The organism is Nitrosomonas sp. Nm84, from assembly GCF_003201565.1.
Taxonomy (GTDB): domain Bacteria; phylum Pseudomonadota; class Gammaproteobacteria; order Burkholderiales; family Nitrosomonadaceae; genus Nitrosomonas.
In genome coordinates, this window is record NZ_QJJP01000023.1 from 1 (window position 1) to 57,671 (window position 57,671).

The 57,671-nt window shown below is 45.2% G+C and carries 54 protein-coding genes and 1 riboswitch (1 of these 55 running past the window's edge); of the genes, 16 read left to right on the top strand and 38 right to left on the bottom strand.

The genetic code is table 11. The features are described 5' to 3' along the window. Positions 1-56 precede the first annotated feature (56 nt). Both C8R34_RS11525 and C8R34_RS11530 read right to left on the bottom strand, forming a co-directional pair. Positions 57-1,283: a hypothetical protein gene (locus C8R34_RS11525; protein ID WP_110340829.1), complete on the bottom strand. Its 1,227-nt coding sequence runs from the start codon at positions 1,281-1,283 to the stop codon at positions 57-59. Then, positions 1,280-2,275, bottom strand: a complete 996-nt coding sequence (locus C8R34_RS11530) for a tyrosine-type recombinase/integrase (protein WP_110340925.1) — start codon at positions 2,273-2,275, stop codon at positions 1,280-1,282. The genes C8R34_RS11525 and C8R34_RS11530 overlap by 4 nt, the downstream gene beginning before the upstream one ends. On the opposite strand from C8R34_RS11530, the gene C8R34_RS11535 reads away from it, so the two are divergent. The 3 genes from C8R34_RS11535 (at position 2,255) to C8R34_RS16505 (ending at position 4,139) form a co-directional block, all read left to right on the top strand. Continuing rightward, positions 2,255-3,469: a DUF4113 domain-containing protein gene (locus tag C8R34_RS11535; RefSeq protein WP_110340831.1), complete on the top strand. Its 1,215-nt coding sequence runs from the start codon at positions 2,255-2,257 to the stop codon at positions 3,467-3,469. The two genes, C8R34_RS11530 and C8R34_RS11535, sit on opposite strands and share 21 nt — an antisense overlap. Then, the gene (locus C8R34_RS11540) at positions 3,447-3,815 is read left to right on the top strand and encodes a hypothetical protein (RefSeq protein ID WP_110340833.1); all 369 of its coding nucleotides are present in this window, start codon (positions 3,447-3,449) and stop codon (positions 3,813-3,815) included. The genes C8R34_RS11535 and C8R34_RS11540 overlap by 23 nt, the downstream gene beginning before the upstream one ends. Positions 3,816-3,983: 168 nt before the next feature. Next, a complete protein-coding gene (locus C8R34_RS16505) occupies positions 3,984-4,139 on the top strand; it encodes a hypothetical protein (RefSeq protein ID WP_165872561.1) in 156 nt (51 codons plus the stop codon). A gap of 160 nt (positions 4,140-4,299) precedes the next feature. On the opposite strand, the gene C8R34_RS11545 is transcribed toward C8R34_RS16505, so the two are convergent. From C8R34_RS11545 to C8R34_RS11575, 7 genes are all read right to left on the bottom strand, one after another. Further along, positions 4,300-5,601, bottom strand: coding sequence for an MFS transporter (locus C8R34_RS11545; protein WP_110340835.1), 1,302 nt, complete (start codon positions 5,599-5,601; stop codon positions 4,300-4,302). A gap of 33 nt (positions 5,602-5,634) precedes the next feature. Further along, positions 5,635-7,020, bottom strand: a complete 1,386-nt coding sequence (gene fumC / locus C8R34_RS11550) for a class II fumarate hydratase (protein ID WP_110340837.1) — start codon at positions 7,018-7,020, stop codon at positions 5,635-5,637. Between the two features lie 152 nt (positions 7,021-7,172). Then, positions 7,173-7,649: a hypothetical protein gene (locus tag C8R34_RS11555; protein WP_132467096.1), complete on the bottom strand. Its 477-nt coding sequence runs from the start codon at positions 7,647-7,649 to the stop codon at positions 7,173-7,175. A 182-nt stretch (positions 7,650-7,831) separates the two neighbouring features. Beyond that, entirely contained in the window at positions 7,832-8,182 is a 351-nt protein-coding gene (locus tag C8R34_RS11560; protein WP_110340841.1) for a hypothetical protein, read from the bottom strand. Positions 8,183-8,420: 238 nt separating this feature from the next. Continuing rightward, positions 8,421-8,654, bottom strand: a complete 234-nt coding sequence (locus C8R34_RS11565) for a hypothetical protein (protein ID WP_110340843.1) — start codon at positions 8,652-8,654, stop codon at positions 8,421-8,423. Positions 8,655-8,750: 96 nt separating this feature from the next. Beyond that, entirely contained in the window at positions 8,751-9,941 is a 1,191-nt protein-coding gene (locus C8R34_RS11570) for a ribonucleotide-diphosphate reductase subunit beta (RefSeq protein ID WP_110340845.1), read from the bottom strand. A gap of 31 nt (positions 9,942-9,972) precedes the next feature. Next, on the bottom strand, positions 9,973-12,837 hold the full coding sequence (locus tag C8R34_RS11575; RefSeq protein WP_110340847.1) for a ribonucleoside-diphosphate reductase subunit alpha: 2,865 nt from the start codon (positions 12,835-12,837) through the stop codon (positions 9,973-9,975). A 556-nt stretch (positions 12,838-13,393) separates the two neighbouring features. Between C8R34_RS11575 and C8R34_RS11580 the strand changes: the two genes are divergently transcribed. The 4 genes from C8R34_RS11580 (at position 13,394) to C8R34_RS11595 (ending at position 16,591) form a co-directional block, all read left to right on the top strand. Beyond that, positions 13,394-14,446 carry an acyltransferase gene (locus C8R34_RS11580; RefSeq protein WP_110340850.1) on the top strand — a complete coding sequence of 351 codons (1,053 nt, stop codon included), beginning with the start codon at positions 13,394-13,396 and terminating at the stop codon, positions 14,444-14,446. 118 nt (positions 14,447-14,564) lie between these two features. Beyond that, complete coding sequence (locus C8R34_RS11585) at positions 14,565-15,170, top strand: LemA family protein (RefSeq protein ID WP_110340852.1); 606 nt, start codon at positions 14,565-14,567, stop codon at positions 15,168-15,170. A 5-nt stretch (positions 15,171-15,175) separates the two neighbouring features. Further along, a complete protein-coding gene (locus C8R34_RS11590; protein WP_309146189.1) occupies positions 15,176-16,087 on the top strand; it encodes a YgcG family protein in 912 nt (303 codons plus the stop codon). Then, entirely contained in the window at positions 16,088-16,591 is a 504-nt protein-coding gene (locus C8R34_RS11595; RefSeq protein ID WP_110340854.1) for a TPM domain-containing protein, read from the top strand. Positions 16,592-16,598: 7 nt separating this feature from the next. On the opposite strand, the gene C8R34_RS11600 is transcribed toward C8R34_RS11595, so the two are convergent. Both C8R34_RS11600 and dinB read right to left on the bottom strand, forming a co-directional pair. Next, positions 16,599-17,042, bottom strand: a complete 444-nt coding sequence (locus C8R34_RS11600) for a pyrimidine dimer DNA glycosylase/endonuclease V (RefSeq protein ID WP_110340856.1) — start codon at positions 17,040-17,042, stop codon at positions 16,599-16,601. A 30-nt stretch (positions 17,043-17,072) separates the two neighbouring features. After that, positions 17,073-18,230 (bottom strand): DNA polymerase IV, encoded by a 1,158-nt coding sequence (dinB, locus tag C8R34_RS11605; RefSeq protein WP_110340929.1) that lies wholly within the window; start codon positions 18,228-18,230, stop codon positions 17,073-17,075. Positions 18,231-18,480: 250 nt separating this feature from the next. Here dinB and C8R34_RS11610 point away from each other — a divergent pair, with 250 nt between their 5' ends. Further along, positions 18,481-19,713, top strand: coding sequence for a lipase (locus tag C8R34_RS11610; RefSeq protein ID WP_258364476.1), 1,233 nt, complete (start codon positions 18,481-18,483; stop codon positions 19,711-19,713). Positions 19,714-19,716: 3 nt separating this feature from the next. On the opposite strand, the gene C8R34_RS11615 is transcribed toward C8R34_RS11610, so the two are convergent. From C8R34_RS11615 to C8R34_RS11655, 9 genes are all read right to left on the bottom strand, one after another. Next, positions 19,717-20,652, bottom strand: coding sequence for an FAD:protein FMN transferase (locus C8R34_RS11615; RefSeq protein ID WP_207896470.1), 936 nt, complete (start codon positions 20,650-20,652; stop codon positions 19,717-19,719). 23 nt (positions 20,653-20,675) lie between these two features. Continuing rightward, positions 20,676-23,378 carry a DUF3570 domain-containing protein gene (locus C8R34_RS11620; RefSeq protein WP_110340860.1) on the bottom strand — a complete coding sequence of 901 codons (2,703 nt, stop codon included), beginning with the start codon at positions 23,376-23,378 and terminating at the stop codon, positions 20,676-20,678. A gap of 55 nt (positions 23,379-23,433) precedes the next feature. Further along, positions 23,434-23,667, bottom strand: a complete 234-nt coding sequence (locus tag C8R34_RS11625) for a DUF4266 domain-containing protein (RefSeq protein WP_110340862.1) — start codon at positions 23,665-23,667, stop codon at positions 23,434-23,436. A 29-nt stretch (positions 23,668-23,696) separates the two neighbouring features. Then, entirely contained in the window at positions 23,697-24,194 is a 498-nt protein-coding gene (locus C8R34_RS11630) for a TlpA disulfide reductase family protein (RefSeq protein WP_110340864.1), read from the bottom strand. 55 nt (positions 24,195-24,249) lie between these two features. Continuing rightward, complete coding sequence (locus C8R34_RS11635) at positions 24,250-24,732, bottom strand: hypothetical protein (protein WP_110340866.1); 483 nt, start codon at positions 24,730-24,732, stop codon at positions 24,250-24,252. A 138-nt stretch (positions 24,733-24,870) separates the two neighbouring features. Beyond that, positions 24,871-25,605, bottom strand: coding sequence for a hypothetical protein (locus tag C8R34_RS11640; protein WP_110340868.1), 735 nt, complete (start codon positions 25,603-25,605; stop codon positions 24,871-24,873). A 368-nt stretch (positions 25,606-25,973) separates the two neighbouring features. Then, complete coding sequence (locus C8R34_RS11645) at positions 25,974-26,438, bottom strand: hypothetical protein (protein ID WP_110340870.1); 465 nt, start codon at positions 26,436-26,438, stop codon at positions 25,974-25,976. A gap of 81 nt (positions 26,439-26,519) precedes the next feature. Further along, complete coding sequence (locus tag C8R34_RS11650) at positions 26,520-27,092, bottom strand: HEAT repeat domain-containing protein (protein WP_110340872.1); 573 nt, start codon at positions 27,090-27,092, stop codon at positions 26,520-26,522. A gap of 96 nt (positions 27,093-27,188) precedes the next feature. After that, complete coding sequence (locus C8R34_RS11655) at positions 27,189-27,947, bottom strand: hypothetical protein (protein WP_110340874.1); 759 nt, start codon at positions 27,945-27,947, stop codon at positions 27,189-27,191. A 394-nt stretch (positions 27,948-28,341) separates the two neighbouring features. Between C8R34_RS11655 and C8R34_RS11660 the strand changes: the two genes are divergently transcribed. Further along, the gene (locus C8R34_RS11660) at positions 28,342-29,886 is read left to right on the top strand and encodes a fused MFS/spermidine synthase (RefSeq protein WP_110340876.1); all 1,545 of its coding nucleotides are present in this window, start codon (positions 28,342-28,344) and stop codon (positions 29,884-29,886) included. Between the two features lie 44 nt (positions 29,887-29,930). On the opposite strand, the gene C8R34_RS11665 is transcribed toward C8R34_RS11660, so the two are convergent. The 6 genes from C8R34_RS11665 to C8R34_RS11690 all read right to left on the bottom strand — a co-directional run bounded on the left by C8R34_RS11665 (position 29,931) and on the right by C8R34_RS11690 (position 36,099). Beyond that, a complete protein-coding gene (locus C8R34_RS11665) occupies positions 29,931-30,542 on the bottom strand; it encodes a membrane integrity-associated transporter subunit PqiC (RefSeq protein WP_110340878.1) in 612 nt (203 codons plus the stop codon). After that, a complete protein-coding gene (locus C8R34_RS11670) occupies positions 30,539-32,173 on the bottom strand; it encodes an intermembrane transport protein PqiB (protein ID WP_110340880.1) in 1,635 nt (544 codons plus the stop codon). Before C8R34_RS11670 ends, C8R34_RS11665 begins: the two co-directional genes overlap by 4 nt. Further along, entirely contained in the window at positions 32,166-32,777 is a 612-nt protein-coding gene (locus C8R34_RS11675; RefSeq protein ID WP_375342127.1) for a paraquat-inducible protein A, read from the bottom strand. Before C8R34_RS11675 ends, C8R34_RS11670 begins: the two co-directional genes overlap by 8 nt. Before the next feature lie 7 nt (positions 32,778-32,784). Next, complete coding sequence (locus C8R34_RS11680) at positions 32,785-33,408, bottom strand: paraquat-inducible protein A (RefSeq protein WP_165872562.1); 624 nt, start codon at positions 33,406-33,408, stop codon at positions 32,785-32,787. A gap of 119 nt (positions 33,409-33,527) precedes the next feature. After that, positions 33,528-35,204: a DNA repair protein RecN gene (recN, locus tag C8R34_RS11685; RefSeq protein ID WP_110340933.1), complete on the bottom strand. Its 1,677-nt coding sequence runs from the start codon at positions 35,202-35,204 to the stop codon at positions 33,528-33,530. 22 nt (positions 35,205-35,226) lie between these two features. Then, entirely contained in the window at positions 35,227-36,099 is an 873-nt protein-coding gene (locus tag C8R34_RS11690; protein ID WP_110340886.1) for an NAD kinase, read from the bottom strand. 299 nt (positions 36,100-36,398) lie between these two features. Between C8R34_RS11690 and hrcA the strand changes: the two genes are divergently transcribed. After that, positions 36,399-37,418 (top strand): heat-inducible transcriptional repressor HrcA, encoded by a 1,020-nt coding sequence (gene hrcA / locus C8R34_RS11695; protein ID WP_110340888.1) that lies wholly within the window; start codon positions 36,399-36,401, stop codon positions 37,416-37,418. A 15-nt stretch (positions 37,419-37,433) separates the two neighbouring features. Further along, positions 37,434-38,519 carry a ferrochelatase gene (gene hemH, locus C8R34_RS11700; protein WP_110340890.1) on the top strand — a complete coding sequence of 362 codons (1,086 nt, stop codon included), beginning with the start codon at positions 37,434-37,436 and terminating at the stop codon, positions 38,517-38,519. Positions 38,520-38,661: 142 nt separating this feature from the next. Next, positions 38,662-38,747, bottom strand: a riboswitch (cyclic di-GMP riboswitch). 143 nt (positions 38,748-38,890) lie between these two features. Here the strand turns inward: hemH and C8R34_RS11705 are convergent. Further along, positions 38,891-39,469: a DUF2780 domain-containing protein gene (locus tag C8R34_RS11705; RefSeq protein WP_110340892.1), complete on the bottom strand. Its 579-nt coding sequence runs from the start codon at positions 39,467-39,469 to the stop codon at positions 38,891-38,893. Positions 39,470-39,669: 200 nt separating this feature from the next. Here C8R34_RS11705 and C8R34_RS16510 point away from each other — a divergent pair, with 200 nt between their 5' ends. From C8R34_RS16510 to C8R34_RS11730, 5 genes are all read left to right on the top strand, one after another. Further along, on the top strand, positions 39,670-39,846 hold the full coding sequence (locus C8R34_RS16510) for a hypothetical protein (RefSeq protein ID WP_165872563.1): 177 nt from the start codon (positions 39,670-39,672) through the stop codon (positions 39,844-39,846). Positions 39,847-39,996: 150 nt separating this feature from the next. Beyond that, positions 39,997-41,109: a magnesium/cobalt transporter CorA gene (gene corA, locus C8R34_RS11710; RefSeq protein WP_110340894.1), complete on the top strand. Its 1,113-nt coding sequence runs from the start codon at positions 39,997-39,999 to the stop codon at positions 41,107-41,109. A 268-nt stretch (positions 41,110-41,377) separates the two neighbouring features. Further along, positions 41,378-44,257, top strand: a complete 2,880-nt coding sequence (locus C8R34_RS11720) for an ATP-binding protein (protein WP_258364477.1) — start codon at positions 41,378-41,380, stop codon at positions 44,255-44,257. Position 44,258: 1 nt separating this feature from the next. After that, positions 44,259-44,918, top strand: coding sequence for a response regulator transcription factor (locus C8R34_RS11725; RefSeq protein ID WP_110340898.1), 660 nt, complete (start codon positions 44,259-44,261; stop codon positions 44,916-44,918). 134 nt (positions 44,919-45,052) lie between these two features. Further along, positions 45,053-45,517 (top strand): hypothetical protein, encoded by a 465-nt coding sequence (locus C8R34_RS11730; RefSeq protein ID WP_110340900.1) that lies wholly within the window; start codon positions 45,053-45,055, stop codon positions 45,515-45,517. A 165-nt stretch (positions 45,518-45,682) separates the two neighbouring features. On the opposite strand, the gene rng is transcribed toward C8R34_RS11730, so the two are convergent. From rng to ahcY, 11 genes are all read right to left on the bottom strand, one after another. After that, positions 45,683-47,137 carry a ribonuclease G gene (gene rng, locus C8R34_RS11735; protein ID WP_110340902.1) on the bottom strand — a complete coding sequence of 485 codons (1,455 nt, stop codon included), beginning with the start codon at positions 47,135-47,137 and terminating at the stop codon, positions 45,683-45,685. Between the two features lie 158 nt (positions 47,138-47,295). Beyond that, positions 47,296-47,919 carry a nucleoside triphosphate pyrophosphatase gene (locus C8R34_RS11740; protein ID WP_110340937.1) on the bottom strand — a complete coding sequence of 208 codons (624 nt, stop codon included), beginning with the start codon at positions 47,917-47,919 and terminating at the stop codon, positions 47,296-47,298. Positions 47,920-48,003: 84 nt separating this feature from the next. After that, positions 48,004-48,474: a 23S rRNA (pseudouridine(1915)-N(3))-methyltransferase RlmH gene (gene rlmH / locus C8R34_RS11745; RefSeq protein ID WP_110340905.1), complete on the bottom strand. Its 471-nt coding sequence runs from the start codon at positions 48,472-48,474 to the stop codon at positions 48,004-48,006. Positions 48,475-48,537: 63 nt separating this feature from the next. Then, the gene (gene rsfS / locus C8R34_RS11750) at positions 48,538-48,858 is read right to left on the bottom strand and encodes a ribosome silencing factor (RefSeq protein WP_110340907.1); all 321 of its coding nucleotides are present in this window, start codon (positions 48,856-48,858) and stop codon (positions 48,538-48,540) included. Beyond that, positions 48,855-49,532 (bottom strand): nicotinate-nucleotide adenylyltransferase, encoded by a 678-nt coding sequence (gene nadD, locus C8R34_RS11755; protein ID WP_110340909.1) that lies wholly within the window; start codon positions 49,530-49,532, stop codon positions 48,855-48,857. Before nadD ends, rsfS begins: the two co-directional genes overlap by 4 nt. A 30-nt stretch (positions 49,533-49,562) precedes the next feature. Continuing rightward, positions 49,563-50,870: a dihydrolipoyllysine-residue acetyltransferase gene (aceF, locus tag C8R34_RS11760; protein WP_110340911.1), complete on the bottom strand. Its 1,308-nt coding sequence runs from the start codon at positions 50,868-50,870 to the stop codon at positions 49,563-49,565. A gap of 25 nt (positions 50,871-50,895) precedes the next feature. Then, the gene (gene aceE / locus C8R34_RS11765; protein ID WP_110340913.1) at positions 50,896-53,556 is read right to left on the bottom strand and encodes a pyruvate dehydrogenase (acetyl-transferring), homodimeric type; all 2,661 of its coding nucleotides are present in this window, start codon (positions 53,554-53,556) and stop codon (positions 50,896-50,898) included. A gap of 40 nt (positions 53,557-53,596) precedes the next feature. Beyond that, positions 53,597-54,454: a bifunctional methylenetetrahydrofolate dehydrogenase/methenyltetrahydrofolate cyclohydrolase FolD gene (folD, locus tag C8R34_RS11770; protein WP_110340915.1), complete on the bottom strand. Its 858-nt coding sequence runs from the start codon at positions 54,452-54,454 to the stop codon at positions 53,597-53,599. An 84-nt stretch (positions 54,455-54,538) separates the two neighbouring features. Beyond that, positions 54,539-55,228, bottom strand: coding sequence for a hypothetical protein (locus C8R34_RS11775; protein ID WP_110340917.1), 690 nt, complete (start codon positions 55,226-55,228; stop codon positions 54,539-54,541). A 178-nt stretch (positions 55,229-55,406) separates the two neighbouring features. Next, entirely contained in the window at positions 55,407-56,267 is an 861-nt protein-coding gene (gene metF, locus C8R34_RS11780; RefSeq protein ID WP_110340919.1) for a methylenetetrahydrofolate reductase [NAD(P)H], read from the bottom strand. A 127-nt stretch (positions 56,268-56,394) separates the two neighbouring features. Next, a protein-coding gene (gene ahcY, locus C8R34_RS11785) for an adenosylhomocysteinase (protein WP_110340921.1) crosses the window boundary here: on the bottom strand, positions 56,395-57,671 show its 3' portion. Its footprint extends 157 nt past the window's final position; only the last 1,277 of its 1,434 coding nucleotides appear in the window; its start codon lies off the right edge, out of view — the gene reads right to left on this strand; it ends in the stop codon at positions 56,395-56,397.

Below are 57,671 nucleotides of genomic sequence, written 5' to 3' on the forward strand. Positions count from 1 at the left end.
CTCCGACTAAATGTCGGATATTTAACAATCCTGGGTGGAAACTTTTCAACGCCGATTTACCCAAAATCCCGGTAAGTTTTGCACGCCGATTGACAGGCCGGAGTGGCCAAAGCCCGCGACGCGTCAAATCGATGTGGTAGCCATTCCCATTCGTATAAGTCGTTGAAAAATGCCCTTAGGTTTTTGAGCAAGCATTCACGCGTTTTGGCACTCAGAGGTTTTCCAATGAGCGGCATCACTGAAGCGCGTGGTGTCGAATAATCTCCGACTGACCATCGAAGGACATGGCTTATGTAGTCAATACAGGTTTGTCGATTCCAATTTTCTGGAGCTGCAGCTTCTGGATTTATGCTGGCAAACCATCTTCCTGCGCGCAAGACAGCATATAAGATGCTCACTCTACTTGTACGCTGAAGCGGTGAAGTATTGAACCAACGCTTCGCCATGTCCGCCCAGGCAGGTGATACATCGGCAATTACTGTCTTATGTTTGATTTCCTGACAGATCGCTTTATCAACTCGACTAATCGACCACGAGATAATGCCAGCTCGACAAAGAACCTCGGACAGTAGAACCAGACCTCTTCGCGTAATTTTTGCTTTTGCATTTTGATGCAATTCTAACAATATCTCCCGCCGAACCTTATGAAGATTGCAGGTACGTGCCTTCAAAAACACACCCGCAACCGCACACTTTATGGCGACAGCATTTCCGGTTTCCGTATACCCGCAGCCGAGTAATTCTGCTACGACCGACCGATGATTGTCTCTTAATGCAATTGCTCCGAAAATTTTTGCAGCGAGACTATGCCATGAAAGGCGGCCAATCGACCAAAGATCATCAAAATCACAAAGCAAATAAGCCAATGCGATGATTTGGTGACGAGCGTTTGCCGTGCATCCATGCAAAGCGATATATGCGTAGTAATCGTTACCAATCAGCTCGTGCCACTGTTGTGAAGTGAAGCCCCAATAGGTAATTTGCCACCGATCCATAGCACGAATAAGTAAGCATACAGCCGTGTTTCGTATGGTCTGATTTCGCTTTTCGGTAGTGGTTGCTCCAAGATAATCTAGTGTTTCATAAAGAGGGTGCGTTAGACGTGAGAGTGTAGTCGCAGCTCCTCTATGCCATCCCTTTTGGCCTGTTTGAAAACGGTTCACCAATGTTGCCAGATGGTAGCGCTCAGCGGTGCTCAGCAATACGGTGCGATCATAAGACGATCTACTGTCTTTCCAAGGCCAATTTACGCTAACAAGGAAGGAGTTGGTTTTAGCCTTCATTGGAGTGATTCGCTGATATCCTCCAGCCTTAAACCATGAACTGACGAAGCAACTGCTAGTTTTGTTGCCAATTCTCGTCCTGACAGATGAATGTAGATAAGAGTAGTCGATGTATTACGGTGCCCGGCGAAAGTAGCTATTTCATGCAAGTCCCAGCCTGATCGAGCCAGATCAGTAAGGCATAAATGGCGTAGCGTGTGCGTCGAAAATCGAGGAAGTCCCGCCGCATTACCAAGCGATCTAATCACTTTCGACCACGCCCAGAAGGTAATAGGCATACCGATATTGCGTGATGATTCGGAAATGAATATGGCTCCACGCGCACTGGTTAACCGCCGCCTATATCTCAGATAATCAAGAAGCAACTGGCCAGTACTTGCCGAATAAGGAACAATGCGATCACGCTTCGCTTTTGTGGTTTCTGCGCGGATATGTAAAAGACGATGTGACGGATCAATGTCTTTTGTGTTTAACAGGCATAGCTCCTCACGCCTGAGTCCGCCATCGTAAGCGAGCGTGAGCATCAACCGATTACGCAGCGACATCCCTTGTGCTTCAGCAAGCAACCTCTGCCATTCTTCTTCATTGGGAATCCAAGGCATTTTATGTTGGATGGGGACAATCGCTCTGATATCACGGCGATTGCGGTTATTAAATTGATTGCCACGTCTTACAGGATTTGTCGTGCGCAGACCTTCCTCAATCAGATAGTCATAAAAAAGACGAACGACCGTGATACGTTGTCGGATCGTGGCATTGGCAAATAGACTGCTACTTATACCTTTGCTTTTTGAAACACGGCGATTTAGTAAGTTGCGAACGTATTGGGAAACTTGCTCTCGCGAAGCAATGTCAACGCAAGTGTTTTGATCCGAGCAAAACTGCTGATAGTCGCGAAGAGCGAAAGAATAAGCTGCAATCGTATTGGGAGCTCGACCTAAATTGGATTGTAGTGTGAGCCATGTATCTATATGCCTAGAAGAAACCTGCATTTTTCCGCTCCACTGATATGTCGAAAGCTCAATATAACTAAATCAATTCCACATAACAATGAGGCCAAAGCATTAGGGGTAAAGATGGGGCAGCCATGGTTCCAATTTAAAGACTTAGCACAAAAACATGGAATCATCGCTTATTCCTCAAATTACACCCTTTATGATGACATGAGTAAGCGAGTCATGAATGTACTCTCTACTTTCAGCCCTAATCAAAAAGTGTATTCCATTGATGAGTGTTTTCTTGATTTAACCGGATTTAGAAATCTTTTAGATTATGGACAGAATATCCGCCAAACGATCAAAAAATTTCTAGGATTACCCGTTTCTGTGGGCATTGGCTCCACTAAGACACTCTCAAAACTTGCAAACCATATTGCAAAAAAATATCCTCAACTGGATGGAGTATGTAATTTGAGCGACATGACACCATTCCAACAAGATATTTGGTTTAAAAGGATCGAAGTAGGCGAAATATGGGGAGTAGGTAGACGTCTTGCACCTAAACTAAATCAACTTGGAATCGAGACAGTTTATGATTTAAAACATGCTTCTCCAACAAGTATGCGAAGTAAATTCTCAGTAGTCATGGAGAAAATGATCAGAGAATTAAACGGTACTTCCTGCATTGAGCTGGAAGAAGTCACGCCACCTAAAAAAGAAATTGTTTGTTCGCGTTCCTTTGGTATTAAAGTTACTTCATTAACTGACCTTGAAGAAGCCGTTTCTTTATACGTGAGCCGAGCCTCAGAAAAATTAAGACGGCAACATTCATATGCTGGAGCTGTAAGTGTTTTTATAAACACAAGCCGATTTACAGAACCCAAGGATAATTATTTCAATGTCAAGCGCATACCGCTTCCAACACAAACAGCTAGCACAATCGTATTAACCAAGGCAGCAATCTGGGGCTTAAGAAAAATATATAGAAGGGGCTACAAATATCAAAAAGCTGGCGTGATGCTCTCTAATCTAGTGGATGCTCAAACACGCCAAATGGATTTGTTTGGATTGTCTCCAATCAGCAATAGAGCTCAGCTAATGGAAGTCATTGACAATATCAATGATCGTATGGGAAAAGGTACTATACGGCTTGCTTCACAAGGCATAAAGCAAAGCTGGTCAATGCGTAGGGAAAACGTAAGCCAAAACTATACTACTGACTGGGATGAATTACTTTGTATACAATAATACTACTGTAAAGAAAATATTTGATTTTCCTTTATTTGATCAGGGTAAATATTCAAAATATCACCACGTTATAACAATGATTCTTACCATCCTAATTATTATTATGTTTTCTAAACTCAATAATCTTTATTGGTTTATTCGCTACACACGAATCAAATCAGTTAGACGCAAATATTACCGCTATGTTGCAGCAGAAAAAAAACGCCTTATTGAGTCAGGTGTTGATGAAGAAGAATTGAGACTTTTATGTCGTTATCTATCAAACCTCAAAAATGAGCAAGCCGGAGACCGCTTAGAAGCTTATAGAAAAACTCTGAAAACTTGTCGCTCTTCCTCCGTAACTTAAATCTTCTATTTAACATAATACAAATTATTGGCAATCAATTATTATTAATTGCAAGCCTTGAATGACAATTTAATAAAGGATTATTGACGTATAACGTGTTATAGTTCAAATGTGACAAAGAAAGAACCAGTGAAAATATTTTTATAAATTTTAAGGATAGAGCTACAGATGAAACATTCAGTATTTATCGTTGTAATATTTTTTGCATTAACATTAGTGGCTTGTGGCAAACCTACAGCGCCGGAAAGTGCAAGTTCTGACAATTATGGCACGACACATGAAGGTAAACCGGCTGAAGGTCGTAATGAGCTTCCAGGAAAATAAAAATAGCTTATAAAAAAGCTATTGGTACGACTTATCGTTCAATGTCGTTTAATCGACTGAGAGATACCCTGTAGGATCTATTCTGTTGTTCCTACAGGCGCTTTATAAAAACAAAAAATCTTAGAGCAATACAATTCTCTTCCAGGTCAGAGAAAATCATTTAGTAACTAATTCTAGCTATTTCACGTCCTCGGCGCTCATTCACAGTGGCAAGAAGTGCGAGACCCAATATAAAAAACACCAGCGAACTAAGTAACGCGATGCGGTGATCTCCTTCAAATAGATAGACCATGCCGCCATAAGTAAGCGGTCCGATAATCGCTGATAATTTTGTAGCTAGTCCCCATAAGCCAAAGAATTCGCCTTGCCGCCCCAACGGCGTGAATTGCCCTACCAATGCCCTACCCGCTGATTGCGCGCCACCGAGTGCAATGCCGATTAAATTAGCGGCAACCCAGAATAGCGCCTCATCAGTAGCGAAATAAGCACAAATAATTGCTGCAGACCAGATCAGCAAAGTCACGGCAATACAGCGACAGGAACCGATTCGATCTTGTAGATGACCGAACAGGAAAGCGCCGATTGCCGCCGTCACATTCACTACCATGATCAAAATAATCGTATCCTGAGTTTTGAACCCCATTACTTCTTGTGCATACACCGCTGCTAACACGATGACAATATGAATACCGGAATAATAGGTGGTTAATGAGATCAAGAAGCGAAATAAATCCGTATGTTGCCTTGCATGTTGCAACGTGATTCTTAATCGCTCAAATCCTATTGATATTAAATGCGCATTTTTAATCGATTGCGAAACACCACTCCGTTCGCGCAGCCAGAGCAATGTGGGTAAAGCGGCAATGCCGAATAAGGCGGCGACAATCAATGTGCAAACCGGTACGTAGTGCGAAGCATCCAGTCCTTGGTTTTCCGCATAAGTGACATAAGCTAGACATAAAACTAAAGAAAGCAAGCCACCCAAATAGCCCAGTGACCAGCCATAGCCGGAGAGCCGCCCTATTGTTTCAGGCGTGCTGATTTCAGGTAAGAATGCCGCGATTAAATTCTCGCCGCTGGCAAACATGAAGGTTGCCAGTATGACCAAAATAACTGCCAAGATGACATCGCCGGGTCCAACGAAGCTCAATAATGCGGTAAACAGCACGCAACCCAATGTCGTCATGACCAGAAAACGTTTTTTTGCGCCGGAATAATCAGCGATAGCGCCCACCACGGGTGCACTGAATAAAACCAGAAGATTGGCGGCGGCGATTGTCAGCGTCCACAGCAATGTGGCGTGGCCATTACCACTTTCGGCGGCGACCACACCGACAAAGTAAGCGTTGAAAATGGCGGTCAGTATGACGGTGGTGTAGCCTGAATTGGCGAAATCGTACATACACCATGCAAAGCGTTCGCGACGCGTGGCTGGATCGTAATGACTGTTAATCGATGACATGTCGGGTCAGTAAGGAAAGCGGATTAAATCGCCCTACTTTCCTACCATATTTTCCGGAATAACCCAGGCTTCAAACTGCTCGGCAGTGACGTAACCGGTTGCAATCGCGGCGGCTTTTAACGTGATGCCTTCACGATGCGCTTTTTTGGCGATTTTGGCCGCTTTGTCATAGCCGATGTGCGGATTGAGTGCAGTGACCAGCATCAATGAGTTATGCATTAGCGTATTGATGCGCTCAATATCGGCTTCTATACCGATTGCGCAGTTGTTGTTAAAGCTGATCATGGCATCCGTAAGCAAGCGCACGCTCTGAAGAAAGTTATAAATGATCATCGGTTTCATGACATTCAATTCAAAATTACCCGTCGCGCCGCCCATATTGATCGCCACATCATTACCCATCACCTGACAACATACCATCGTCATGGCTTCGGCTTGTGTCGGATTGACTTTGCCCGGCATAATGGAACTACCCGGCTCATTTTCAGGGATTCTAAGCTCACCGATACCGCAACGCGGCCCGGATGCAAGCCAACGAATATCATTGGCGATTTTCATCAGTGATGCCGCCAATGTTTTCAATGCGCCGTGTGCATGCACCAGCGCATCGTTACTGGCCAGTGCTTCAAATTTGTTCGGCGCACTGACAAATGACAATGCGGTCAAGCGGGAAAGCTCGGCAGCTACTCGCTCGGCAAACTCAGGATGCGCATTGAGTCCGGTGCCCACCGCTGTGCCGCCCAGAGCCAGTTCATGCAAGTGCGACATAGATGCCTGCACGTGCTTCAGTCCATGATCCAGTTGCGCAACATAACCGGAAAACTCCTGTCCCAACGTCAGTGGCGTAGCATCCTGCAAATGAGTGCGACCAATTTTAACAATGTCGGAGAATGCGGTTACCTTAGCAGCGAGAGTTTGTCTTAATAAACGAATGGCCGGATTCAGGTGATGGTGTAATTCCTGTATTGCGGCCACGTGCATTGCGGTGGGGAAAACATCATTGGACGATTGACCTTTGTTGACATCGTCATTAGGGTGAATTTTCCGGTCTGCACCGCGCCCGCCACCCAAAATTTCCGAAGCCCGGTTCGCCAGCACCTCGTTCATATTCATGTTGGTTTGCGTGCCTGAGCCTGTTTGCCACACAACCAATGGAAATTGATCGTTATGATCGCCAGCAATCACTTCATCCGCAGCGCGAATAATCGCAGCGGTACTGGCAGCATCCAACAATCCCAAATCATGATTAACCGTAGCGGCCGCACGCTTGACCTTTGCCAACGCTTGAATCAACGCAATGGGCATGTGCTCATTGGAAATTTTGAAATTCTGCAACGAGCGCTGTGTTTGTGCGCCCCACAATGCGGCGGCGGGCACCTCGACCACGCCCATAGTGTCATGTTCTTCACGATATTGCATGGGTATTTACCTCACAAAAATGGATAAATTGGGGTACTGGTTTGTTAAGATTCCGGTTCGATATTTCATTCATTAAATATAATAACGTGCAAGCCCAGGGTTACGAAGTCAGCTTGCTGACGAAGCGTTCTTCTGAAGCAAAGAATTAGGCATTATTGTATGGCTACTGTGTAAAGAACGTAAAGAATGGCAACGAACCCTGTGATCATCAGAGTACCAACAATGAAATTGACCCAGCGCGGGAATTGACGCTGAAGTAGAACCGATATTTGTTGGGAAAACCCATGGTCACTCTTGATTCCCGCATTGACCTGATCGACGGTTACGGGATAAAGATACAAGTATGAAACTGTAATTTGTTCGCCGGGAACTAGCGTAGGAATTACAATATCTTTGGTTCCGTCTGGAAGTGTCTCAACTGAGTGCATAACTGCTGGCCAAATATTAAAGTCAGGTAAAGTGTTATGGTGAATCCTGATACCGATCGCACTTTTACGGCCGATGTTTCTCAATACAACGGAATGTGTATTTATCCCCACCGGCTGCCCACCGGGCGGTGAATATCGAAAAGCCGACACATGACTGAAGTACGAAATGAGTGCTGGGCGACTTTCAAATTTCCGATTCACCCATACTCCAAGAAATAGAGTGATTACCGGGGCAGCGATAGTTGCAACTGCATTCCAATCAACGGCCATCATATTCTTTTGTGAAGATAATCAACGTTTGAAGTAAGGATCACCGTTAGATGCTCCGCTTGAATGATGGGTTAGGTTTTCTGACGTTATGAAGACCGTGATGGATGAGCCAGTTAGTCAAGGTGCTCACCTGTGCCGCTTGGTAGTACAACGGGGAGTGAGAACTTTATTCGACTTACAACCGTATGTTCCGAACCCTTATCGTTCTTTTTGCCAAGGGAGACAGATCCGAGAAAAACCCCTATACCTTCGCTTGAGCCAGATTTTTGAATTGAAGTTAGACCAACATCAAATTCGACGTATTGCGGCTTTCCACTGTTGTAGTAATTGATTTGACCAGCCTCCTTGAATTGAACCCTTTTAGGGTTAATTTCGGCACCATATTGGCTAATTTCTACTTGCGCTTCTATGACACCATCGACAATTTGAGTGATGGTCTCTTTGATGAAATCTTTCAGTTCCATGCTTACTCCAGCGGCATTTTTTGATTCGAAACCTAACGTTTAAATTGAGGGACGCCCTTGTCATGGGGCGAAGTCGTAAACAAAGTGAACGGTCTCCCTCTATATTGCGTTCTCTGATATTGAGTGCGGTTTAATATTCAATTCACTGTTCAAAACGGATAACAAACAATCAATTCGAGACATCCTGCTTTTCCTTCGGAGCGGAATGTTAGAAACAGATAGCAGATGTTTCCACAACCTACCAACGCTCTTCAACGATGACATTTCCTGTGTTGTCCCTTTGGATAACGTGCTGCGATCTTTTCAGACCATTGATTGAAGTGCGGTTGGTGTGTTCAACAGAACCGACTCCAGTCCCAGATTCATTGACGATTGCGTAGAAGTCAATGTCAGTTTCCGCAAGAGAGCCTTTATTACGATGGTCTGTCAATTTCAGAATTTCACCAGGATTCAAGCGGAGCTTTGTTTCCATAATTATCCTCTCAGAGTAGTGGTTTCTAACGTAATATCCACGGCAAAAAATGTCGCATAAACTGAATCGGCATCGGCGGCAATTATTCAGCAACCCTCAATCCCAACTCAACGCCCCCCCTGTTTGATACTCCGTCACCCGCGTCTCAAAGAAATTCTTTTCTTTCTTGAGATCGATCATTTCAGACATCCACGGGAATGGATTATTGGCGTTCGGGTAAAGGATATCCAGACCGATTTGCTGGCAGCGGCGATTCGCGATATAGCGTAAATATTCCTTGAACATCGGCGCATTCATGCCCAATACGCCGCGTGGCATGGTGTCTTCGGCGTAGCGGTATTCCAGCGCAACGGCTTTCTGCATCAGTTCATTGGCCTCATCGCGGAATGCTTTGGTCCATAAATGCGGATTTTCCATCTTGATCTGGTTGATCACATCGATACCGAAGTTACAGTGCATCGATTCATCGCGCAGAATATATTGATATTGCTCGGCCGCGCCGGTCATCTTGTTTTGTCTGCCGAGTGCAAGAATCTGCGTAAAGCCCACATAAAAGAACAGTCCTTCCATGATACAGGCAAAAACAATCAGGCTCTTGAGTAATTGCTGGTCGGTTTCTTGCGTACCGGTTTTGAAGTGCGGGTCCGTCAAGGTATCAATAAATGGAATCAGAAATTCATCCTTGTCGCGGATGGAAGACACTTCATGATACGCATTGAATATTTCACCTTCATCCAGCCCCAGTGATTCCACAATATATTGATAGGCATGGGTGTGAATGGCTTCCTCAAATGCCTGGCGCAGCAAATACTGACGGCATTCCGGATTGGTAATATGGCGATACGTACCCAGAACGATATTATTGGCAGCCAATGAATCCGCCGTCACAAAGAAACCCAGATTGCGCTTGACCAGACGACGCTCATCCTCGGTCAGGCCATTGGGATCTTTCCATAAGGAAATATCGCGGCTCATGCTGATTTCCTGCGGCATCCAGTGATTGGCGCAGGCGCCCAGATACTTATCCCAGGCCCATTTGTACTTGAACGGCACCAGTTGATTGACATCCGCATTGCAATTGATGATTTGTTTGTCTTCGACCGAGATACGGCGGTTGGCGCTGCCGGCCACGTCTTCCGCAGTTGTCTGGCGGCTGCCGGTGCTGTGATCCCGGTCATCCTGCGCTGGCGTTTGCAGCGGCAATTCAAAATCGTGCAGCGCAGTGCGCGGCATTACGTTAACTGGCGGCACTTCCGGTTTCATCGGTTCGTCTTCAAATGTCAGCATCGTAAACTCCTTTTATTATGATCTTGGGGGATTATTGGCAAGACTCGCAACTTTCGTCATCAATTGCGCAGTACTTGATTTCAACCGTAGAAACTTCCACAGCAGCTTTCACCATACCGCTATCGGATGGCACGGCATTCAATGAGCCTGCACGCACGGTCGATTTTTCAGCCGCTGTCGCACCCATCGAACGCAAATAATAGGTCGTTTTTAGACCACGAATCCAAGCCAGTTTGTAGGTATCATCCAATTTCTTGCCGGAAACCCCCGCCATATAAATATTCAGCGATTGCGATTGATCGATCCACTTTTGCCGCCGCGCACCGGCTTCGATCAGCCACAATGGATCCATTTCAAATGCAGTGGCGTACAAGGTGCGGACATTTTCCGGTATGCGATCTATCTTACTGATGGCGCCGTCGAAATATTTCAGGTCCGCGATCATGACCTCATCCCACAGGTTGAGCTTCTTCAGGTCGCTGACCAGGGATTTATTGGCAATCGTGAACTCACCCGACAAATTGGATTTCACATACAGATTCTGATAAGTCGGCTCAATGCTGGCCGACACGCCGACGATGTTGGATATCGTTGCGGTCGGTGCAATCGCCAGACAGTTTGAATTGCGCATGCCATGTTCGTTAATGCGCTGACGCAACGCATCCCAATCCAGTGTCGTGGATAAATCCGCTTCGACATAGCCACCCCGTTCTTTGCGCAATACTTCCAGGGTGTCATGCGGCAGGATGCCGCGATCCCACAAACTGCCTTTATAAGAACTATAGCGGCCGCGTTCTTCGGCCAGTTCGGTCGACGCCCAATAGGCCTGATAAGCCACTGCTTCCATCGAGCGATCGGCAAACTCGACTGTCTCGTTGGAGCTATACGGAATGCCCAATTGATGCAAACAATCCTGGAATCCCATAATGCCCAACCCAACCGGGCGGTGCTTGAGATTGGCGTTTCTGGCTTTTGCTACCGCATAGAAATTGATGTCGACGACATTATCCAGCATGCGCATGGCAATCCGAATCGTGCGTTTCAGTTTATCCATATCCAGCGCGCCGTTTTTCAGATGCGCCACCAGATTCACCGACCCCAGATTACACACCGCAATTTCCTTGTCATTGGTATTCAAGGTGATTTCCGTGCATAAATTGGAACTATGAACCACGCCGACATGATTCTGCGGCGAGCGCACATTGCATGGATCCTTAAAGGTGATCCAGGGATGGCCTGTCTCGAACAGCATGCTCAACATCTTGCGCCACAATTGCACTGCCGGAATTTTTTTGTACAATTCCAGCTCACCGCGCTCGATTTTGGCTTCATAAGCCAGATAGGCTTGTTCAAACTGTTGACCGAATTTTTCATGCAAATCCGGCGTATCCGAAGGCGAGAACAATGTCCAGTCGCCACCCTCCATGACCCGCTTCATAAACAAATCGGGAATCCACGTGGCGGTATTCATATCGTGCGTACGGCGACGATCGTCACCGGTGTTTTTGCGCAATTCCAGGAATTCCTCGATATCCAGGTGCCAGCATTCCAGATAGGCACATACCGCGCCTTTGCGTTTGCCGCCTTGATTGACGGCCACAGCGGTATCGGATACTACTTTCAGAAACGGCACCACGCCTTGTGATTTGCCGTTGGTGCCCTTGATACGTGCACCCAAGGCACGCACCGAAGTCCAATCATTGCCCAATCCACCGGCGTATTTGGCCAGTAACGCATTTTCCTTAATGGCTTCGTAAATGCCATCGAGATCATCCGGCACTGTCGTCAGGTAGCACGATGACAATTGCGAGCGGCAAGTACCGGAATTGAATAAAGTCGGCGTTGAGCTCATGAAATCAAAGCTGGATAGCACGTGATAAAACTCAATGGCGCGTGTTTCCCGGTCAATTTCATTCAATGCCAAGCCCATGGCCACACGCATAAAAAAGGCTTGTGGCAATTCAATACGCTTTTCTTTGATATGCAGAAAATAACGATCATAGAGCGTTTGCAACCCCAGATAATCAAATTGCAGATCCCGTTCGGCATTCAGTGCTTCCGCCAAACGCGCCAAATCGAACTGCGACAAGCGCTCGTCCAGAAGCTCGGCTTCGATGCCACGTTTAATGAAAACCGGAAAATAATCGATATAGTGCGCTTGCATCGTTTGTTGAGAAACTTCCTCGCCGAGCACTTCATAGCGCATGTTGTTCAGCAACAATCGTGCAGTGACATAACTATATGCAGGGTCTTTTTCGATCAAAACGCGCGCGGACAGAATCACGGATTTCCTGACTTCATCGAGCGATACGCCGTCATACAAATCCTTTAATGTGGCCTTTAAAATCAAGGAAGCATCGACTGCGTTTTCCAATCCACTGCATGAAGACTCAATCAGCGCAGATAACTTGACCAAATCCAACGGGATTCTTTGCCCGTTATCCACAACATATAGTGTCTCCGCTGCTATCTCGGTGGCAGATTTTTGTTTGAGCTTGGCTCTTTCACGCGCACGGTCTTCACGATACAACACGTAAGCACGCGCCACATCGTGTTCACCGGAGCGCATTAAGGCGAGCTCGACTTGGTCTTGAATATCTTCAATATGGAAAGTGCCGCTATCCGGCTGGCGACGCAGCAATGCATTCGCCACATCATTCGTTAAACTTGCAACCACCTCACGCACCCTGACAGATGCCGCGCCTTGACCGCCATCCACCGCGATAAAAGCCTTGGTCATAGCGACAGATATCTTGCCGGGTTCGAACGCGACGACTGCACCGTTACGACGTATGACTTTATATTGAGAAAAACGCGAATTTTGTGACCCAGTATCTAAAAAACTTTGATTTCCAGGAATAGGTTTGAGGTTAGTATGTTCCGTAGCGAGTTGCATCGATGTTCTCCCCTAACTGATTATTCAAGATAGAGAATATAAATTTCCGCTGATTCAATGAAATATTATTTCTCTGTATAACCACAACATATAGTGTGATAACAAAATTGTTGTCGCACTAATAGTAGTGAAAGTATCGCACAATGCGAATGGTTGGTAAACAAAATTGGTCAATAAAATTTGTTTTTTGTTGGCTTCGGTGTGGTTAATTTGCTTAATCAAGTCGTACTGCCTTGATTGATCTACTGTTCAGGTATCATTGTAAAAATTGAATGAATCGCCCTATATGGAACAATTGATTTTTTATGGTAGGAAATTACTGACTCTGGTATTTATCAGCACACTGATGCTGAGTGGTTGTGGCTACAATACGCCCTAGTCAGCGGATTAAAGCAGGCTGGGCGGCAAAAAATTAACTAGATAATAAAAGATACCTTGACTTAACATTTTTCATTAGGCCCCGGAGCCATGATATCCGCCAGAATGATTCAATATGCCATTCTATCGATAACAACATAATTTCTTATAACCCATCATTTAGACTCAGGAAAGTCAAGTGCACACATATATTGGTATTGAATTTGCGCGTGGTATAGCCGCATTCATGGTACTTACATCTCATTATGCTTATTTCCTTACTGAAGAAAGAACCGTATTGAATTTCTTATGGACAGGCGTTGATCTGTTTTTCGTAATCAGTGGTTTTGTTTTTGCAAAACTGATTTTCTCTTCACAGATTAATGTCGGTGCATTTTTTATAAAAAGATTCTTTAGGATTTATCCCCTCTATTTCGTTTCTTTAGTCATTTATCTTCTCCTGAGTGGCGATAATGCAGAGAAAGTAAATTATTTTATTAACCATATATTCTTTTTGCATACAACGAATTCAAGAGAAGAAGCCTTCTTTTTTAATGCTGCATTCTGGAGTTTACCGGTTGAAATGGAATTTTATATATTCATTCCTATACTGATATTCTTCCTTAAAAAGTACCAAAAACTTCTCTTTGGCATACTGATATTTTCAATGTTTCTGAAATTATTTTTGTACAGTCATTCAGCTCATCCCGCTATCAATACTTATGACATACTGAGTGTTCATTTAATAGGTCTCTTGCCCGAATTTTTAATAGGCGTATATCTCCACCAGCTTGTTGTCTTTAGTAAAAACCATAGCAAAAGTACCCTCATGAAATGGAATTTCATCAGTACCTGCCTTGGAATTGCATTAATCTCAATGCTAGCGATATATTTTATAAAGAATGGTGATGATGGGCTAAGAGCCAATATTTTAATTGGAGGATGGTATAATTTTGCATGCGCGCTTAGTTATGCATTCCTGTTATTTCCACTTTCCTCTATCGATCGATGGAAGTCATCAGAAAATTTTCATAATATCTTTATCTTTATTGGATCAATTAGCTATCCTGTTTATCTCGTGCATAACGCAGCGCCAAGATTATTTCAGGAAATCGGCGTCGATATGGGTGGTGTTGGTCTTTTTATAGCTTGCACTACACTGACCATCATTGCTTCAATTTTCTTGCATCACTACATTGAAGAACCATTCAGAGTGTATGGCAGAAATTTGTCCGATAAATGGAGAGGCTAGTCTTATTTTGTTTAATCAAGTCGTACTGCCTTGATTGATCTGTTCTTCAGGTATCATTGTAAAAATTGAATGAATCGCCATATATTGGACAATTGATTTTTTATGGGAGACATACTATATGCACAAAGGATTACTGACTCTGGCATTCATCAGCACACTGATTCTGAGTGGCTGCGGCTACAATACGCTCCAATCAACGGATGAACAGATTAAAGCAAGCTGGGCGGAAGTGTTGAATCAATATAAGCGCCGCGCTGATCTGGTTCCCAATTTGGTTAATGTGGTCAAGGGATTTGCCGCTCAGGAAAAAGATGTGTTATTAGGTGTCACCAATGCACGTTCCAGAGTCGGCGGCATTCAAGTCACACCGGAACTCATTAACGATCCGGATGCATTTGCCAAGTTTCAGAATGCACAAGGAGAATTGTCGGGCGCGCTTTCACGTTTGCTGGTGGTGGCAGAAAATTATCCGGAACTGAAATCGGATGCCAATTTCCGCGATTTGCAGGTGCAACTGGAGGGCACCGAGAACCGCATTACGGTAGCCCGCAACCGGTATATCAAAGCAGTGCAGGAATACAATATCGTAGTGCGTTCTTTTCCCAGCAATCTCACGGCCATGGCATTCGGTTTTCAGACAAAACCCAGTTTCACTGTTGACAATGAGCAGGAAATTTCCGCGGCACCCAAGGTTGATTTTAACCTTCAAGCGCCCGCCAGGTAGTACCAGTGCTTTACACGCCGACAACTGATAACACGATGATATCCAGCGGAATGATACCGATTGGGATAAGAATTCTGGCGTTAGTCACTCTACTGTTCACTGCGGTATGTTCCCAAGCCGAAGTAGCGATTCCACCGCTTAAATCTCGCGTCACCGACCTGACTGCAACACTTTCCACACATGAAGTCGCGCTTCTGGAGCAAAAATTAGCGGCATTTGAAAAGACAAAAGGTAGCCAGATTGCGGTGTTGATCGTACCTACGACACAACCTGAAGCAATTGAACAATATTCAATACGCGCTGTTGAAGCTTGGAAAATAGGACGTAAAAAAATTGATGACGGTGCCTTGCTGCTTATTGCCAAAAATGACCGCGCATTGCGCATAGAAGTTGGTTATGGCTTGGAAGGCGCATTACCTGACGCCATGGCAAAACGCATTATCGAAGAAATCATCGTACCGCAATTTAAAGCAGGAAACTTTGCGGACGGTATTAATGCAGGCATTGATGCCATGCTCAGTTTGATTGCGGGAGAATCATTGCCGCCACCAACCAGGCACAGCGCTGCTTCCCCCGATTTCAGCAGCGCACTCGATCACTTCATTCCCATTCTAATAGCACTCATCGTACTAGGAAGGTTGTTGCAAACATTGCTCGGGCGCCTTGCCGGAGCCACTGTGACAAGTATCGGTATAGGGTTGATCGGCTGGTTCATGCTTTCTTCTATCGTTGCTGCACTACTGGTAGCTGTTTTTGCATTTCTTTTCAGCCTTTTTCAACAGACGGACGGCGGTTTTTATAGGAATGGACGTGGCAATTATTATCGCGGCGGCAATAGTGGAAACGGCGGTTTCGGGGGTGGATTCGGCGGTGGTGGTGGCGGATTTGGCGGCGGTGGCGCGTCGGGGAGATGGTAAATGAATTTGACCCGCATCCTACGACATCTGTCGACCGGTCAATTGGCAGTACGCCGAAAATTCCCCGCCGCTTCCCTGGCAGCTATCGAACACGCTATTCAGCAATCGGAAATGCAGCACGGCGGAGAAATTTGTTTTGCGGTTGAGGCCGCACTCAGTACCACCGCATTGCTCAAGAATCAAACCGCTCGTGCACGTGCGGTAGAAGTATTTTCCCAGCTGCGCATCTGGGATACCGAGCACAACAATGGCGTATTGATTTATTTGTTGCTTGCCGATCGTGATGTGGAAATCATCGTGGATCGCGGCATTCATGCCAAAGTAGCTGGTCATGAATGGGAAGCGATTTGCCGCGCGATGGAAACGACATTCCGGCAACAGCAATTTGAAACAGGCGTCATTGCAGGCATTCATACCATCAGTCGTCATTTACAAAAACACTTTCCGCCTCGTCAGGGCAATGAAAAAAATGAGCTTTCTGATAAACCGGTGATTATTCAGTGATTCAGGATCATAGATGCAAGGCTGTGACTATTTCCCAGGTTTCCCTAGCACCGTCCACTTGATTAAATAGGGGATGAAGCTTGATTTCAGTGATTGTACATAGCCGTGTGTATCTTTCCGGATCCCGTCTCTTGAGTTTTTCCAATAAATGATTGAATTCATACGCTACCTGGCCCGTGGTCACAGGAATTAATCCACGCAACTCCTCATGGATGATTTTATTTCTATCGAAATGATAGCCCCGTTGATCCGCTTCATCGGCAACACCGCGTAAATAATCGGCAATCGCCCCTGCAGGATTTTCAACAGCCTTAAATCGTATTAATTGCGGATGGTTTTTATATCCCTTGGTTTTGCCAAGTAGCACATTTTGCGCTAACAGCCCTTCCCGCCACAGCGCAACCAATCCTTTTGCATCCAGATAGCTTGGGTGTATAGACCAGAGTCTCATGATTATTCCATATAATAATATTTAAAAATATCAACTTATGAGCGGCAATTCTCTTTGAGGAGAGACTGCGGCATCCTGCATCGAATGGATCGGAGACAGTGCGCTGGCTTTTACCCCAAGCAGTCGAAGTTTTTTTCTGAGCGATACCCGCCGCAGGCATTCTCCCGCTGCGCGGCGTATTACCGCAGGGTCAGCGGTATGTGTGGTTAATGTAAAATCGCGCGTGACTGTGTGGAAATCCTCAAATCGTAATTTGATGCTGATGGTACGGCCGACATACCCTTTATGCGTCAGATCCTCCGCCACTTGTGTACAGAGCGTTGTGAATGCTTCTGATAGCATCAGGCGATCCTGGCGAGGATGCAGGTCGCGTTCAAAAGTAGTTTCCCGGCTGATGGACTTCGGTTTGGCGTCCGTGATTACCGGGCGTTGATCGATGCCACGGGAAACTTCGTATAACCAAGCCGAATAACTGCGGCCAAAGTGGATTTGTAGGAAACTCAAATCAGCTTGCGCCAATTCGGCGATGGTTGTGATACCGAGCAACGCGAGTTTCTGGGCGGCTTTGGGGCCGATACCGTTGATTTTACGTACCGATAATGGCCAGATTCGACCGGGAATATCAGACATTTCCAGCACGGTGAGTCCATCGGGTTTTTCTAAATCCGAACAGATCTTAGAGAGCAATTTATTAGGTGCGATACCGATTGAACACGATAGCCCGGTAGCATCTTTGACCGCTTGTTTAATACGCCTTGCAAGCGCCAAAGTATCCTCGGGAAGATGACTCAAATCAATGTAGATTTCATCGATTCCGGAGTCCTCGATGTGTGAGGCAATGCCGGCAACTGCCGCTTTAAACAGACGCGAATAATGGCGATAACTATCAAAATCAACCGGCAAAAGAATCGCATCCGGTGCGAGTTGCGCTGCTTTCATAACGCCCATCGCAGAGAAAACACCCGCTGCGCGCGCTTCATAAGTGGCGGTTGTAATCACACCACGACCACTATATTCGCGCAGCCTGAAAAAATGTTTACTGCCATTTGCCTGCAGCGTGGGGGTGTGCTCCGGACGTCCGCCGATTACCACGGGTAAACCGCGTAACTCCGGATAACGTAGCAGCTCAACCGATGCATAGAAGGCATCCATATCCAGGTGAGCAATGCGGCGTTGTGAAGCATTCATCATGTATTTATCCATTTAGAGGAAAATCACATATCCATATGGATAAATGCCAATTACACCATAAAATTTACATAGCTGTTCTACTTCTACAAACGACGCATTGCGCAGCTACTCAGTGTTGCTCTGCAACATCATTTCATAGTGTTGATGATTATTTGCTGATCAGACATCGCAATAGTATTGGTTAATAAAAAGGAAACAAGCTATGATTTACCTATTTTAATTAAACCAATTTGCACTTGATAATTCCATGAAAAACAGATGTCTATACTATGTCGGATTGATGAGCTTTGTAACCCTGATGTTCGTTGCATCGCCGGCACGTGCGTTGCCTGATGATTGCGTGGATTTAACCGCGTCGGCGACTTTTCTTGAAACCAGCGGTTTGGTCTGCTTGCAAAAAATAGCTATCGCCGAGCAAACAGATACTCAGCGCTACAAAGCAACACTACAATGGCTGGGGATAGACAATCCTGGCCGGTTTCAGTTATTAATCATAGATTTTGATGATAATTCGGAGCTTAATAGTCCAATTTATTCAACGACGAGTGGATTACTCACTTTGCCAAAAGTGGATGTGCCTAAAGAGTTTGGTACCGAGCGCTACGCCGTCAGCTTGACCACGGTACCGAACATTGACGATTCAGCGACTATGCTGTTTGATTTAGCCAAAGTCGAAATATACAACAATCCCGATTATGTGCCCAATGAGACCTGGAAGCCTTACGGCATGCTGTTTCCAGAAGAGCGACGTGCTGTCGACTTGCTGGGGCGGTCTATTCCCTATGCGCAGCTTGCTGATGCGATATATGACTTTGATAATGCCACTGTCGGTTCGTGGGATTTGATCGTATCCATTGGAAAAAGCTCGGGAATGGATGCGGGTGTCTATAAGAACCGCGATACTGATGAATTGGTTCTGGCATTTCGCGGCACTGAAACTTGTAATTTTCCTTGTTCATTCAAAGAAACAGAAGATGTCGCCCGTGATGTCGTGGCTGATGCCGCCATTGGCACCGGCACCGTCAGTGATCAATTCAAACATGCATTTAATTTTGCGCAGGACATTGTCAATGGTTATCCAGGCAGCAAAATTACGGTAACAGGTCACTCATTAGGCGGCGGTCTGGCACAAGCAGTGGGCGCAACGCTGGGACTTGAAACCTTCGCATTTAATTCTTCGCCGGTTCCCGATCATTTCTTCGATACTTATACCATTACACTCCCAAGCGAAGAGATCCAAGAATTAATTCATGTCATTGCCGACATACATGATCCGGTTTCCAATACCGATAAAACCGGAAAACTGTACCAGGATTCCCATCACGTCACACCGCTGATTCAATTTAATTTTGACTTGAAAGAAGTCATGCCTAGTGAATTGGCAGATTTGAATGATCTTAGGTTTGATCGACACAGCATTACCAGGCTCTATGATAATGCAGTGAATCTTATTAATAATATTTACCAGGCAGGCTGGTAGTATTCAAATCAGCCGATAGGGCTTATGTGCATCGTCATCCACAAGAGATCCGCCCATCTCGCCATGCACATTAACCCATAAATGGGGTAAACCCAGTGCATCCAACCAATCAGCGCCCTGCTCTTCCTTGAGCATACCGATCGTCGATGCACTGCCGGCAACCACACAAAAATCGCCGATGACACTCACCGCCGCCATATAATTGACGGGCCAGCCCGTTTGCGGATTGAGCACGTGTCCGTAACGCAAACCATTCAATGTAATACAACGCTCGTAATCGCCGCTGCTCGCAAGCGCACCGGAATGCAACAATAGCGTTGTCAGTACACCCTCCGATTGACGGGGGTGCCGTATCGCTACGCGCCAGGGACTGCCGTCATCATGCGGTCCAATGATTTTGATATCTCCGCCCAGATTGACAATGCCGTGACGGATTCCAGCATTCCAGCATAGCGCTGCGGCACGATCCACCGCATATTCTTTGACGACCCCGCCTAAATCAATCTGCATATCCGGCACAGTAAAAGTCAATACAGGCCGTTGCCAGCTTAGTTTATGCCAGCCGATTTTTTTGAGCAGCGCGTGAATGGTTGCTTGTTCCGGTATGACACCAGATTTAAAATCCCAGGCCTGACGCAGAATTCCAGAGGTAACATCAAATAAACCATCGCTTTGCTGGTAACACGTCGCTGCGTAATCCAACAGTCCGGCAGTTTCATCATCAACGGTAATTCGCCCTCCTCGCGCTGCAGTGCGATTGATTTCAGACAAAAAACTGTCGTCGCGATAGCGGGAATAGCGTGCCTCCAGACGATATACATCATCCATGGCAATTTTGGCCGCACGTTTTCCCATCGCTGAATTTCTGGCATAAAGCTGAATCGAGCATGGCGAGCCCATTGCTTTAAAATCATAGTGGTAATAACTGAGGTTTGGCACGATATTTTGCTAACGCGCAGTACTTAAAATTGATAACTCCAGGTTGCCGCAAGTGATCCCTTGCGATCCAATTGGAATCCGTTGAAATCATTCCTGACGGGTTGTATCCATTCAAAGCCAAAGCGATTACCGGCAAACCGTCCCTTCGGAATGACGGCGTTCACGCCCAATCCGAGATCCCAGAATTGCCCGCCATAATTGGCAGGAAAATCCATCGGCCCAATGCGCGCATTGAATGCATCGAAATCTCGATGCACCGCACCATGCAAAGTGTAAGCACCACGCACTGATGCTGTCAGCCATTGCGTCAGATCAAAACCGCCCCACGTGGTCGCCTGAAACATATCGCCCAGCCGGTAACCGGATTTATTCTTTTCTTCCAGGCGTTTGACACCGCTGAATTGCGCACCCCAGGACCAACGATTGTATTCGCCGGCATAAGTCAAACTCGGCATAAAGTCCCAAGTGCCGCTGCCAAGCTGCATGCCGAAATGAATCAATCCGCCATCCTCTTGGGCCATGCGGCGTAATTTGATATCCACCTTGCCGGTCGGTGCGCTGAGCCCCAGGTTCACGTGCACACGATGCCCCGGAATGTCAATTAGTTTAATCAGTGATGAAAAATAAGTATCTCCGACAGCGCCGGTTTCATGACCCGCCACGCCTGTATGTTCATGCACACCCGACGCAGCGGGTGGCGCCCCGTCCAACCTGCGCAGATTCATGTCCATATCCATAAAAGTCGGCATCAGCATGACATTAAGCCACTTAGTCGGCGCATACATGATGTCGAGCATATGCATGTGCATGTTCATGTAAGTTGGCGTAAATCGGCACGGTATCGTATCACTGCAACCCTGATCGACAATAGTTTGATCACTTACCTGATGCGCGCCATGCATCATGGAGCCAGCGGATTTACCCAACATAAATCGGTATCCCGCCATGAAATCGCCCGGCTTATCGAGCATATGGCCAAACATGATACCCGCAGGGGGAATTTTGTGATGATGATGCGAGGAAGCATGAACATGGGATCCGGAAGATCCGCTGGAACCACCCATCTGCAGCGAAGTGGTCGGTTCAATATCAAACTTTATCGCCGCATTCGCCACATAGTAATCAAAATCCGCAAAACTGTTATTACCACTGCCTATTTGCATCGAGCTGGCGCGGGTGTAGTATTCAAAACCGGCTTCCAGCGCAACGCCTTTGCCGAGCATTTTATTCAATACCACACCACCACTTAACGCGCCAAAACCCGCCAGACGGTGATCACTGGAAAAATTACCTGGTAATTTTCCTGCATCAAAGGAGACCATTTTAGCGGCAGCATTGACTGAGAACCCATCAACAGGGCTGCCATTTTGATCAACCAGATTAAATCGATCATCGCCAAAATACTGCTTAGTAAGATCATTTTGGTCGATCCAGATCTTCCGTCCGGAACCATCAACCTCTTGTCTATTGAAGGCTTGTTGAGAAAACAAATAAGGCCGGTAAAAGCTGGCAGCGTCTTGCGAATAATAACGAATACGCGGTGTCAACGTCCATCCGCTTCCAAGCGGCTGCACCCAGCTTGCATCAAAAGTATGGGTATTGACCCCCCAGTCATCCACCGACAATCGGTAACCAAGATGCATGGCCGCATTAAACGTGTTGATGTATTGGATATATTTTGTATTTAACGCTACTTGATTACGTATGTCCGGGCGCTGCTCGATCAGTGCGCGTACTTTACCGGTAATTAAATTGGATTGCCCATTCAAGCTATCTGGATCAATGAAAATCACTGACATTGCTTTATAGGGGTTTTCCATAAACCCATTACTATGCGTATAACCAATATTGACATCTACCAATGCGTTCTTGGTAAGCACTTGCGATACGCCGACATTTGCTACCCAGTCCTGCCGATTGCCTTGCAGGATCTCAGAACCGCCACGACTAGCAATTTGTGATAAATAAGCAGTCTTAGTAATATACGGGGAAGAATCATGATCCAGAATGGCACCGATATCACTGCGCGTATATCCGCCATTGAATTTAACGCTGGTCAATTTCTGGTTAAAATCAAGACGCCCGCCGATGTTGCCAAAGCTGGATTTATAATCACGTTCTCGTGAAAAACCACCCGCCACACTAATGGCGGCTTCATTCCATTCATGGCTTAAACCAAAAGTGGCTTGACGGCGGGTTTCTGGCGAGGCTGATGACATCACCAATACGGACCGCGGATCGACACCTCCCACCAATTGCTTGGTAATAGGATCGCGCCCAATAGGATTCAAATCACGGTCTAACAGCACATCACTTTGCAGCAATGGAGAAGCGCCAACCATTACGCCATTATTGAAATAGGGGCGATTACCCCCCGTAGTAGCCAATGGGGTTGTTGTAACGGGTGTCGCACCCGACCAAGTATCTTGTGTATACCCAAAAGTAAATTTGGTACGGTCCGTCAAAGAAAAAATACCGCTGCCATGCAAAACATCGGCACTAATAGGTTTTAGATTGTTCGGAGCGCCAAAGAGGTTACGCTCACCTTCCTGGTATCGGCTATATTGAAAATTGATCCGATCTGTTCCTGCCGCGTGTCCTGGTGTTACCAATAATCCAGGCAACACCAATGCCGCGGATGTCAATGCATGTAGCGTATTTCTTGATTTTACAGACGAGATTTCCGGATCGTTCAATTGCTGGTTGCCGCCTTGGCGCTGGGGCATACTATTTCGTTGCAAATTTCATTTACCTAAAACAACGCATTTAGCGGGGATTCGCTTAATAACAACCACAACCGCCGCCACCTGAAGAGGATTTATGGCTTGGTGCCGCTTCGCGGCTGCTGTAGTTATGCGATTGTAATTCACTTTGCAATGGATGTGGATCTAATTCCATCTGAGGTTTCGCGAGATTGCCTCGTTCCCATGGCGCGACATTGACACATCCGGTTCCGCCAATACCTATTACGAATATTGCCCCGGAGATTGCTAGATAGTACCGAATTTCTTTCATGTAGAGGGCAAGTACTAAAGAATCCCTAGCTAAGGTTCCATTACCAATTGCGTAATCAATGCACGTAATTTCTCAGACTCACCGGGGAGGAACCCTTGATGCACATGGCGGATGTTGCCTTGCCGGTCAATCAAATACGATGTTGGCATTGCCATCACTTCCAGACCTTTGGCGCATTGTTTGCTCGGATCTGCAACAATCGAAAAACCGGCCGGATGTTTAGCAAGAAAATCCTGTGCGTCTGCAATTTTTTCGTCCAGATTGACGCCGATGACATGCAGTCCTTTATCTTTCAAGTCGCTGTTCAATTGATTCAGGAACGGAAAAGATTTTGCACAGGGCGGGCACCAGGACGCCCAAAAATCCATATAGACAACCTTTCCTTTCAATTCTTGTAAATCATACGTTGAGCTACCATCCAATGTGGTCAAATGACACGAAGATGACGTTTGGTCTAGATGTTCCGCATGGGATACTGTAGAAAACAAGCTTAGTATGATAGATATCAAAATTGTTATTCTTTTCATCGCACAATTACCTCCATAACATAAAGTGAAATCGCACCAAACCAATCGTTGGTCATTACTCAAATTGGTAAACCACGGGGTTTTCACTTGTGACTGTGTGCACAGGTGGATTATCTGCAGACTGGCAATGATACGATATTATGAACGACCTCGCACCTTCACCCGTTTTGTTTACCAGTAAAAGGTATGAACTATTTCCGCCCTGCACACTGACCGGCGGACTGAATTCGTCATCTCCTGAAATGGGATCGGTCGTGCTGATCGCATGATTAAAACCATTGCCGACGTGTATGATTTGCAAGTTCACCAGCAAATTATCTTGCGGCGGCGAAGTGTCCTTAATGCTTGCAACAAAGTGATCTGTAGGAATGTTTCCCTCACTACTGCAACTAACAAGTGCAAAACCGGTAAAACCGGCAACATTACCATTGGGGTCCATGGTAGCACCAACCTCATGCGCATTACTCAATGCCGCATAGCCAACTGTAGTCATAACAAAAATCACTTGCAAAAACTTTTGTACTTTTATGTTCAACATTTTATCAATCCTCCATTACTGTTTTGTATTTCATTGATGACACTAATATAGCTTTTTTAATTTCTTAAAAAAGACCTCGCTCCGAGAAGGAGGGAGAGCGAGGTTTAATCACAGCAACTTATATTGAATATCCAATCATTACTGTGGCCAAACTTGGTTGCCATCCAGTTTAATCGGCATATCACGATTGATTTGCGCGGCTGAAGGTTTAACTTCAACTGCCACTCCAGTGGCACCGCAAGATGCCGGCAGAGCGCTGGTACGAGTAATGGTCAGTGATGCTGCGCCATCTTCTCCGACACGATCGTAAGGCGTACCCAATCCTGCGAGGGTCCACCGATTAATTGTCTCATCGCTAAATCCGGAAACGGGCGTGATTTCACAAATATCGACAACCGATACATGGAATTTCACACTGGCGGCACAGGATTCCGGTTCAATAATCGCCGCACTGGTTCTGAATGGAATAAAGCCGCTCATGTCATGCGGCAGGGAATCACCGCCACCCGCCCAGAAACCAGACACATTTCCATTGCCATCCACTGTCTCGCCTTGAAAGGTAAAAACAGCCTTGCTATAGACCTTCTGATTCAGATTTCCCCAGTTTTGTATAAAATCGGTCAGTACACCCGTATGCGGTTGACCATCCACTGTGATGGTTGAATCCTGACCATCAGGAAATACCACGCTAGTGCCTATGACGTTGCGCTCTCCGCAGCCGTGACCAATCACAACGTTATTAGATACTCTGACACCTTCAGTGATTGAAGGGGTTTCGATCGTTGTATGGGCAAAAACATTATGTCCAATCATTGTTGATGCCGCAGCAATTATTGAAACTGTGATTAATTTTAGTTTATGATTTGTATGCATTTTTACACCCTTTTATTTTCCAATAATTTATTAAGATTTCCTGCATAGAATATCTTGTGATTTTTAATTGCATGCCCTTAGCTAATTTAGGTACTTTTCCGTCAATTCGCGCATCACACTCATGATGCTTTTTCATACAAACTGAGATTTTTCATGAGAATCCTTCTATAAATTGAATTCTTTCTGATCAATCTGCTAGTGACTTGATTATCTGACCTCATCATAAAATTATCAATGTGGCAAAATGTCGCACCCACTGTTGTAGCCACTTCTAAGTCAAGAAAAGTAAAAAAATGATTTGAAGCGGATGAAATAAATTCCCCAATGCCCTCTTCACAAAGGCACTGGGAACTTATCCGTAGCGAGGATTATTGCTGCTGTCTGGAAATAAAGCTTGTACCGGTATGCACATTCCCTGAGGTCTTGCAGTGCGCGCTGACATCGTAGCTGTCAGTACCCGATGCGGTATGTTTAACGAATAGATAATAAGTACCGGCTCCTTGGGTGACTTTAATCAAAGGGCTATAACCGGTATCACTGTCTGTAGTATCCAGACTTGATTGCGCACACTTATTAGTCGTGCAAGCCGTTCCTTTGTAGAGCAAAATATTCACTTTGGATGTGTTGGCCGTCATATCTTTAACTTGCGCTTCAGCATAGGAAGGTGCGCCGTTACCGTCATCAAAGCAGGTAATTTGATAAAAATCGACACCGGCAGCTAATCCCGTGGTGAAACTGCCACCTTGATTATCCGCCAGCACACTACCGGCTTGACTCATCATCAAACCACCAAAAACCACCATCGCAACTTGCTTCAAAATTGAGAATTTCATCCTATATTCCTTTCAAATTAGTAAATTCGACAACAAGTGATTTGTCATTGTCTATTCAAACGATGCTAAAACACGGCACGATCAGTGACTCTTGTGAGCTTCAAGCTTCATCGCAGCCAGTTCTCTGACGGCTTCCTCGTCGTCATTGAGTGCTTGTTCAAGCAAGCTGACACCTTTTTCATCAACCCCCAAGCTATCCACCGCCATCATACGTACTGAAAGCTCACTGTCATTAAGTGCCTGCTCCAGCAAAATAGGAAAATCCGCGCATGCTTGCTGTGCAATGGCATACACGGCTTGTCCTCTGACATTGGAATCTTTATCCAGAATGGCTTTTTGCAGGACTTTTTGCACAACCCCGGCATCAATCGGGCTTTTTTCAGCCAATTGCGACAAGGCGCTGATCCGCTGTTCGGGATTATTCGATGCAGCCAGTTTTACTATTTCTTCAGTAAATGCGAGATCGGGCTCACGTTGGCCATCACTGTCGTCAGCAAAACAATTCACCTGGAAAGACTCCAAGCTGTTAAACATCAATTTGGTTTCCGAACTACTCATGCTATCTGCCCGAGCAGTATGGATCCCCATAATAGCCCAGGATAAAATCATGAGCAGTATGAGCACACCGATCTTTGCGTTTTGGAATTGCAACATAATTACGCACTCCTCATAAAATAAGAAGATGAACAAGAGCTCCCGTTCTTGCCCACCCTCTAGTAAAAAACTTGCTATATGTTTGACTTACTATGCTTAAGGTTTCGGCCAGATCTGCGTGCCTTTTTTATTCACAATCGGCATATCACGATTCATTTGCGCAGCCGATGGAATCACTTCAACGTCCAAGCCATCGCCACAAGCCGCCGCATCCATTGGGTTATTTACCAAGTCACGCATTACTGTTAAGGTGGCAGGAGAATTGAAGCCGTGCAATCCAGGGCCGTCATACTCCGAGCCAACGGCCGGTGTCCAGAGATTAACGATGCCTTCAGCAAAACCTGCCTTAGTCGTAATCTTGCAGATATCCGCAATACCCAAAGTCACTTTTACGCTTTTGGCGCAAGAAGCAGGTTCAATTGCCATTGCGCCGGCTCTGAATGGAACATAGGTGGCGTAATAATCAGGGCTTTTGCCGTCCCGTGTGTAATATCCAACGGTATTACCATTGGCATCATGCTTTTCATCTTCATCTTTGAAGACGCTATGGTTGAGTATTTTCTGATACAAATTGCCATAGTTGGTTACATAGACATCGATGGTATCGGTAGTCGGTGCGCCGTTTACTTTAACGATGGAATCCACGCCATCCGGGAATACCACCGAATGCGCGATCACATTCGTGCCATCGCCACAACCATGCCCAATGACAACATTGTTGGAAATCCGCAAGTTTTCAGCCACCGTTGGTACCTCCAGGCGGGTATGCGAAAACGCATTGGGTGAGGAACCCAACAACAAGGCAATTGTCAAAGCAGTGTGGGTAGGAAATTTAAATTGATTAGGTTTTATCATGTCAGAGTGATCCCCTTTTTAATTGAATTATTTTTGTAATACTCACTAAGGCTACTTTTTGAGGTCGCTCTCAAAAAGTAGTCTGAAATCCATTCCATTCCTTTTCCATATCTCCGGAAAAACCTGATTTCCAGAATATTTCCAAAACACGGGAACTTTTTTCAGCGCGAATCATATTTTTCGATGCGCCAAAAAACAATGTGGCAAAATGCCGCACCCTTCTTGCCAATACCTTTCAAATCACAATGCACGCTGTATAACTCATTACTTAATAGACAATTAATTATTATTTATTCAAATCAGGTGATTCTGCTTTCATCACTGCTGCGACAATTTGCCGCATTATCAGCATCAGGTTTCTTGCATACAATCCGGGAAATTACAGAGGGAACCTATGAATCAACCGTCTTCACATATTCTGGGAAAAGCTTGGCTATATTGCACCGTATTTCTGACCGGCGCAGCGGTCATGGTGATCGAGCTGTTGGGCACACGCCTGATTGCACCCTTTTATGGCGCCAGTCTTTATGTATGGACCTCGCTCATTGCCGTGACATTAATCGCTCTGGCATTAGGTTACTATGTGGGTGGTATCTGGGCGGACCGGTCGCGGTCAGGATTATCATTCATCATTGCAGCCGCCGGATTATTAACGCTGATTATTCCTTGGTTAACCGAGCCTGTGCTACTGGCAACCGATCCCTTCGGCTTGCGCCTGGGAAGTTTTATCAGCACCTTGATCCTATTCTCCCCTAGCTTGATTATGCTGGGTATGGTCGGGCCTTTCGCGGTGAAGTTATCCACATCGGCTCTGGCCAATGTAGGTGCCAGTACCGGTTCCATCTATGCGGTCAGCACGGTAGGCAGCGTAATCGGAACCCTATTCCTCGGTTTTTATCTGTTTCCATTGGTCGGGTCGCGTGAAATTTTCATCGGCTTGGGGATTGCCCTGCTGGCATTGGCCGTGATCGTTGCCATTATTGAGCGTAATTATTTGAAATCCATGATGGTCATGGCACCAGCCGCTTTATTGGTGATCGTCAGTGCGGGTTTATACCCGCAAATCGCTAATTCAGGCAAAGCGGAATCGAGCGATGCCTTTCAAACCCGCTTTGAACGCGAAAGCCTGTACGGCTGGGTTCGGGTGATTGACAAGCCTAAAGAAAATATCCGCCTGCTTACCGTAGATGCTTCCACAATTGGTGCGGCCAGCATCAGCCATGGTGAAAATCTATTGACGTATCAGAAGATTGTGACCCGTATCCCTGCACTAGTGCCCAATCTGAATAATGCATTACTGATCGGCCAGGGCGCCGGACACATGGCAATGGCATTGAAAGATTATGGTATCGTGACGGATACGCTGGAAATAGATCCGGCGGTTGCGGAAGCAGCCAGCAATCACTTTGGATTTACGCCGACAGGTCGAACCATTATCGGTGACGCGCGCTACGAAGTTCGCCAGCTTAAAGGCCCTTATGATTTGATCATTCTGGATGTATTTACCGGCGGCTCAGAACCCACGCACCTGCTGACAGTTGAGTTTTTGACGCAATTACGGCAATTACTTGCAGACCAAGGCATACTGGCACTGAATTTTGTGTCATTCCTAGAAAATGGCCAGAATGCAGCGCTGGCCTCCGTTGCCAAAACACTGGCACAAGTTTTCCCGCACCAGCAAGTATTCATTTCCGATCCGGGTAAGGATTTCAACGATTTTATTTTTCTTGCCACCAATCATGCGATCAATCTGGACGATGCGGCGCTGCCCAGTACACATCGTGACTGGTTAAAACAACGACACCTGAATATTGATCCATCCCGAGGCGTGGTGCTAACAGATAATCTAAGTCAGCTGGAGCGCTTGCAAATCCGCAAATCCGAGCATTATCGGCGCATGATCGTTGATTCGCTAGGAACCCGTCACTTTGTCCGTTAATGGATGCGAGTTTGAATCGCCCCGGGATTTCCGGAACATATGAATTAATGACTCTGGATTTTCCGAAGCGCATCAGCGATTTCGCGACTTAACTTCTCTACAGCCTGGCTTTTAGCTGACACCAGGGACTCATAATCACGCGAGTCCACGGCTTCTCGTATTACTGATTTTCTGACTACCACGCGCTCTTTATTCTCTTGCGTGATGATCATCCAGTCGACATCAAGAACGACTTGCTCACCCAGATCGCCATCGAATCGTTTGACATCGATTGCAACACGGTAATCGACAGTAAACGGTACATTTTGCCGTGGCAAAAAAACACGTTGGGTGCCTAGAAGAGTTGACAGGTTTTCGCCAAGCACCCTTACAAAATCAGCTTCCAGCGATCCACCCCAGCGTCGGAATTCATGGATGACTAACGTATGCGCTGTGGATCGGGTAACGATTTGCGGGCGATCAAGATAGGATGGAAATGAAACGGGACTCAGCGATATAGTGACATCACCGCCGCGATCAACAGTTTGAGGCGTTGGATCTACTGCCTGCATAGCGCTTAACGTATAAAACGTATAAGTAGGCGTAGTTGCGCATCCGGCTATCCATATCGCCACCAAGACGGCTAGACAATGAAATACACGGGATATCGGTATCATTGATTTTCTCGTTTACCGTGAATGAGCGCCTCAGGATGCCGCTCCAGATAATCGGTCATGATACGAATGGAGCGGGCGGCTTTTGACAATTCATCGAACACATCGCGCAGGTCGCGTTGCGTGGACGAGTCGCTCTGAATGGTTTGCTCCACGGTAGCAAGCGTCTTCCGGGTCTGATCTAATGTTGCAGTGATCGCTGGCGTAACGGAAGTATTCAGCGTTTGAACCAATCGTTCCGTCTCCTGCATGGTCGACGTCAACGTAATAACTGAATCCTGAAATTGGCTGCCAATTTTTTCCAATGGAAGCGTCTTCAGTTTTTTGACCAAGCTGGCAATTGTGGTGCTGATTTCCTCAAAGGGTGTTGGCGTGGTGGGAAACACAGGCGGTGTTTCTCTCCAATTAATGCTTGCGGTAGGTGCATCAGGAATAAAGTCCAGATCGACAAATAACTGACCTGTCATATAATTTCCAGTTTTTAACTGGGCGCGCATCCCTCGTTTAATAAGGTCATTCATGACTGTTTTGTGATTATCACGTATAAATTCCATTTGATTGGAAACACCTTTGAATATCATACTGTTAGGTACAACTTCTATTGTCACCGGAATCATGATATCGTTTGATTCCGCATTGAATTCCATATTGATATCAATTACTTCTCCTATCGGTATTCCTTTGAACTCTACCGGCGCCCCCAAACTCAGGCCGCGCACCGAACCGGAAAAATGCAATACATACTCAAACTTCAATGTGTGACTTTCCCGCAAGGTCGCTTGATGGTCTTTAAATAGAATAAATTCATGGTCCTTGGTAACAGGCTCCTCTGCCTTATTCGACTTTCTTGGCGTATCAAAAGCGATGCCACCCATCATGACAGTCACCAACGATTCGGTACTGACATGTACGCCATTGGCGTCCAGAGACATTTCCAGGCCGCTCGCATTCCAAAAACGAGTATTGGAGTTGATTTGTTTGTCATGGGGTGAATAGATGAATACATCAATCTCCACCGATTGGCCATCCTGAGCGAACCGGTAGCTGATCACCTGCCCCACTTTGATCATCCGATAATATACCGGCGACCCGACATCCAGAGAATTTAGGTTATTGGCACGCAGAAAAAAATGACTGCCAGGCGCGCGATCTACCAATGCCGGTGGAACTTCCAGTCCGACGAAATCCCTCACATCATCACCCTCTTTACCGGGATCTATACCGATATAAGCGCCGGATAACAGCGTACTCAGTCCGGATACCTCGCCCGCTGCAATGCGTGCGCGAACCACCCAAAACCGCGTACTTTCTGTCAAATAATGTCTGGCATCCCTAACCAATTCAGCAGTGACAATAACGTGTGACAAATCATCGCTTAGCTCGATGGATCGGATCTTACCAATTTCGACGTTTTTATATTTGATTTTGGTTTTATCCGCTTCCAGCCCTTCTGCGGTTTTGAAGCTTATCGTAATGATGGGGCCCGTTTCAGACCATGTTTTATAAGCCAGCCATGCACCGACAAGTAGCGCCACCAGCGGAATCAGCCAAACGATGGACATGCCACTGCGGGTTTCCACTCTCGCTGCCGGCAGATCGTCGATCTGCTTTTCATTTAAGCTGTGTTCATTCATGATTTTTCTCTGCGTTATCCCAAATCAGTCTGGGGTCGAATGACATGGCCGCCAGCATCGTCAGTACCACAACCGCGCCAAAGGCTACCGCGCCGCTGCCGGCATCGATATCAGCCAATCCTTGAATTTTGACCAAAGCCACCATCAATGTCACCACATAGATATCAACCATCGACCAGCGTCCCATGACTTCCGCCAGGCGGTAGAGCCGTGTTCGTTCCCGGGGATGCCACGTAGAACGCATTTGAACGGAAATCACCAGATAAGTGAGAATAACCAACTTCAATACAGGTACAAAAACGCTGGCTATAAATATTACCAAGGCCACTAGCCACGAACCCGTGACGAGAAGATAGCTAACGCCACTTAGAATCGTATCCGACTGAGTCGATCCCAGACTGGTGGTTACCATAATTGGCAATACATTTGCCGGGATATACAAAACGTAAGCGGCAAGTAAGTAGGCCCACGTTCGTGACAGACTATCGGGTTTACGCAAATGCAAGGGGGTGCCGCAACGGTGACAACAGGCATGCGCTTGGGCCACTTTATGTAACAGGCCGCAGTTGTGGCAGTTTATCAGACCAACAGCGGCTGCAGTAATCCACGCGTTAGTTTGATCGTTCATGGGTCAACTCCAATTTTTCCCATACCAGATCCGGGTCGAGGCTGGATGTGGTAGCAGCCAACACAAAAATAAGAATACCAAAGGACCACAGGGCAACACCAGGAATAATCGTCGCTATGGCAACCAATTTGACCACGGAAACCAGAATACCGAGCATGAACACCTCCATCATGCTCCAAGGCCTAAGCGCTGATGTAAAGCGAAATACTTCAGCCGTATATGGCGCAATGCGATTGAACTTTAATGGTAAAAACACATAGAGCAGCGTGACAAGCAAGGTAAAAGGCGCAAGGATGGTAGTAATGAATACGAGGCCTGCAAGCAGGCGCATGTTCTGATCAAGCAGTTCCTGGACGCCTGAAAGCAAAATAGTTTCTGTGCTCTGCCTCTCGAACTGGAAACCAATAATCGGAAAGACATTGGAGATCGCGAATAAAATCAATCCGGCCATAGTATATGCCAGGGTCAAATCCAGACTGTGTCGTTTATGTTTGAGCAGAACAGCAGCGCAACGAGGACATTTCACCACGCCTTCTTCAAACGAGTGATCCACGCGCAACAATAAATCGCATTCATGACAAGCCATTAACGAAACGAAACCAGTCATTCGTATTTCTCCTCCTGAATTTACTAATTTATCACGTAAAACAAGCATGCAAATCTAAGTACTATCGATGGATGGTTGTTGATTCAATCGGCACCAGCCATTTTATTCGGTAACAGATTCTAATCGTCGGTATTGCCTTGCAGCATTTCCGCTGCATGCCGGCGTGTTGTTTCGGTGATGTTGATCCCGCCCAACATGCGAGCGATTTCCTCGACACGCTCCTGTTGGTTCAGGATGGTGATTTTGCTCAACACATGTTGATTTTCTACGCTACCAGCTAACTTAACAACTTGCCATTGTTGATTCCCGGTTGCTGCCACTTGCGGCAAATGCGTAATACACAATACTTGCCGTTCTTTCCCCAATTGCTTTAATAAATTGCCAACGATCTCCGCAACCTGCCCACCAATCCCAACATCGACTTCATCAAAAATGAGCGTGGGTATCGTGCCGACTTTACTGGTGATCACTTGGATAGCCAGACTGATACGCGACAATTCACCACCCGAGACCACTTTCGCCAAAGGCCGTAATGGCAATCCCTGGTGAGCTGCAACCTGGAATTCAATTTGTTCCAGACCATTAACGTTCCCCTGTTCCATAGGTATCAATGCCACCGAAAATTCACTGCCGGCCATGGCAATGGTTTGCATCGCAGCACTCACTTGGCGGGATAATGCTTTACTGCTTTTTTGGCGTACCGCGCTCAATGCTTGCGCTTGTTTGAAATATTCAGCTTGGGCGGTAACTTCGAGCGCTTGCAAGTGACTGATATTCGAATCCGCACCGAGTGCTTCCAGCTGCTGCGTAATGGTCTCGCGCAATGGTGGTAATTCTTCCGGCGCTACACGAAATTTTCTCGCCAGCGTATGGATCGCTGACAAGCGTTGTTCGATATCCTGTAATGCTTGCGGATCCAAATCCAGACTCTGGCGGTAATGTTTCAGTTCATAAACGCCTTCCTGCAGTTGGATATGCGCCGAATCCAACAAATCGACAATGGTTTTAAGCTGATTGTCATACTCGAGAAGATTGCGCAATTGGCTATTGATTGCATTGAGTTGCGTCAGTATTGACGATTCGCTTTCAGATAACGCCTCAATCCCTGTTTCAGCCGCCGCCAATAGCGTGGCCACGTGCGATAACCGGCTATGATCAGTCTGTAGTGCGTGCCATTCTTCCGATGTAAAATTTAATGTTGATAATTCATGCAATTGCCATTCAAGCTGATCACGTTTGTCGCGTGATTCCACCGCACGTAGCTCCATGGCAATTCTTCGTTGATAGCAATCCTGCCAGTTTTGATAAGCCGCCCTAACCGCACGCGTCAAGCCATCGCAACCGGAAAAAGCATCCAATAATTCACGCTGCGCGTCTTTCTGCAACAGGGATTGATGGGCGTGTTGACTGTGAATGGCTACCAGGTATTCGCTTGCAGTACGTAGTTGTTGTAACGTCACCGTATGCCCATTGATATAACTGCGCGAACGGCCATTGCTTTCAATAATGCGGCGCAGCAAACAAATATCCGCATCGCCATATAAATCATTTGCGTTCAACCATTGCGATAGCTCCGGCAAGCGACTGATATCAAATGTCACATTGATTTCAGCACGCTCACAACCGAGCCGTACCTGGCTGACATCGCCGCGCTCTCCCAGAGCGAGCGTCAGTGCATCGATCAAAATGGATTTTCCCGCTCCCGTTTCTCCAGTCAACACCGTAAAACCAGGCATCACATCCAGCTCGATCCGGTCAACAATAACGAAATCTTTGATGCTTAGGTGCGTTAGCATAATTGCGCATTGTGCGGACACATCAGGGAAATTCGCTCCAACCCAATTTTTCCCTCAACATACGGTAATAACTATGGTTGACTGCATGCAACAATCGCACGGTTTTTGGAAAACGCCGAACAACGATGCTATCCGTCTGTTCCAGATCAAAACAGGAATGACTGTCACAGTTGATGCGCACATTGACAGCGCTTTGCATCTGGATTTGTACATTGGCATCAGGTCCGATGACAATCGGGCGATTGCTCAGCGTATGGGGACAAACCGGTACCAATGCAATCAAATCCAAACTGGGGTGTAGAATGGGGCCACCGGATGATAATGCGTAAGCCGTTGATCCGGTGGGTGTTGCCACGATCAAACCATCGGAACGCAGGGTATTCACATACTCGTTATCAACTTTCACTTCAAATTCGATCATGCCACTGCTCATGCCTCGGTACAGCACCACATCATTAAACGCCAGGCTACCAAACGCGCTACTGCCATTACGAATCACTTCAGCATACAGTAGCATACGACGCTCAGTGGTATATTGCCCCGCCAGCATTTCATCGAGCGTTTCAAACATGGTATCCGCAGACAGATCCGTGAGAAAACCCAGTCTTCCCTGATTAATGCCAATTAAGGGCACATCATAGGAAACTAGCATGCGCGCAATATTTAGCATCGTGCCATCGCCCCCCATGACAACCGCGAGATCAGCTTGCTCACCGATTTCTTCCAGCGATAATACGGGATACTTATCGCTGCTCACGTGAGATGCCGTAAGATGATCCAACAGAACTTTATAATTCTTTTCGATCAAATACTCGGCCAGATTGAGCAGCGGTATCGCAATTTCCGGATTCTTATGTTTACCAATCAGTGCAATCGTTGTGAATGGAGAACTCATTACTTAAAAGTATTATCAATGATAATGATTGTGTTAGATGAAAATTAAATATAAATGCTAAAACGGTCACTAAAAAACGTATTCAGTTAACGAGCGATCTGTGTAGGATGTAAAATGGCTCCATCGCATATGCCCGGCAAGAAAATCAAGCCAAGAAAATAACCAAGCATGCAACGAAACTCAAGCGATTAAAGATAACCTAATAATCCTGCTAATAACTTGGAAAGTTTAGCATATATAAGGCAAAATCACTGATTCCTACTTAATATGAAAACTATCGGTTGGTGTAGAATTACCCTATGTTAAATGAACGCGCCCAAATATTATTAAAAACTCTGGTAGAGCGATATATCCACGAAGGTCAGCCCGTTGGTTCTCGCACTCTGTCAAAATTTTCCGGATTAGATCTCAGCCCAGCAACCATTCGCAATGTCATGGCCGATCTTGAAGAAATGGGATTGATCATCAGCCCGCATACTTCAGCAGGGAGAATACCGACACCCAAAGGTTATCGCCTGTTTGTCGATACCTTATTGGTAGTCAAAACTCTGAATAAGGTCGAGCTCAATCATTTGGAAAACCAACTACACCCTGATAATCCTTCACGCTTAATCAACGTCGCGTCCCAGCTGCTTTCAGAGTTGACTCACTTTGCCGGTGTCGTAATTACGCCTAAACATAAAGGTGCGGTGTTTCGCTATGTCGAGTTTATGGCATTGTCAGAAAAGCGCATTTTGCTGATTATCGTCACGCCTGAAGGCGATGTACAAAATCGTATTATTTTCACGGATAAACCCTACAGTCAGTCCGATTTGATTGAGGCCGGAAATTTTATCAATCAGCACTATGCGGGCTGCACCTTAGATGAAATTCGTAGCCGTCTGGATAGCGAGTTAAAGCAACTACGCAGCGAAATGATAATTCTGATGAACGCAGCGATTGAGGTGGGTGGTAACGCAATCAATGAAAGTAGCGAAGCTGTGGTTTTGGCCGGCGAGCGAAATCTCTTTCAAGTTCACGATCTGGCGGAGAATTTAATCAGCTTAAAAGAACTATTTGAATTATTCGAGCGTAAAACCAAATTATTGCAATTACTTGAATTGAGTCGGCAAGCCCATGGTGTAAAGATTTTTATTGGTGGCGAAGCGGATGTTGCATCGCTGGAAGAATTCAGTGTAGTGACCGCACCTTATGAAATCGAAGGGGAAATTGTCGGCACCGTGGGCGTCATCGGCCCCAGACGTATGGCTTATGAACGCATCATCCCGATTGTCGATATTACCGCCAAGCTTCTATCCAGCGGCCTATCACAGCATTAATGCAGTTAAATACCTATGACTTCCAAATCAATCTACCAACACGGTTCACCCAATCGAACTGGTGTACTACTTATTAATCTGGGGACGCCTGATGCACCCACTGCACAGGCATTACGTCCATATCTCAAGGAATTTCTTAGTAATCCTCGAGTGATTGAGATACCCAAATTGATTTGGTGGCCCATCCTGCACGGTTTTATATTGCCTTTCAGACCCAAAGCATCCGCCGAGAAATATGCAAAGATCTGGATGCCGGAAGGATCTCCGCTCAAAATTCACACTGAGCGACAAACTAGGCTATTGCGCGATGAATTACACAGACGATTGCAAAATCCACCCATTGTGGAGTATGCGATGAATATCGGCAAACCCTCTGTCGCCACGGTACTATCCAAAATGCAGGAACAGGGTTGCGAACGTATTCTGATCATTCCTCTCTTTCCTCAATATGCAGCCAGCAGCACCGCCGCTGCGATGGATAATGTGTTTGCAGTATTAAGCCACATGCGCAATTTACCAGCTATTCGCACCGTCAAACAATATCATGACCACCCCGGCTATATTGCGGCATTGGCCCAAAATGTACGCGATTACTGGGATGTGAATGGCCGACCTGACAAGTTGATCATCAGTTTTCACGGCACTCCGCGTGCAAGCCTGGATAAAGGCGATCCATATCATTGTGCATGCCAGAAAACCGGGCGGTTACTGGCTGAAGCCTTGGCGCTAGATACAAATCAATATTCAATCTGCTTTCAATCGCGCTTTGGCAAAGCCAAATGGTTGACTCCATACACTGCAACGACTGTAACGCAGCTGGGAAAAGAGCAGACGCAGCGTGTAGATGTGGTATGTCCGGGCTTTGTATCCGATTGCCTGGAAACACTGGAAGAAATTGCCATGGAAGTAAAAGATACATTTACTCAAGCCGGAGGCAAGGAATTTCATTACATTCCTTGCCTCAACGAGCGCAGTGACTGGATTCAAGCACTGGCAGATATTACTTGCACTCATTTACAGGGATGGTTGGAAATACAAATCACAGAAGAAGCCGCTAAACTATCCAGAAAATTGGCATTAGAATTGGGCGCCAGCAACTAAAACCTGAGTCTTTAAGAAAATTGCGAGTTGATCAAGAATTTGTTGATTAGACCATGATGAAAGTGCCATTTCGCCTCTTTCTATTTGTGTAAAGCAAAGTTGAAAGAGTGCAAACAAGCTGATTCTTCTGAGAAAATCGGTACGATGCAACCCGGCCACCCTTCCTCTTTATGGTTAGGGCCCTCGGCTTTGCGTCCGGAAGTCTCCTTCCATTTGCCTTTAAATCGCTTTTATGTGTACTACAATACTTGGGTTCTTATAATAATCTCTCCGTAATTTCTCCGGTTTAATTCCTCTCTCTGAAACGTAATTGGTTAAAAACCAGCAGTTGAGAGACGCATTCAATACCTCACCGATTGCGGCGAAGCGCTCTATTTTGCTGTTAGGGCCGACTGAAAAAGATCGGCTGTTACTTGTCCGCTCGTTTTGCCCACATAATTTGTTACAACGGGAATAAATTGACCCACCATATCAGGGGAAAGATTCAATTGCTGGAATGATGCTGCAAGAGCAGCCACGCTACTCACTGCGCTTCCGGAACTTCCCGTCAAGGAAGATAAACCGCCGACCCCTGACATAGCAGGCGCGGCATTGAGCATGCTATCCATTCCTGGAATAGATTTAGATAATGTAGCAAATGCCTGTGGATTCATATTGCCTTGAGCCGCTTGAAAGATCGCTCCAGCGCCGCCCAATGCTTGTTGTGGTGATACCCCTAGCCGATGAACCAAAATATCAACCAACCCGATTTGGTTGATTCCTGCCGGATTACTAGCAGCCGCTGTACCGGCATTAAGTATTTGCTGGCCACTTTGCGCTGCACCTTCTACCGTTGACAGACCTTGGCCTACTGTGCTTAAAGGATTGTTAGGATTGCTATTTGCCGCACAACCTGCAATCGATATCAGTGCTATTAAAGCACCCAGTTGAATATAATTGGTTTTGTTCATAATAATTCCTTGTAAAAATGAAGAGCGATTAAACACTCACTATAAATAATGTTTCAACGAGTAGCAATGCCGATAATAAACGCTTAGTACCATATAATACATTCGTTGTCATTAATTCTTCATATCTCTGTCATCATATTTTCATATAAATCAATTAAGCTTTTTCACATTATTAATTATTTGTATTAAAGGAGAAAGTTATGTATTGCTTGATTAAAGAATGGCCGAATAAAATGGCAACCCTAATGACGGAAGACGGCGTAGTGCTCTGGACATTCAATAATGTGGAAGAAGCTCGTCAAGTATGGCAAGATTGGTGCTCATTGCAAAAAAACAGAATTTCAAACCAAGTCGAATATCTCGGCAAATCTGAATAACTTAAAACAACATACTCCCACTCTTCCTTTCAGAGAATCTGGCAACACTTGCCACCCTCCTGATCATTAGTGATCAGTCATCTTATTTCCCCAACTTTAAGTAAAATCCTTAGAATAAGCAACTTGGCGATCAACACCAGGTAAGCACATATGAATTCTACTTTACTATCAGAACGTCACGCACAGCGACAATCCGATAAAACAGTTTTAAGCAGCTCAGCTGATAAATCCGGACTGCCACCGGGAACACTCATACATATTGGCGAAAAGCATGGATCGGAATGTAAAATTTCTATTACACAATATAATGCGGATACACTGATACGGCACGACATCGTTTCGATCACAGAATTGAAACAACTAAAACGTACAGAGGTCATCACCTGGGTAAATGTGGATGGGTTAAGTGATATTCGTATCGTGGAAAGTATCGGTCAGGAATTGAATATTCACCCGTTGGTATTAGAAGATATCTTAAGTACGCACCAACGCCCCAAGTTGGAGGAATACGAAGATTACCTTTATATAGTTATCAAAGGTATCAGTCTTGATCAGGAAAAAATTTTTAGCCTGCAGTACGAACAAATCAGTATCTTGTTGCTGGCTAATTATGTAGTTACCTTTAAAGAAAAATCTGATGATACGTTTGATTCTATTTACAATCGCTTGCAGAACCGAAATGGCAGGTTACGGCAGCTTGGCAGCGACTATCTAGCGTATGTCATTCTCGACACGATTGTTGATGAGTATTTTGTTGTAGAAGACAATCTGGACGAAATCATCGATCCTCTGGAAGACAATATATTATTCAACTCCAATAAAGCAATGCTGCAAACCGTACAGCAAATTCGACGTGGTTTAATTTCCATGAAACGCAATATTTCTCCATTACGCGAATTGCTGGTAACCATCCAGCGCACGGATACTCCGCTGCTGCAAGAGAAAACATTGCGATATTACGGCGATGTATATGATCACGTACTGCGCGTTACCGATTCCCTTGAATCTTATCGGGAAAGAATTTCTGCCATGCATGATATCTATCTTTCCAGCATTAGTAACAAGTTGAATGAAACCATGAAAGTTTTGACCATTTTTGCATCAATTTTCATACCACTGACTTTTATCGCCGGTATTTATGGCATGAATTTTGAATATATGCCGGAATTAAAATGGCGCTGGGCTTATCCTACAATTTGGGTGATTTTTATTATGATCGGCGTGGGCTTACTCATTTTCTTTAAAAGAAAAAAATGGATTTAAGCTGTTTATTCATAATAAGATTGCACGATTACAGTTAAATGAAACATGCAATCTCTGGAGTTGTCTGACTAGTTGTGTTTATAATCCAACAGGCTGTTAAGAGCGTTTTCGAGGTAATCGATAGCAGGCAAAAACAGGCGAGGAAGCGCAATTTAGGTGTAATCAATGAGTATTTTGATGCCTTTTTTAGCACCGTAGCAGCAACACAGATAATTTTTCAACGATTTGCTGGGCGACACAAAATCAGAACCTAACTAAGGAGAGTGGTTTGCTTTTAACACGTGACGATCGCAAGATTAGTATTATTGGTGGCCTGCTCTTGTTAGGATTGACCCTAACGACAGGTATCGCGGTTTATAGTGCGATGCGACAGCAAATTGAATCTGTACTGGGTCGAGGACTGGATGTCGCTTTACAAGGCAAGGCGCTGCACATTGAGAATCAAATTGAAAAGGGGATAGCGGATACTCGCGCGTTGGCGCTGCGCCCCTTTATCATTAAATCGATGCAGGAACTCAATGCGCAACCAGACAACAATAATGCTCTGCACGATCTTGAACGCAACGTTAACTCGTTAACGCAAGCAGGTTTCTCGGCAGCAGTTGTTTATGACATACGTGGTAATGCGCTGTCGCAAGTCGGTCAGTTTTCTGAAAAACAATCACAATCATTGCCGCTCAATAAATATCACAATACATCTTTAGTATGGGATGGGCAGTTTATTCTGCGCACAAATAAAGAAGTACTTGATGCGGATATGCGCCGTATCGGCAGTATTATGACGGAAATCACACTACCCCAACTGACGCGCAGATTCAGTGAAATAAGATCAATCGGTGAAACCGGAGAATTTATATTGTGTTCACCGCCGGTACAAGATAAGCAGGAAATGGCCTGCTTAATAAGTCAGATTGATGGCGTGAAATTCAAGCATTTAAGACGCATGACAGAAGGCGTTGTGCTGCCAATCAGCTATGCGCTGGATGGAAAAAGCGGCGTTGTCGCCGTAAAAGACTATCGTCAAATACCGGTAATCGAAGCTTACGCACCACTACGCACGATCGGTCTTGGTATGACCTTAAAATTGGATGAGGAAGAATTATTCCAGCCAGTCAACGAAGAACTGAAAATTATCATTCTGTACCTGGCCGGATTGATCATTGCTGAGATATTGCTATTGAATTGGTTTGTCCGCAAACTAATCAAATCAGAAAAAGAGGCACGCGATGCCAAGGAAACAGCTGAGCAATTCTCCATTGAACTTAGCCATAAAGAAATTGAACTACGCGAACGCCTGAAGGAAATTACCTGTCTCTACGAAATTCGCCATAGTATTGGATTGGGGCTATCAGTAGACGATGTCTGCCAACAAATTCTTGAGCACCTAATCCCTGCCATGCAGTACCCGGAACATGCTTCCGCGATAATCGAACTTGACGGAAGACGCATCACTTCCCTCAACCAAAATCAGAGCTTAGCGCATGAGTTGTACTCAGAGATCAAGGTTAGTGGCAAGACATGTGGCCGATTAAGCGTTTTCTATCCCGAAGATAAGCCATTCCTAGTTGTGGAAGTACAAAGACTGATTGATGCCATTACGAATGATTTGGCAAGATGGCTTGAGCGTAAGCAAGTCGATGAATTACTGCACGTGCGGCTGAAGGAAATCACTTGCCTCTATGAAATTCGTCGTGGCATGGGATTGGAATTATCCATCGAAAACATTTCTCGACATATTTTTGAGCATCTGATACCGGCCATGCAATTCCCGGAAATTGCTACCGCTATCATCGAATTCAACGGCAAACGCTTTACTTCCAAACAAAACCAAGGTCATATCAACAAAACACAACCAGGCATTACCACCGAAGACGATAAAGTATGTTATGAGTGCTACAAAAAAAGCGACGCCATCGGTTTTGTATTGCAATCAAAAATCAAGGTTGATGATAAGGTGTGCGGTCACTTGAGTGTGTTCTATCCTGAAGATAAACCATTTCTTGTATTGGAAGAACAAAGACTGATTGATGCCATTGCGGATGATCTGGCAAGATGGCTCGAGCGCAAACAGGTCGACGAATTATTGCGTGAGCGCTTGAAAGAAATTACCTGCTTGTATGAAATACGGCGTGGAATCGGAGTAGAGTCATCCATTGATAATGTGTGCCAGAATGTTTTTGAGCACTTAATATCCGCCGTGCAATTCCCTGAGATTGCTACTGCCGTCATCGAATTGAATGGCTGGCGATTCATGTCCGGAAAATATGGTCAAGGTTTTGCACATCAATTGCCATCAAAAAATAAAATTGTTCCCAGGATACGCGATCACCGACGTGCTGATCGAGACCCTGCATGTACCTGCTGGTCTGCGATTAACGTCAACGGCAAGATCTGTGGCCAGTTACGGATATTTTATCCAAACGATAAACCATTTCTGGTGCTGGAAGAACAAAAGCTCGTCAACGCCATCGCAAGTGACCTGGAGAGTTGGCTTGAACGCAAGCGCCTAGAACAGGCACTGGTATTTGTGGCTGAAGAACAGGCACATACAATCGGACAGGAATTGCATGATAATCTTGGGCAACAGATAGCGGCAATCGGTTATCAGGCCAGAGCGCTGGAAAAGAAAATTTTTTCTGAAGGCAATGGAAGCATGGCGACTGAGGCTGCTTCCATTGCTACGCAAGCACAGATTGCCGTGATACAGATCAAACAGCTTGCGCAAGGATTATTGCCGTTTGAATTGGAAGCTAATGGCTTGATACCCGCATTGCAGACTTTCGCAACCAGAATAGCAACAACTTACAGTATTATTTGCAACTTCTCATGTAAAGATGACATGGTTATTAATGATAATGATCTCGCGCTTAACTTATATCGAATCGCCCAAGAAGCTGCCAATAATGCAATACGTCACGGTAAAGCACAACATCTGAACATATCGTTGACTGCCGAAGAAGGCATATTGTGTCTATCGATTTGCGATGATGGCAGCGGTTTTGTTGGAATTGATGCCAGTCATAAGACAATTTCAGGAATGGGCGTTAAGATCATGCAATACCGTGCGAAGCAATTGGGTGCAAAGCTGGAATTTTTATCGCGCACCGAAGGTGGTACGGAGGTTCGTTTAGAAATGCGAATGATCTAATATGTCAAATGTAAAAGCGAAAGTAATGCTAGTGGATGATCATGCCATGCTACGTCACGGTATGGCGATGCTCATCAATATGGAACCCGATATGGAAGTGCTTGCTGAAGCTGGAGACGGAAATGAGGCGCTGGCAATACTCAAGAAAAAGGAGCCTGTCGATATTGTGTTATTGGATGTCACCCTTAAAACAGTATCTGGCTTCGAAGTGATCAAAAGCATACACGCACTAATTCCAACGCTCCCCGTACTTTTCATTTCCATGCATGATGAATCCGTTTATGCAGAGCGCGCCCTGCGTGCAGGGGCACGCGGTTATGTGATGAAACAAGAACCTGGTGAAATACTGCTAGCTGCTATTCGTGAAGTATTAAAGGGCAATGTTTTTTTAAGTAAGCACATGCATGAAATACTATTGAAACGAATTGCAACAGGAGGAACAGCAGAGCCGGAGCAATTGATCAATACACTCACGCCAAGTGAATTTGAAGTACTACATTTGATTGGACAAGGACATAGTAGCCAGGAAATTGCCAAATTGCTTTGTCGCAGTATTAAGACGATCGAAACGCATCGTTTCAACATTCGAGTTAAATTGAACTTGAAGGATGGTGCTGATTTAATACGCTACGCCACACGTTGGACCGCTGAAGAACATTAAAACATCAAGCAACCCATTAATAGATTATCGATTAATGGTTTCCCTTAGTAAAAAACCAGAGTTTCCCTAATATACCGGTAGAGTTGACTAAGCTAGTATATGCATACGACGTTCTACTTGGAGTTATTACTATCATGAACACAAAACTGGGAAAATATTTATTAGTATCACCAATACTTTTTCTAATAGTTGCCTGTGCAGGATTGAGTCCATTGGAAACACAGAATGCAGGTAATAAGATTATTACACAAAATGCCAGGACGTATAGTGACCATGATAATTTGGCAAATCACTATGATAACCTAGCTAAAGAAATGGCAGCCAAAGCTGAGGAAAAGAAAGAGTCATTAGAAGAATATCATAATCATAGCTATCACTATGGTCGGCAAGGTCAAGATTTTAAATCACACACTACAGCCAATATTCGTTACTACGAAGAAGCTGCAAAAGAAGCTTCAAAGCAAGCGACTTTCCATCATAAAGTAGCAGCAGAATTGCTGAAACGTGAATATGCCAACAAACCGGTAGATTCACTCGGTCAACCAAGCAATCAAAAAATTAAAGCAAAGTTAAACTCAGATTCTAATAACGCTTATTAGAATTGGTTTTAGTAATTATCAATTAATAAAAAAAGACGAAAAAGCTCATCGCTTAAACCGGATTTTGTTTGCCGGAATAGTTATTGCAGTTAGGTAACTATGGCATTAAACGAAATCCGGTTTTTCTTTTTTTAACGTAATTCAATCATTATACTGCTTCTCCAATTACATCAATATGACATCGTATTGTTCTTGAGTATATGATTCCTCAACCTGCAAGCTGATCGGTTTTGCTATAAAATCACCTAGTTGGGCCAAACTCTGGGATTCTTCATCAAGAAACAAATCAATTACCTGCTGTGATGCGAGAATACGAAACTCATTCGCTTCAAACTGCCGAGACTCTCTCAGCAATTCACGCAAGATCTCATAACAAACTGTTTGTGCGGTTCTAATTTCTCCTCGCCCTTGACAGGTTGGACAAGGCTCACACAGTACATGCGCCAAGCTTTCCCTGGTTCGCTTACGTGTCATCTCAACCAGTCCAAGTGTGCTGAATCCATTGACAGTAATGCGTGTACGATCTTTCTGCAGAGCTTTATTAAATTCCATTAATACCGCGTTTTTATGCTCTTCGGAATCCATATCGATGAAATCAATAATGATAATTCCACCCAGATTACGTAAACGCAGTTGCCTGGCAATTACCTGGGCTGCTTCCAGATTTGTTTTAAAAATGGTATCGTCAAAATTGCGTACACCAATGAATCCACCTGTGTTCACATCCATCGTGGTAAGCGCTTCCGTTTGATCGATGATCAAATATCCGCCTGATTTTAAATTGACACGTTTAGCCAAAGATTTTTCAATTTCTTCTTCAACGCCATACAAATCAAATAACGGGCGATCTCCGGTATATAGAGTAATGCGCTCAGCAATATCCGTCATATAATTTTGTGCAAATTTGACGAGCTTCTGAAAATTCTCACGGGAATCTATCAGCACACGAGTCGTATCTTCATCGACAAAATCCCGTAATACCCGGTGGCCGAGATCCAGGTCCTGATAGAGCAATACAGGCGCTGCAATCGTTGCAGATCCTTGTTGGATGTCATGCCATAGCTTATGCAGATACTCAAGATCAGCACGTAAATCACTTTCGTCTGCCGTTTCGGCCATTGTCCGGATAATGTAGCCGCCCTTCTCCTCCAAAGGTAAAATTTGCTGTAATCGTTCACGCAACAATTCACGGTCAGTATCATCTTCAATGCGTTGAGAAATACCAATGCGGGATTCCTGTGGCAGATAAACCAACAAGCGCCCCGCCAGACTTATTTGGGTTGATAGTCGCGCCCCTTTGGTACCTATTGCGTCCTTAATCACCTGAACCAGAATGCTATTGCCCTCATGTAATAATTTCTCAATCGGTTTGGTAGTATCACTATATTGATTCGGATTCCAGATATCCGCAACATGTAAGAACGCAGCTCGATCCAGGCCAATATCTACAAATGCTGATTGCATACCCGGCAAAACTCGGCTGACACGCCCATTGTAAATATTTCCGACGATACCATGGCCGATCATTCGCTCAATATGCAGCTCTTGTGTTATGCCTTGTTCTAATATTGCAATTCTGGTTTCTTGCGGCGTGATATTGACAAGAATTTCGTTGTTCATAGCGCTAAAAATTCTCTTAAAAACTTATTATTCTTGATTTAGAAGTTTGTCAGGCTAGCAGCAAAATGGCTTGAAACTTGACTATTAACTGCAGCAATTGGAAACAAAATGAACGCATAAATTAAATTGCTATTAAATTTCAGAACCATGGGTACTAGTTATCGTGGAAATAGCTCTATACCGATTTCTTCTAGCAATTGTGCCGTCTCGTACAGAGGCAGTCCCATTACGCCACTGTAGCTGCCTGATATTTTTACAATAAATGCTGCCGCCATACCTTGAATAGCATAGGCGCCGGCTTTATCTAAGCAATTATTCTGCGTGAGGTATTTGCGGATTTCTCGTTCATTGATTTCACGAAATTGTACCATCGACGTCGATAACCTTACTTGTACCTTATCTTTGACCCCAACACCAATGGCAGTCAGGACTTGGTGTGATCTCCCCGATAAAGTCCTTAACATGTCTTCTGCTTGCATGATATCTTTAGGCTTACCTAAAATACAGCCATCGAGCGTTACAATGGTGTCAGCGACCAATACCGGTAATAGTGGAAATTTACGCTGCAATATTCGCTTCCAGCTTTCATTTGCTTTGGATTGAACAATACGATAAATATAATCCGTCGGCGTTTCATCAATCAGTGGCTGCTCATCAATATCAATCGGGCGACCTAGTGTTTCGCGCATCAATAAAAGATTAAATTTCACACCGATTTGTCTGAGCAATTCACGCCTTCTAGGGCTTCTTGAAGCAAGATATATTTGGTTATCAGAAAGCATCATGGCGTAAAAAAATTCCAAAAACGAATAGGCATTATTATCTTGTTGAGAGTGCCTTAAAATCGCATGAATAATGAAGTTGATTCACGTTCGATGATAAGGATGTCCTTTAATAATCGAGACAGCGCGATAAAGTTGCTCCGCCAAAAGTACCCGAACAAGACCATGCGGCAAAGTCAGTTTGGATAATGCAAGCATTTCACCGGCTGCACGTTTGATTTCATCATGTAACCCATCTGCACTGCCAATAATAAATGCAACCGCATCGCCATCCATCGTCCATTGCTTTATGACATGAGCGAATTTTACTGTTGTCCATTGTTGGCCATTTTCATCAAGAACCACAACCTGGCAATCCGCTGGTAATGCTGCACGGATCCGCTGATATTCCGCAAATAACAATTGCTCGGTTACTTTGCCATTCAAGCGCTTCTCAGGTTTGATTTCAATCAAATTTACGGTTATTTCTCGTGGCAATCGTTTGGTATATTCTAAATAACCCGTCCTGATCCAATCCGGCATCTTATTGCCAACTGCGAGTATAAAAAATTTCATAATAAAGGATAGCTAAAAATATCTTACATCTCGCCTGCTGTTCTGAATAGTTACTATTGATTTTTATCTAGACCATAGCGCTTTTAGATTATAGTATTCACGTGCATTCGGTAGCATGATATGCACAATTACATCGCCCAGATCCACGAGAAGCCATTCTCCTGTCTGCTCTCCTTCCACGCTGTACACTTTTCCCCCAGCAGCTTTGACTTTTACTTGCACATTATTCGCCAGTGATTTTGTCTGGCGCGTAGAATCTGCACTGGCAAGGATGATGCTTCCAAACATCGAAGTTATCTTTGAAACATCGATGACATCGATATCGTAGGCTTTGATTTCCTCCAGTGCGTCAATAGTGACAGTTACTAGCTCTTCAGAATTCATGGTTTTCCGGCGTATAAGCAATTGGATTTAATATATTCAGAGACATCGTCAGGAAGCAGATAACGTATACTTTTTCCGGTATTTATCAATGATCGTATGTGCGACGCAGATATTTCCAGCAGCGATGTCCGTGCAGTATAGATAAAACCACAGGATTGTAACCCCAAATCACTGACATTCATGACGCCACGGGAAATAAATTCTTTTCTGATCTCAGTTGGCAGGTTTTGATCTTCGTTGATAGCAGTGTATCCAGGGCGGGCGACTATAATTAAATGGCATAAACTGAACAATTCCCGCCATTCAGCCCATTGATGTATCTTAACGAATGCATCTACTCCCAATATAAAACAGAGTGCTGAATTATCACCTAATTCACATTTGTATTCACGCAATGAATGCACCGTGGTACTAACACCGGGACGATTCACTTCACGCTCATCAAGCGAGAACAATCTGTTATCTTGAATTGCCAAACGTACCATGGCAGCACGGTGATTTCTTGATGCGGCAGGAACGGCACGCAAGCGAGGCGCACCTGATGGAACAAAAACGATCCGTTTCAAACCGACAACATCAAGCAACTCCTCAGCGATACGTAGATGGCCATAATGAATGGGGTCGAATGTCCCGCCATAAATACCAATCAGAGGAAGCTTATCGATAGCTTCCATCTTGGTAAGTATACCTATCAGCGGTATCCATCATAATAAAGCTAGGCGCATATCCGTTAAAACCTCTGATAAATGTGTCGTAAAACGCGCAGCAGTTGCGCCATCAATGACTCGATGATCATAAGAAAGCGACAAAGGAAGCATTAAGCGTGGAACGAACTGATTGTCGCGATAAACGGCCTTAGTGTTTGCTCTTGAAATCCCCAGAATGGCAACTTCAGGGGCATTAATAATCGGCGTAAATGCCGTGCCGCCAATCCCACCCAAGCTGGAAATGGTAAAGCTTGCGCCTTGCATATCGGTTGGTTTTAACTTACCTTCGCGCGCCAGTGAAGATAGCCTGGTTAATTCTTCAGCGATGGCAGTGATTCCTTTTTGATCAACATCTTTAATCACCGGAACGACTAATCCACTGGTGGTATCCACAGCAAATCCGATATGATAATAGCGTTTGATGATCAGGTTGGCTTCGTCGCCAGAATTATTATCGAGTGACGCGTTGAATTCCGGAAATTTTTTCAAAGGCGCGATTAACGCCTTCATCAGAAATGCCAGTAATGTCAGTTTTACTTTGCTTTCTTTGTCATTGGATTCTTTTCGTAGCGTCTCTAAATCAGTAATGTCTGCTTCATCAAATTGAGTCACATGCGGAATCATCACCCAATTTCGGTGCAAATTGGCACCTGAAATTTGTTTAATACGCGTCAAAGGTTTCAGCTCAATCGCACCGAATTTGGCAAAATTAACTTGTGGCCAAGGCAGTAAATTAAGTGCTGAGCCGGTGCCATCGCTGCGAGACTTTGATAATTCGTTTTTTACATAGGCTTGTACATCTTCTTTGAGAATACGGTGTTTAGGTCCGCTACCCGTGATCAAATCAAGATTCACGCCCAGTTCCCGTGCAAAACGGCGAATAGACGGGCTGGCATATGCTTTAGAAAGCACATCGCCTGTCGTGGCAACATTGTTCGTTAAATTCTGTGTCTGCTGAGGCTGGGTAGCAACCTGCTTAACTTCTTCTTCTGCTTGAGGTGCAGCATCTTTTTGAACAATTGTTTTTTCAGAGGCTTGAACAGGCGGTTCTGTTTGAGCACTATCTGAAACCTCGATAGTCAATATTGCCGTGCCCTCTGATATTTTATCGCCCGCTTTGACAAATAATTCTTTGATCAAGCCAGGATATGGGGAGGGAATTTCTATGGTTGCCTTATCAGATTCCAGCGTAACCAATGAATCCTCAGCTTTAACAACATCGCCCGCTTTTACCAGTATTTCGATCACTGGAATATCTTTGAAGTCACCAATATCTGGAACGAATACTTTTTTTAACTCAGTCACATGCTTTCCTCATATTGCCTCGACCTTAGCTGATTGCCGGATTAGGCTTCTCCGGATCGATGCCATATTTATGTATGGCTCGGTCAACCAGTTGACTTGAAATTTTTCCATCTTCAGATAGCGCTTTGAGTGCTGCAACGGTAATATAAAATCGATCGACTTCAAAGAAATGACGCAATTTCTCGCGCGTATCAGAACGCCCAAAGCCATCCGTTCCCAAAACACGATATTTTCCAGGAACAAACTCACGAATCTGATCGGCATAGATTTTCATATAGTCAGTCGCGGCTATCACAGGTCCTTCGCGTCCTTTCAAGCAATTTTCTACGTGCGACACTTTTGCCGTTTGAGTTGGATGCAACATGTTCCAGCGCGCCGCACTCAATGCTTCCCGCCTTAATTCATTAAAGCTGGTCACACCCCAAATATCTGAATTCACGTGATATTCTTTTTTGAGTATCGCGGCAGCGGCAATCACTTCGCGCAAAATGGTACCGGCACCCAGCAATTGCACGCAAGGTTTATTGCGATTCTTTTTCCCTTCGCTGAATAAATACATACCTTTCAGGATATCTTTTTCGGCACCCGATGGCATCTCAGGGTGCGGGTAATTTTCATTCATTACCGTAATATAATAGTAGACATCCTCTTGTTCCTGATACATGCGTCGCAAACCATCTTGGACAATAACAGCCAACTCATACCCAAATGCAGGATCATATGATACGCAATTGGGAATTGTTGAAGCCACGATATGACTATGTCCATCCTCGTGTTGTAGCCCTTCGCCATTCAATGTCGTGCGCCCTGCCGTTCCACCCAGCAAAAAACCTCGACAGCGCATATCACCAGCCGCCCAGGCTAAATCACCGATACGCTGAAAACCGAACATGGAATAAAATATAAAAAACGGAATCATCTGAATACCATGCGTGCTATAAGATGTCGCCGCTGCGATCCAGGATGACATGGCACCCGCTTCATTGATACCTTCCTGCAGAATCTGTCCGTGTTTGTCTTCCTTATAATACATCAGCTGATCGGCATCCTGCGGTGTATACAGCTGCCCTACCGATGACCAGATACCCAGTTGTCGGAACATGCCTTCCATGCCAAACGTACGCGACTCATCGGCGACAATCGGGACGACATGCTTACCGATCTGCTTATCTTTAACCAGAATATTCAGAATGCGCACAAAAGCCATGGTTGTCGACGATTCACGCCCTTCTCCGCCGGCTTTCAGCAACGATTCAAAAGCTGACAACGGTGGTATCTGTAATGCCTGCGCACTGGTCTTGCGATGATGAAAAGCGCCGCCTAGTGCATTACGCCGCTCTTGCATATACGTAAATTCCGGCGAATCCGCAGCGAGCGTGAGATAGGGTATTTCATCGATCTTGTCATCCGGGATATCCAGACCAAACCGATTTCGGAAGGCCTTTAGTGAAGTCGTTCCCATTTTTTTCTGCTGGTGCGTAATATTTTGTGCTTCACCAGCCTCACCCATCCCATAGCCCTTGATGGTTTTAGCCAGTATTACTGTCGGTTGGCCGGTATGTTTAACCGCAGCCGCATAGGCCGCATAGACCTTATAAGGATCATGCCCGCCTCGATTTAACCGCCAGATATCGTCATCCGACATGTTGGCGACCATTTCCAGTAGCTCAGGATATTTGCCAAAAAAGTGCTCGCGCACATATGCACCGTCTCTGGCTTTAAAGTTCTGATACTCGCCATCAACGCATTCCATCATGCGTTTTTGTAATAACCCTCTGGTATCTTTAGCCAACAATGGATCCCAGTAAGAACCCCAGATTACCTTGATAACATTCCAGCCTGCGCCACGAAAAGCGCCTTCCAATTCCTGAATAATTTTGCCATTTCCCCGCACTGGACCATCCAGACGCTGCAGGTTGCAATTAACGACAAAAATCAAATTATCGAGGCTCTCGCGCGATGCCAATGGAATTGCGCCGAGTGACTCAGGCTCATCCATTTCACCGTCACCCATAAAAGCCCAGACTTTACGTCCATCTGTATTGACCAGTCCTCGACTACCCAGATACTTCATGAATCGGGCCTGATAAATAGCCATCAGCGGTCCAAGTCCCATTGAAACGGTTGGAAACTGCCAGAAAGTGGGCATCAACCAGGGATGCGGGTAAGAAGATAAGCCGTTGCCGCCGGCTTCTTGGCGGAAGTTATCCAGTTGTTCTTGACTTAACTCTCCGGAAAGAAATGCATACGCATACGCCCCCGGCGAAGAATGTCCTTGTATATAAACCAAATCCCCACCGTGCGTTTCGCATGGGGCATGCCAGAAATGGTTGTAACCGATGTCATACAGCGTTGCAGCAGATGCAAAACTGGCAATATGACCGCCAACATTGGTATCTCTATTGGCACGCAACACCATCGCCATAGCGTTCCAGCGAACATAGGAGCGAATACGATGCTCTATCGCGTTATTACCTGGCGAGCGTTCTTCTTTTCCTGTTGGAATGGTGTTGATATAGGCCGTGGTGGCACTATAAGGCAGATAAGCACCGGAACGGCGTGCTTTTTCAATCAATTTCTCCAATAAAAAATGAGCACGTTCCGCGCCACCAGTACTGATGACTGAATCTAATGCTTCCAGCCATTCTTGTGTTTCCTGTGGATCTATATCAGGTTGCAGTTCCATATTCAGGCATACTCTTAAAAATTAACTTTGCTTGCCTACTTCAGCCGCCAGACTGCGCACGTTCAGCAGCCAGAATCGTATTACACAGCAACATGGTAATCGTCATCGGACCGACACCGCCCGGAACCGGCGTAATATAACCAGCGATATCTTTGACTGACTGGTAATCGACATCACCGCAAAGCTTACCATCATTTAATCGATTAATACCCACATCAATCACCACGGCACCGGGTTTTACCATGTCAGCCGTGATCATGCGTGGTTTTCCGGTCGCCACCACCAAAATATCAGCATTTTTTGTAAATTGCAGTAAATCACGTGTTTTTGAAGTACAAATAGTGACGGTAGCACCCTGCTCCAGTAACATGAATGCCATCGGTTTACCCACAATATTGCTACGTCCCACCACTACGGCATGTTGACCTGCTATGGGAATATGATTTCTTTCCAGCATGACCATCACACCATACGGCGTGCACGGTGAGAATATAGTATTCCCGGTAACCAATGCACCCACATTGTAAAGATGAAAACCATCGACATCCTTACTCACCGCAATGGAAGTGATGACGCGATTATTTTCAAAATGAGAGGGTAGCGGCAACTGAACCAGAATACCGTGGATGTGCGAATTCTCATTGAGCGCTTGAATACAATCCAACACTTCATTTTGCTGTGCATTTGCCGGAAAAGCATGCACCTCTGAGTAAATGCCGATTTCATTGCAAGCTTTAACCTTATTCCTGACATAAATACCCGATGCAGCATTGTCTCCAACAATGATTACCGCCAGTCCCGGCTGAGTACCTAACTGAATCAATTTATCAGCACGGGCTTTCCACTCAGCGCGCACCAATTCAGCTATTTTCTTACCATCAATAATGTGGGCGCCCATTATCACGCGAAACCAATCGGGTTAATTAATCTGAATGTGATGCGGCAGATAGTATCGATCATATGATATAAACACCTATCAGCATTAGCTGATTTGTTTTGCTTTCTTAATTTTTGTGCGATACATGAAAATACCAATCAAGAATACCGGTACCACAAAAAGTGCCGCCGCAATAAGGCCAGCGGCCAAAGTTGCAACCGTACTGTTTCCCGGCATGAATAAAGTCACGAACCAAATCACTGCAAAAGCTATGAGCAAACCACCGTATAACATGATTTTTCTACCACGATCATACAATCGCCAGAAGGCACCGGAAACTTGCATATCATCGATGTAATGGTCAAATACTTCTGCCAAGCTGCTATCATTGGGTGCAGATTCATAACCAATCACTACAGCCAATGCATCATGATCATCTTCAAGTTTGGACATTTTTCTTAAAAACTCGACGCGCTTGACTGCTTTTTGTTTTTGCATGCCATCTTGCAGCAGCATCGCTTGCAATGCCGTGAATGCCAATTCGCGCGCATCATCCGCGTTTCCCAAGTCTTGAGCAAATTTCCACATTACGCCCAATAAATAAAGCTGAATGGTCATGCTTTTAAATTCAGGTGCAAAATCATAATTTTTGCTTTCGATAAATGCCAGTTGTGCGGCTTGAACTTCCCTGGCATGTGCAATGCAAGCATCCATAGTTGAAATATCCGAAGTGGTTACCTCCGAAGCTGGTGCCTCTGCAATTGATTTGTCTGAATCAGTTTTTTTCTCTTCCATTTCGAAACCTCGTGCTTTTCACTTTAATCAAAGTATTGACGCGCATTATATACTGGCTAAGGGGATCAGGAAAAAGATCATGCCGGTTTCATGACTGATGTCCCACAAACCCATATTGCATTAGCTTGCGATTATGTGGTTTTATTTGATCCGTATCACAACAAATAGGAAGCGCGGGCTAATCGGCATTTCCTTTTAGATTCAATCGCTGCCATATCATTGATGTCAAATTGGCTGAATTCAATGTATAAAAATGTAATCCCGGTGCGCCCGCTTGCAATAAGCGTTCGCAAAGATCGGTGACAATATCCAATCCAAAAGCTTGTATCGAAGCGCTATCATCGCCATACCCCTCGAATTTTTTACGAATCCAGCGCGGAATCTCAGCGCCACAGGTATCTGAAAACCTGACCAATTGTGAGAATTTATTAATTGGCATGATTCCAGGAACAATCGGAATATTCAACCCAGCCGATTCACACGATTCTACAAAATGATAATACGCATCAACATTATAGAAATATTGGGTAATTGCCGAATTGGCGCCGGTTTCAATTTTACGCTTAAAATTCTCAAAATCCACTTGTGCAGAGCGTGCTTGCGGGTGGTATTCCGGGTACGCCGCCACATCGATATGGAATGCGGAGCCAAATTCCTGCCGGATAAAAGCGACGAGTTCACTGGCGTAACGAAACTCCCCGGCTTGTGCCATACCTGATGGCAAATCACCGCGTAATGCGACAATGTGCCGAATACCTGCTTCATAATATTTCTCCAGAATGACGCGAATATTCTGTTGCGTTGATCCAATACAAGACAAATGCGGCGCAACAACATGCCCTTCTGCTTGAATCTCCAAAGCAGTTTCAAGTGTTCGTTCGCGCGTAGAACCGCCTGCACCAAAGGTTACAGAAAAAAACTTCGGATTATACTGAGCCAGTTGTTGTCGTGTTAATCTTAGCTTTTCAACACCTTGCGGAGTTTGGGGTGGAAAAAGCTCAAAACTGAATGTAGGAGAGAATTTTTTTTGTGATTCCATCACTTTGCAAGTCTATCAATATAGAGCTATCACAATCGATACCAATAGTAATCTTTGGCCTTGATCAAGCCTTCTTAATGGGAAAGTCATGTAAATTCTATCCCATTAAGACCGCAGGAGCGAATGATTAATACCGGTACATCTCTGGTTTATAGGGACCGTTCTTGCTGAGTCCCAGATATTTTGCCTGCTCATCTGTCAGCTCAGTCAGTTTTACCCCCAGCTTACCAATATGCAGTCGCGCCACTTTCTCATCCAGATGTTTTGGCAGCACATACACATTCTTTTGATAATTCTCCCCGTTCTGCCATAACTCCATCTGCGCCAATACTTGATTAGTAAATGAGCTGGACATCACAAAAGAAGGATGTCCTGTTGCACACCCCAGATTCACCAATCTACCTTGCGCTAATACAATAATGCGTCGCCCCGTTGGAAATATGACATGATCCACTTGCGGCTTGATGTTTTCCCACTGATATTTCTGCACAGATGCAATATCAATTTCAGAATCGAAATGCCCAATATTGCAAATAATCGCTTGATCCTTCATTTTCAACATGTGATCATGCGTGATCACGCGCAAATTGCCGGTTGCAGTCACAAAAATATCTGCCTGATTACATGCATCATCCATGGTCACGACACGATACCCTTCCATCGCTGCTTGCAACGCACAGATAGGATCGATTTCGGTAATCCAGACGGTTGCACCTAAACCGCGCAAAGACTGCGCACAACCTTTACCGACGTCACCATATCCGCACACCACGGCGATCTTTCCGGCAATCATGACATCGGTTGCGCGCTTGATGCCATCGACAAGCGATTCTCTACATCCATAGAGATTATCAAACTTTGATTTGGTTACAGAATCATTCACGTTAAATGCTGGAAATGGAAGCTCGCCGGTTTTATGCATTTCATATAACCGATGAACCCCCGTGGTGGTCTCTTCTGTGACACCGCGTATTCTGGCAAGATTTTTTGAATACCAATCAGGCTGTGCGGCTAATTTATTTTTGATGGATGCAAATAATGCTGTTTCTTCTTCGTTGGCAGGATTAGCAATAACCGACTGATCTTTCTCAGCTTTGGTGCCTAGAATCAGCAGCAAAGTCGCATCACCGCCATCATCCAAAATCATATTGGCACCGCTCGGTTGCCCGGCAGCCGTCCACTCAAAGATCTGATGGGCGTACTCCCAGTAATCTTCCAGGGACTCACCTTTGTAGGCAAATACTGGAATATGCTTGGCTGCGATGGCTGCAGCTGCATGGTCCTGAGTGGAAAAAATATTACATGAAGCCCAGCGAACTTCCGCACCTAGTGCAACTAATGTCTCGATCAGCACGGCAGTTTGAATCGTCATATGCAAAGAACCGGCAATGCGTGCACCAGCCA

Coding starts and splice junctions, on each gene's coding strand:
- C8R34_RS11530 (WP_110340925.1), bottom strand. CDS start 2,275: ATGCAGGTTTCTTCTAGGCATATAGATACATGGCTCACACTACAATCC.
- C8R34_RS11620 (WP_110340860.1), bottom strand. CDS start 23,378: ATGCCCCAGCGCCAAGGCGGCAACCAGCAATTGAACGATCCGGAAATC.
- C8R34_RS11565 (WP_110340843.1), bottom strand. CDS start 8,654: ATGGAAACAAAGCTCCGCTTGAATCCTGGTGAAATTCTGAAATTGACA.
- C8R34_RS11650 (WP_110340872.1), bottom strand. CDS start 27,092: ATGTTGCAATTCCAAAACGCAAAGATCGGTGTGCTCATACTGCTCATG.
- C8R34_RS11680 (WP_165872562.1), bottom strand. CDS start 33,408: ATGACTGGTTTCGTTTCGTTAATGGCTTGTCATGAATGCGATTTATTG.
- C8R34_RS11540 (WP_110340833.1), top strand. CDS start 3,447: ATGAATTACTTTGTATACAATAATACTACTGTAAAGAAAATATTTGAT.
- C8R34_RS11660 (WP_110340876.1), top strand. CDS start 28,342: ATGAATCAACCGTCTTCACATATTCTGGGAAAAGCTTGGCTATATTGC.
- nadD (WP_110340909.1), bottom strand. CDS start 49,532: ATGGAAGCTATCGATAAGCTTCCTCTGATTGGTATTTATGGCGGGACA.
- C8R34_RS16510 (WP_165872563.1), top strand. CDS start 39,670: ATGTATTGCTTGATTAAAGAATGGCCGAATAAAATGGCAACCCTAATG.
- hemH (WP_110340890.1), top strand. CDS start 37,434: ATGACTTCCAAATCAATCTACCAACACGGTTCACCCAATCGAACTGGT.
- C8R34_RS11625 (WP_110340862.1), bottom strand. CDS start 23,667: ATGAAAGAAATTCGGTACTATCTAGCAATCTCCGGGGCAATATTCGTA.
- fumC (WP_110340837.1), bottom strand. CDS start 7,020: ATGCAATATCGTGAAGAACATGACACTATGGGCGTGGTCGAGGTGCCC.
- C8R34_RS11600 (WP_110340856.1), bottom strand. CDS start 17,042: ATGAGACTCTGGTCTATACACCCAAGCTATCTGGATGCAAAAGGATTG.
- C8R34_RS11525 (WP_110340829.1), bottom strand. CDS start 1,283: ATGAAGGCTAAAACCAACTCCTTCCTTGTTAGCGTAAATTGGCCTTGG.
- C8R34_RS11730 (WP_110340900.1), top strand. CDS start 45,053: ATGAACACAAAACTGGGAAAATATTTATTAGTATCACCAATACTTTTT.
- C8R34_RS11595 (WP_110340854.1), top strand. CDS start 16,088: ATGAATTTGACCCGCATCCTACGACATCTGTCGACCGGTCAATTGGCA.
- rsfS (WP_110340907.1), bottom strand. CDS start 48,858: ATGAATTCTGAAGAGCTAGTAACTGTCACTATTGACGCACTGGAGGAA.
- hrcA (WP_110340888.1), top strand. CDS start 36,399: ATGTTAAATGAACGCGCCCAAATATTATTAAAAACTCTGGTAGAGCGA.
- C8R34_RS11665 (WP_110340878.1), bottom strand. CDS start 30,542: ATGATACCGATATCCCGTGTATTTCATTGTCTAGCCGTCTTGGTGGCG.
- C8R34_RS11725 (WP_110340898.1), top strand. CDS start 44,259: ATGTCAAATGTAAAAGCGAAAGTAATGCTAGTGGATGATCATGCCATG.
- C8R34_RS11635 (WP_110340866.1), bottom strand. CDS start 24,732: ATGTTGAACATAAAAGTACAAAAGTTTTTGCAAGTGATTTTTGTTATG.
- C8R34_RS11545 (WP_110340835.1), bottom strand. CDS start 5,601: ATGTCATCGATTAACAGTCATTACGATCCAGCCACGCGTCGCGAACGC.
- C8R34_RS11655 (WP_110340874.1), bottom strand. CDS start 27,947: ATGATAAAACCTAATCAATTTAAATTTCCTACCCACACTGCTTTGACA.
- C8R34_RS11690 (WP_110340886.1), bottom strand. CDS start 36,099: ATGAGTTCTCCATTCACAACGATTGCACTGATTGGTAAACATAAGAAT.
- C8R34_RS11585 (WP_110340852.1), top strand. CDS start 14,565: ATGCACAAAGGATTACTGACTCTGGCATTCATCAGCACACTGATTCTG.
- C8R34_RS11560 (WP_110340841.1), bottom strand. CDS start 8,182: ATGGAACTGAAAGATTTCATCAAAGAGACCATCACTCAAATTGTCGAT.
- C8R34_RS11775 (WP_110340917.1), bottom strand. CDS start 55,228: ATGGAAGAGAAAAAAACTGATTCAGACAAATCAATTGCAGAGGCACCA.
- C8R34_RS11645 (WP_110340870.1), bottom strand. CDS start 26,438: ATGAAATTCTCAATTTTGAAGCAAGTTGCGATGGTGGTTTTTGGTGGT.
- C8R34_RS11740 (WP_110340937.1), bottom strand. CDS start 47,919: ATGCTTTCTGATAACCAAATATATCTTGCTTCAAGAAGCCCTAGAAGG.
- C8R34_RS11535 (WP_110340831.1), top strand. CDS start 2,255: ATGCCTAGAAGAAACCTGCATTTTTCCGCTCCACTGATATGTCGAAAG.
- aceE (WP_110340913.1), bottom strand. CDS start 53,556: ATGGAACTGCAACCTGATATAGATCCACAGGAAACACAAGAATGGCTG.
- C8R34_RS11610 (WP_258364476.1), top strand. CDS start 18,481: ATGAAAAACAGATGTCTATACTATGTCGGATTGATGAGCTTTGTAACC.
- rng (WP_110340902.1), bottom strand. CDS start 47,137: ATGAACAACGAAATTCTTGTCAATATCACGCCGCAAGAAACCAGAATT.
- folD (WP_110340915.1), bottom strand. CDS start 54,454: ATGGGCGCCCACATTATTGATGGTAAGAAAATAGCTGAATTGGTGCGC.
- rlmH (WP_110340905.1), bottom strand. CDS start 48,474: ATGAAATTTTTTATACTCGCAGTTGGCAATAAGATGCCGGATTGGATC.
- C8R34_RS11705 (WP_110340892.1), bottom strand. CDS start 39,469: ATGAACAAAACCAATTATATTCAACTGGGTGCTTTAATAGCACTGATA.
- C8R34_RS11570 (WP_110340845.1), bottom strand. CDS start 9,941: ATGCTGACATTTGAAGACGAACCGATGAAACCGGAAGTGCCGCCAGTT.
- C8R34_RS11630 (WP_110340864.1), bottom strand. CDS start 24,194: ATGAAAAGAATAACAATTTTGATATCTATCATACTAAGCTTGTTTTCT.
- metF (WP_110340919.1), bottom strand. CDS start 56,267: ATGGAATCACAAAAAAAATTCTCTCCTACATTCAGTTTTGAGCTTTTT.
- corA (WP_110340894.1), top strand. CDS start 39,997: ATGAATTCTACTTTACTATCAGAACGTCACGCACAGCGACAATCCGAT.
- dinB (WP_110340929.1), bottom strand. CDS start 18,230: ATGAATGCTTCACAACGCCGCATTGCTCACCTGGATATGGATGCCTTC.
- C8R34_RS11640 (WP_110340868.1), bottom strand. CDS start 25,605: ATGCATACAAATCATAAACTAAAATTAATCACAGTTTCAATAATTGCT.
- C8R34_RS16505 (WP_165872561.1), top strand. CDS start 3,984: ATGAAACATTCAGTATTTATCGTTGTAATATTTTTTGCATTAACATTA.
- recN (WP_110340933.1), bottom strand. CDS start 35,204: ATGCTAACGCACCTAAGCATCAAAGATTTCGTTATTGTTGACCGGATC.
- C8R34_RS11575 (WP_110340847.1), bottom strand. CDS start 12,837: ATGCAACTCGCTACGGAACATACTAACCTCAAACCTATTCCTGGAAAT.
- C8R34_RS11670 (WP_110340880.1), bottom strand. CDS start 32,173: ATGAATGAACACAGCTTAAATGAAAAGCAGATCGACGATCTGCCGGCA.